Raw genomic sequence first — 53,687 nt, 5'->3', positions numbered from 1 at the left:
ATTTAAAAAAGCTGCCGCCTGCAAAATACAGACAGCAGCTTCAACAAGTTGCCTAGGCTCTTTTTCAAAATGTCCTTTACAAAGGGTACACTTTACCTGAGACAGTGGCTTATTCTTCAAAACTAACACATACAGTTGCGGATACAGCTTCGGCATTTAACCGAATTCCCAATTAAGCGTTAATACGCATCTTTTTCCTGCAAACAATATTCACTTAAAAGCAATATAACATATTTTTCAAAATAATAGTATTTAAATTTATAACTAAACATTACTTATGACTAATTGCAGCTTGTGCATTTTCCATAGATTTCGAATTTATGGGCTTCAATTGTATATCCTGGAAGCTTTTCATTTAGCATTTCCATTGGACAAATTGAAATTTCCTTTACATTCCCGCATTCCATGCAAATAAAGTGATGATGGTGGTGATCAGATTCACATTGCATACGGAAATTTCTTTCACCATTCAACTCTGTTTCTTCTAAAATACCAAGATCAACAAATGTAGATAAATTACGATATATTGTATCAAAGCTCATGCCAGGAAAATCTTTTTTCAAAACAGATAAGAGATCCTTTGCAGTTAAATATTTTTCAGTTTCTTCGAACATATTCAATATTAACTCTCGTTTATCTGTTTTTTTATAACCATTATCCTTTAATATTTCCCATGCTTTTGTTAAATTCACTTAACTGCTCCCCTTTCTTTTGCATTTGTTTTAAGTAAAAGCTTTTTAACGAGGATCACAATCAATAAAATTATAATTGATGTTACTACGATTGTTCCCCCCGGTGCGAGGTTCAAATAATACGCACTTATTAACCCTATTATAACAGCCGCTTCCCCGAAAAGAATCGAATAGATAATCGTTTGTTTAAATCCTTTTGCAATTCGCATACTCGCTGCAACAGGTAAAGTGATTAATGATGAAACCAATAAAATCCCAACAATTCGCATACTTGCAGCAATCACTAATGCCACTACAAGCATGAATAAGAAATGAATCCATTTTGCTGGTAGCCCACTTGCATGGGCATATTCTTCATCAAAGGCTAAGACAAACATTTCTTTAAAGAATAAAAAGATAAATATAATGACCACAATGGCAATACTTACTACAACCCATAGGTCTTGCCTCGAGACAGCTGAAACCGAACCAAATAAATAGCTCATTAAATCCGTGTTAAAGCCGCTTGCCAATGAAACAAAAATCGCAGTCAAACCAATCCCTGCCGACATAATAATCGGAATCGCGAGCTCTTCATAATGCTTGTAAAGTCGACGCAATCGCTCGATTAATATAGAGCCGCTAACTGCAGCAACAATTCCTAAATAAATTGGATTTAAAAGTATTAATGCTGAGAAGCTCTGACTTAAGTATAAGCTTCCCGCTATCCCTGCTAACGTAACATGAGATAACGCGTCTGCGATTAGTGACATTCTTCTTACTACTATAAATACACCTAGTAACGGTGCAATAACTCCAATAATTAGCCCAGAGATAAAGGCATTTTGTAAAAATTCATAGTTTAAAATTGCTTCAATCATTTTGCCTTCTCCTCATTAATGAATCTTTCTAACGGAATGTCCATACCAATTGTCTAATTGAGTTTGAGAAATTGTATCAAACTCCTTTTTAAAGCCATGGAAATGAATCGTTTGATTTAAGCAGGCAACATGACTGATTCGGTTGGATACCGTATCAACATCATGAGTAACTAAAATAATTGTCTTATTTTGTTCCTCGTTAAGCTTTGCAAGCATATCATAAAATGATTGGACATTTTCGTGATCGATTCCTACAGTTGGCTCATCTAAAATCAATACCTTAGGATCTGAAATAAGAGCGCGCGCGATAAACACCCTTTGCTGCTGTCCACCTGATAGCTGACCAATATTACGAGTTAGGAATTGCTCCATACCAACTGAGCTTAGCGCCGCTATCACTTTACTATTAACATCCTTTGGCATTCTTTTAAATAGGCCAATTTTTTTTGTTAAACCACTTTTAACAACCTCTTCAACAGTTGCTGGAAAGCCTGAGTTGAATGCATTGGATTTTTGAGAAACATAGCCAATCCACTCTCTATTATGGAATGTTTCATTTGTTTGGCCAAAAAGCTGAACTTCTCCTGTCATCGGCTTTAATAATCCTAGTAATAGCTTTAACAAAGTCGACTTACCTGAACCATTTGGACCAAGGATGGCAAGGAAATCTCCTTCCTCGACCTTTAACGAAATGTTTTTTAAAACTTGTGTATATTCATATTGAAAGGAAACGTTCTTCATATCAATTAATGTTTGACTCATATTTTCTCTTCTTTCTAATTCATAATCATTACGATTTACAACTTGTTAGTATAGTTCATTCCTAGCCAAAAGTAAAGTAAGTTTACTTAGTTTTTATGTAAAGCTTGAAGATTTTTGTAAAGCGCCTTGAAAGGATGTTATATTTTTGAAACAGATCGAGTTTATTGAACAATTTCTTTCTAAATCAGATCGAGAAATTGTGAAGTTTTCAAGAGAATATGGGATTGATTTAACGATTGAAGAGGTACAACGTTTAAGACCCTTATCTCAGCGTGCCTCCATCACTTGGTTATTTACTGGCATACCCAATTCATTTTTAAGAGATGTAGAAACGATTATTGGAAAAAAGAAACTAAAAAAGCTACTAAAATATTTAGAGAGCTATTAAAAATGAGATTCACTAGAAAACTCGGACTTTCATTAAGACCTTAACCATTATACTTAGCTGCAAAAAAGAGGCTTCTTTGAGAAGAAACCTCTTTTTAATATTGTAAAATTATTTTTTTCACGACTTCATCAATAGCGTTCAATCGAACAGATGTCTGGTTTTGAGTCATAATAGTAAAAGCAAAAGTCCTTCCGCTGTTTGCCTTTACATAGCCTGCTAATGTATAGACTCCTGAAATATGACCTGTTTTTGCAATCACTCGATTTTTGTAATTTTCTTGAGTAAAACGATTTTTTAATGATCCCCCAATAATTCGATCGGTTTGTCCACCAATTGGTAAGCTTGAGTGAAGGAATTTAAATGAAGGACTTTCATCTATTTTGGTCAATAGCAGAGAGAGTTCATTAGCAGTCACTTTGTTAGCGTGGGACATACCTGAGCCATCCTCAAAGCTCCAGTTTTCCATATTTAAACCGATAGAAATGCCATGCTCCTTTAAGGCTGCTAGTCCTTCAATCGTATCCCCTTTCCCATTGAATTCCCTTCCCATTGTTTTGATGAAGATATCCGCCATACTATTGTTGCTAAGCTTTAAAAATGGATACATTAATGACTTTAAAGGCAGGGAATACTTTGTATAAATTGAATTTGCGCCCTTTGGAACGATACCTCTGTCGATTTTCATAGTATCTGCAAAGGCTAGTCCAGACGCCTCAAAGGACTCTCTAATAGCATGCAAAGTATTGATGGTAGGGTCATTTAAAGTGACCCAATCCTTAAAGCTTGTGTTTAAAGGGATATTTCCAGTGATTGTAATTCGATTTGTTCGATGCTCACGTAATATTTCAATGCTATTTTTTTGGCCTTTGTTAACAGTTACCGCAAGATTATTTATAATCATTCCGCTCAAACTCGGTTCAGCACTGAAGGTTGGTCGACCACCAACATTGGAAGCAGCGTTTACATTTATAATAATGGTCCCTGCATCGTAATCATTATCTGGTGACATCGATAAAGCTGATGTTCTTGCTGCAAAATAATAGCTTTCGTCATCCTTTGCAATTCCTGGTGTAAGCTGCTCTCCTAAAAATAAAGACTCATCCCCATATAGATTTCCATTAATTTGCTGAATTCCATAGAACATTAAAATATCGGCCATAAAAGTGAAATCCTTCTTTTGTAAAGTTGGATCGCCCCCACCTTTAACATAGATATCACCGTTTAGCACTTTCCCTTCAACTTCTCCATCGATATAGAGCTTGGTTTGGAAGCGATAGTCCGGTCCAAGCATTTCGAGTGCAGCAGAAGCTGTTAATAGCTTTAAAGTAGAAGCCGGCTTCATAGCCACATCACCGTTTTTCATATAGATCAACTCGCCACTGTCCACATCACGTAATGACACGCTAATATTTTGATTTCCCAACTGTGTCTGAATAGTATTTTCTATATCCGTTGTAGCTTGTACAATTTGCAACGGGCCAGCGATCAAAAACAATATAACAATAGAAAGAATTAGCCTCGTTTTCATTAATTCCTCCAAGAGATTTAAGATGAGTATAGTATTTACCACTTTTTAGTTCCTTAAGCTAGTCAATTTTCAATCTTAAAAATAAGCACTAAAATACTACGAAAACTGTCTGATCAGTTTATACTATGTTACTCTATGGGATAAATTCCATATATCTGGTATGTAGGGTAAATTTAAGGAGGTTTATATACAGGGAAAATGCGAAGACTAGATATTTTGCTTGGAGCATGAAGGTAGAACAAGAGTTTTATCGGGTTCTCCACTCTACTCAAAAGCTTTGAACAAAAATGTTCAAGGGCTTTAACTTTTATAGAAAGCTATCCACAAAGCGGAGAATTAGATTTGCTTATTATAAATAAAAGGAAAAATTCCGCTTAATTTGATAAATCTCTATATTTCCTTAAAAATAAAGAAAGATTTTCCTGTTATAGTGGTAAAATCCAAGAAATTCCTCTAATTAAAGGCAGTTAACGGGAAATCTTTCGCTTATATTTGCTTTTTAAGGCTCTATCTCTACATTAGCGGGAATTTCTCCTCTTATGAGATCGCCCAATACGACGAAAAATCAGAGCTATCAAAATTAGAAAACATATAATTTACTCTATCAGAGAGGTACCAACAATCTTGACTTCATAATTTCCATAAACAAAAAAACACCACGCAATTATAATTTGCTTGGTGTCTCGCAGCTTATATTAAACTAGCAATGCTTCGATTTCTGATGGCTTGTAGTCACCAGTTTTCAGCATTTCTATTTCGAATTTGTATGGTGCTTTTTTGTTTTTGGCGTCAGTGCCTACCCATGGTGTTTCAAGGATTTTTGGTACATTTACGAAAGCCTCATGGTGAACAATTGATTTAAGTGCTTCAAAGCCGATATGTCCAAAGCCAATGTTTTCATGGCGGTCCTTTCCAGCTCCACAAACATTTTTACTATCATTTACATGAACTACCTTGATTCGGTCGATACCAATTAGCTGATCGAATTTCGCTAGGACGCCGTCAAAATCGTTGATAATGTCGTAACCAGCGTCATGGGTATGGCATGTATCAAAGCATACTGATAGACGGTCATTATTTTTTACGCCGTCAAAGATTTGAGCCAGCTCTTCAAAGGATCTACCAACCTCTGAGCCCTTTCCTGCCATTGTCTCAAGAGCAATTTGGACAGGATAATCGGTAGATAATACTTCGTTTAAGCCTTCAATAATTTTCGCAATACCAGCCTCAACTCCTGCACCTACATGCGCACCTGGATGTAGTACAATTTGGGTTGCTCCGATTGCAGCAGTACGTTCGATTTCCTTTTGAAGGAAGTCGACTCCTAGAGCAAAGGTTTCGGGTTTTGTGGTATTTGCAATATTAATTATATAAGGAGCATGAACTACAATATTCGAAAGACCATTTTCTTTCATATGTAATAACCCTGCTGCGATATTTAACTCTTCAATTGGTTTACGACGCGTATTTTGCGGTGCGCCAGTATAAATCATAAACGTGGATGCTCCATATGAAGCGGCTTCTTTACTTGAGCCTAGAAGCATTTCTTTTCCACTCATGGAAACATGTGAACCTAACAACATTTTCAAGTCCTCCTATTAGAAAACTAGGCTTATTGCCAAGCCTTTTAGATTAGCCTTAATAACACAAATGCGGATAAGAAAGTTTTGAGCCCTCTTATCCGTAACTTATTCTTAACTCAATTTGAATTTATTTTTGACGATTTTTCTTTCGTCTTTCTTTCTTTTTAATCTTTTCCATTTCCCAGCGCATATTACGCTTATACCCTGGCTTAACCTTTTTCGGTTTACGTACCTTTGATTTTGCAATCACGTCAATTTCATTTTCATGCTTTGCACGATTTTGTCTTGAGTGACGTTCCTTTAACTCAATCCATTCACCGTTTTTCACATCTTTTTGAACAAATGGAATACCCATTTTTTCTACACGAACCACTGCATCTTCATCTTCTGGCTCAAATAATGTAATAGCTGTCCCTTTGTTACCAGCACGTGCAGTACGGCCTACACGGTGAATAAAGAATTCTAGATCTTCTGGAATCTCGTAGTTAATAACATGAGAAATCCCTTGAATGTCAATACCACGCGCTGCTAAATCAGTCGCCACGATATATTGGAATTCTAGATCTCGAACCTGCTTCATCATTTTTTTACGGTCACGAGGACTTAAATCCCCATGAATTTGTCCTACACGAATACCTTGCTCTGCTAAGTAGCCTGCTACTGCTTCAGCATTTTTTCTTGTATTACAGAAAATAACAGCTAAAAATGGATTAATAGCTTCCATTACTTCAACCAGTCGGCGATTTCTTGATTTAGAGCGTACCGGCACTAAAACGAAATCGATTCCTTCTGCCACTGGTTTTTTATCATTCATATGGATATGGACTGGAGCATCCATATATTTTTTTAAGAATGGTTGTAATTTCTCCGGAATTGTTGCAGAGAAGACAAACATCTCAAGCTTTTCTGGCATATGAGAGGCAAAACCATCGATTTCTTCGATGAATCCCATATCAAAAGCAAGATCAGCTTCGTCAACTACTAAAATTTGTGCAGTGTGAACAAGCAATGCACCTTCTTTTACTAAATCACGAATTCGTCCAGGTGTTCCTACTACAATTTGTGGTTGAGTTTTAAGCTTATCAATTGTTCTTTGTTTATCAGTTCCACCAATGAACAATTTTGCTTGAATTTCTGTTTCTTCAAGTAATTGGCCAAGTGCATCGAAAATTTGTTGTGCAAGCTCTCTCGTTGGAGACGTGATAACTGCTTGAACTTCTTGCTTTTCTTCGTTAATACGTTGAACAATCGGCAATAGAAAACTATGTGTTTTCCCTGTCCCTGTATGCGCTTGTCCAATCGCACTTTTCCCTTTTAATATAAGTGGAATCATTTCTTTTTGAATCGGTGTTGGTTCTTCAAAGCCTAGTTTTGCAATAGCATCTTTTAAAAATGGCTTTAAATCGTAATCTGAGTACTTCGACATTTTTCGTACCTCCTAATATGTTTTTATATTGTACCATCTATCGTGAACAAAGAACAACTAAACAAGTGTCAAAATCAAGGCATATCAAGGCTTTTAGAATATTAAGTCTATTCCATCAAATGAAATAATCCCCTTAAAAAACAATTATTGATTTAAATTGTTCGTTGATACCGAATTTAAGTCGAAACTTTTACAAATGAATACGCCCACTTGATGCCAAAATAAAAAAACCAGGAGATGCTCCTGATTTTTTATTTTACCCGGTAATTTAATATGGCATGATTTTTTCTACCGGTTTTGGTTCTTTAATTTTTGGTAAAATTTTATCGATTGTAACTGTTCGATTTATAACATGTGTAGCCGGATCTTGAGGGTCAAATTTCTCCAAGAATGTAATGACCTCTTTAACGATTGGTGTTGGTGTAGAAGCACCAGCTGTTACAGCAACATTTTGAATGCCATCTAACCACTCAATCTTTAACTCTGATATATCTGCAATACGGTGTGAAGGTGTATTAGCAATTTCCTCAGACACCTGTGTTAAGCGATTAGAGTTATTCGATTTCGGATCTCCTACTACAATTAGTAATTGCGCTTTGCCTGCTTGCTCAGCAACTGCTTCTTGGCGAACCTGAGTAGCAAGACAAATTTCTTCATGAATTTGAATATGTGGATATTTTTCTTTTAAATAATCCATTGCTATTTTAACATCCCATTGACTCATTGTCGTTTGGTTTGTTACAAGCAATTTATCGTTATCCAGTTGTAATTCATCGATATCCTCTGCACTTTGTACTAAATGGACATGGTCAGGTGCAACACCAATTGCTCCTTCTGGTTCTGGATGTCCCTTTTTACCGATGTAAATAATATCATAGCCTTCTGCTGATTTCTCACGGATTAGATCATGTGTCACCGTTACATCAGGACATGTTGCATCAATTGAAACAAGTCCTTTTTTTCTAGCAATCTCTCGAATTTCAGGTGAAACACCGTGAGCTGTAAAGATTACTGTTCCTTTATCAACCTTTTCAATAATTTCTTTACGGTTTTCACCATCTAATGTAATGATCCCATCTTTTTCAAAAGCATCTGTTACATGTTTATTGTGAACAATCATACCTAATATATAAATCGGTCTCGGTAATGATTTATCTAATGAGGCATTTCGTGCAATAACCATTGCATCCACTACACCATAGCAATAGCCTCTTGGATTTATTTTAATGACTTGCATCATGTCAACTCCTTTTGTGGTACATAGACCTATTATAACGGAGCGACACGCTTAATTCAAAACTTCCTTCTAGCTTTTCAAAATCTATTCATCAAAATAATATGGTGGCTGGAAAATTCTCGGAACTGAAGGACGTGTAGACACTTTTTTCGGCTTTACTTTTTCGGTATAAGTAGGTGATTCAGAAATATTATATTCTTCCAAGCTTTCTCTTCTTCCTGGTCTGGAAGGTCTTGCAAACATTCCTTGCCTTACTGGTGCTTCATGTCTTTCATGTCTTACTGGTCCTTCTGGTCTTTCATGAAAATCAGCTCTCTCGTGTCCATCTGGTCTTCCAAAGTTCTCTGGAATTTCTGAGCTATCCTCTAGACTAAAGGGTTCTCCATGACCATGTTCAGTTGGACCATCTGTTTTTGGTAAGCCCTGGAAGCCCTTATATAATCTCCAAAGTGCAGGTAAATTACGGAACATAGGTGTTGCTTGTTGTATTAATGGCTGAAAACCTTGAGCAGTTGCTAAAAATCTATTGGCAGTATCCATAAACGATTGTAATTTTGGTGAACCTCCTCCTGGGCCAATTCCAGGTCCCATTCCAGGTCCCGGAGCTGGTCCTCTACCAGGTGGCGGCATCATTCCAGGTTGTGGAAACCGAGGTGGTCTACCTCCAAAGTTGCCTCTTGGTCCTTGGAACTGGTTAAAAGGGCGACCTGGTGGCATTTGGTTATGAAAACTTTGAGGGCGCATAAAAATCTCCTTTCTTCATACTTAGACGAAGTTGTTCTAAAGGTATCATATGCAGTTAGGCATTTAAGTGTACTGTTTAATAGAATAGAAATACTTTAGAAAAACACAAATTGATTAAAAGGTGCGAGTTGATGTTTTCTTAAGAAAATTTCATTTAAAAATTTTCCTTTCCATAAAAAAAATAGCCATTTCCTCTATACGGAAATGACTACTAATTACTTTACAAAATAATGATTTATCGGTCTTCCTACACCGCCATAATGCACATCGACATGAATAAAGCTTTGTTTTTCCAAAAAGTCTAAATACCTTCTTGCTGTTACACGAGCAACTCCAATAGCAGCAGCAACTTCATCGGCAGAGACGCCCTCTTTTGAAAGTTTTACAAAATGAAGTACCTTGTCCAAGGTAGTACGGTTAAAGCCCTTTGGCAGCTCTGTCAAGATCGGCGATTCATTTCCAGCTACTTCTTCTAGCTCACGATAGGGATGAATCATCTCATCCAATTCGTTTTGTGTAATATCTTGAAGTCCAAATGTCTTCAACTTAAAGTTAAAATAATTTAATAAAGTTTGCTGGATTCTTTCAAAAGTAAATGGCTTCATGATGTAATCGTAAACACCCAAATGCAGGATTTGCTGAATTGTTTGCATATCATTTGCCGCAGTGACAGTGATCACATCGACAGGTAAATTGGCATTACGAATTTTTCGAAGGGTGATTAGACCATCTTGTTCTGGCATAAAAATATCCATAATCACTAGATGTGGCTTAAGCTCGACAATTTGGTTATAGCCCTGTATCCCATTACTACACATACCAACTACTTTAAATCCATTCACACGTTCGATAAATTGCCTGTTTACTTCCCTTACCATTGGGTCATCTTCTACGAGTAACACATTGATCGTATCCAACGATGATTCCCCCTTTAAATTTCAAAAGTAATTATAAATGTTGTCCCTTTATTAACTTCACTCGTTACTTCCATTGTACCATTACCTTTTTGAACAATTTCATTTACTAAATATAAACCAATTCCACGGCCTTCATTGTCTTTTGTGGAGAACCCACTATCATATATACGAGCTTGAATATCCTCTGACATTCCCATTCCGTTATCGCTTACCAAAATAGCTAGCATACCATCATTATCATCAATGGAAATATTAATTTCTTTTTCTGCTTGGTCCATCCCCACAAATGAATCAAAGGCATTTTCAATTAAATTCCCAAATAAGACTACAAAATCATGATGATCTATTTTTTCAGGGAATTTTGTAAATCTACTTTCCTTATCAATAGTAACAGTTATACCAAGCTCTTTTCCTCGGCTTATTTTACTTAATAATAAGCCTGATATATTTTCATTGTAAATACGTTCATTGAGAAATTTTGTTACATTGTCATGTTCATCTTGAACTTGCGATAAATATTCTAATGCCTGTTTGATGTGCCCTAAATGTATAAGCCCTGAAATGGTATGTAGCTTATTTTTATATTCGTGGGTCTGCACTCTTAAAGCCTGTACAAACGCCTTAACACCTGTTAGCTCTTCAGCCAGCTGTTTAAATGCAGTTAAATCCTTAAAGACAGCAACTGCTCCCACCTTGTTTCCATTCACAAGTATTGGAATTCGATTACTTAAAATACTGCGTTCGTTTACATAAATTTCTTGGTCATATACAGGCTTACCCGTTAGCACAATTTCCGGTAATCTCGTATCAGGTAACACTTCATAGATATTCTTTCCTAAATAATAGAACGGCTCCTTCTCTACACCTAAAATTTCACTTGCCTTCTTATTGAAAATGGTAATATTTAAATCCTTGTCAACAGCAATAATACCCTCATGCATCGAGTTAAAGGTTTCCGTTCTTTCAACATACATTTTCGAGATTTCATGGGGCTCCAGTCCAAACATTTGCAGCTTTATATGTCTCCCCAAGGTATGAGCTCCCCACATACTAAATAGTACAGAGATAGCGATTGTAATTAAAATTTCATTTTGATAGTCCATAAAAATTTGAAATGGTGATGGCAGCAAGAAGCCAACTAGGGCTACCCCAATCTGATTGTTGAACTCATTCATAATCGGTACAAACGCCCGTATAGTAGCTCCTTGTTCACCATTTGCCTTCGATAAATAATAATGCTCTGCAAAAGCAGCATCCATATCCGTTGACTTGCTCACTTGACCGATTTCTTTGATGGAGGGATGAGAGTATTTAACACGATCAGTATTCATGATGACAATATAGTCCGCTTGATTAATAAAACGAATTTCTTCTACCGTTTCGTTGATTGTATCTGAAGCTGTATCGAAATCGGTGCTCTGTAGCAGTGATTTAATCTCAGGTAAATTGGCCACAGTACGTGCTACAAGCATTGCTTCTTGCCCGATATCCTCTTCTCTTTCTTTTAATAGGCTCCCCATTACAAAGGTACCGGCGATTAAAAAAGAAAAGACAATAATGAAAAAGGTTAACATCATTAGTTTTTTATTCATCGATAATTTTCTGAAAAACATTATTGTCTCTCCTTCAAATAAAACTGTTACATTACATTTTTAACGCTTATAATTATCTATAAAAATGTGTAATTGTGGTGAAAAAAATGAAATACTTTCTAACCGGTTCTTTGATTACTATCATTATATTAATCGCACTATTTAGCTATCGTCAAAATATTTTTTCTACTACCAGCCTTCCTCTTGATGACGAGCAGCAGGGGTTAAATGAACAAATAACGATTCATTTTAGCCATGTCGTTGCAGAAAACACACCAAAAGGAATTGCAGCTGAAAAATTTAAAGAGCTCGTAGAAGAAAAAAGCAATGGTAAAGTAGTAGTCCAGCTTTACCCGAACGGCATGCTCTATAATGATGAAAATGAATTAGATGCGCTGAGAGAAAACAAAATACAGATGATTGCTCCGACAATTTCTAAGGTGACAAAGACATTATCAAACTGGCAGGTTCTAGATCTTCCCTTCATTATAGAAGATAATAATCAGTTAAAGAAGGTTTTAAAGGGCGAGACTAGTAAATCCCTCTTACTGGAGCTTGATAGCATTAATGTTAAAGGGTTAACATTTTGGAATAATGGCTTTAAACAAATAGCAGCTACAACACCGATAATTGAAGTCATGGACTTTAAGGATAAACGTGTTCGTATGATGACTAGTGATATACTTCACGAACAATTTGAGCTACTAGGAGCAAAACCAATTGCTACTTCATTTGGCGATGTATATTCCGGCTTACAGCAAAACATTGTAGATGCACAAGAAAATACCATTTCAAATATATATTCGAAACAATTTCATACGATGGAAAGCCATATTACCCTTTCAAATCATGGAATTTTAGCCTATGCAGTCATGATGAATGAAGATTTTTGGAATAGCCTTGATGAGGATATTCAAAAGATCATTACCGATTCCCTTACCCAAATGCAGAGCTGGCAATTTGACCGTGCAGAGCAATTTAATGATGAAAACTTAAATTATTTAAAAGCAATACCAAGTGTCGAGATTTATGAATTAAATGTGCAAAACAAAATCGAATGGAAAGAAAAATTGTCTCCTATCTATTCACATTACGAGAAAAACATTAATGGTCATTATCTAGATGATCTTATAAATGAAATAAAACAGATAGATTAATAATGAACAAAATGAACAATATACCGCTACCTTGCAAAATAGGTAGCTTTTTTTATTTTCCCAAACTTTGTACTATAACAATAAAACGAAAACTGAAGATAGTATTATAACAGTAAAAACGTTGATATATAGCTATTTGTGAGTGATTTCACAAAGTCTTGAACAAAATGAACGATATAACCATTAAAAACTAAACAGTTTTTTTAGAAAACTATACGTTATTATAGTTTCAGATATTGAAAGCGATGTCATTTAAGTTTCTTAATTTATAAGGAGGATGTAAGAGAAATGAAATTCCTTAAGAACCTAACAGTTCAAGTTATTATTGCAATCATTTTAGGTGTTATTGTTGGGGCAATCTGGCCAGAGTTTGGGGCAAGCTTAAAAATTTTAGCGGATTTATTTATCAAATTAATTAAAATGTTAATTACTCCAATTATCTTCTTAACAGTCGCAATCGGTATCGGTGCAATGGGAGATATGAAAAAGGTTGGTAAAATCGGTGGTAAGGCGTTAATTTACTTTGAAATCGTTTCAACGATCGCACTTGCAATCGGTATCGCTGTTGCCCTACTAGTTAATGCTGGTGAAGGTATCAATACAAATTCAGCTTCTGGTGCTGACGTTTCACAATACACTGAAGCTGCTGCAAATCAGGAACACGGAATTGGAGCTTTCATCGCTAGTATTATTCCATCTAACTTTGTTGGTGCTCTTGCTAATGGTGAATTATTACCTACATTATTTGCTGCTGTATTATTCGGTATGGCTGCTGCTTCACTTGGCGAAAGATCAAGACCAGTTATTACTTTCTTTGAACAGGTTTCAGAGATTTTCTTTAAAATTGTTGGTATGGTTATGAAGTTCTCTCCTATTGGTGCATTCGGTGCAATGGCTTATACAATCGGTAACTTTGGTTTAGCATCTCTTGGAAACTTAGGATTATTAATGGCTGCAGTATATATTACGATGGCGCTATTCCTTATTTTAATTTTAGGATCTATCGCGAAATTCTACGGCTTTAATATTTTCAAATTTATCGCTTACATTAAGGACGAAATTTTCTTAGTTATTGGTACATCTTCATCTGAATCTGCCCTACCATCCATGATGCGCAAGCTAGAAAAATTTGGATGTTCAAAACAAGTAGTTGGATTAGTTGTGCCAACTGGCTACTCATTCAACTTAGATGGTACTGCAATCTACTTATCAATGGCTGCATTATTCATCGCACAGGCTTATGGTGTAGATTTGACTTGGATTCAAATTCTTACTTTACTAGGTATATTAATGATTACCTCTAAAGGTGCTGCTGGTGTAACTGGATCTGGATTTATCACTTTAGCTGCTACTTTAGCTGCCTTCCCAATGATTCCAGTAGAAGGAATCGCTTTACTAATCGGGGTTGACCGTTTCATGTCAGAAGCTCGTGCCGTAACAAACTTAATTGGTAACGGTGTTGCAACAGTAGTGGTTTCTAAATCCGAAAAAGAATTTGACGAAGCTATGAATGCAGAGTTAAAACAAGCACGTGCTTAAATAACTATACTTATACGCTGTAGGAAGCTCAAGATATTGAGTTTGCTACAGTTTTTTTGTTTTTTGGGGGATTGTCGGTGGTATCTTCCCGGTTGTGGAGCTTTTGGGCTTTTTGGGGCAATGAGATGGGTTCTCTTTTCCAGGTTGTGAAGCTTTTGGGCTTTTTGGGGCAATGAGATGGGTTCTCTCTTCCCGGTTGTGAAGCTTTTGGGCTTTTTTGGGCAATGAGATGGGTTCTCTCTTCCCGGTTGTGAAGCTTTTGGGCTTTTTGGGGCAATGAGGCGCTTTCTCTCTTCCCAGTTCCATTGCTTTCATACTTTTCGGGGTAATGAGGCGCTTTCTCTCTTCCCAGTTCCACTGCTTGCATACGGTTCGGGGTAATGAGATGCTTCCTCTCTTCCCGGTTCCAGCAAATAAAAAAGCATTCAGAATCAAGTTATTTCTGAATGCCTTTCTTCTATCTTATTGTTTACACTCGTATTCAAAGGATGTCGTAATGATAAAGCCACCTCTGTCGACTATGGCTTTACCGCCTTCCTTCTCACACGTCGCTACAAGTTGATCAATTTTGTTCTCTAAAAAATACGAGGTTAACCCAGCAAACACTATCCCGATTAAAATCATGATGGCACCAATGATTACCCATACACGACCACTATTCCCCATAATTTACTGCCTACTTTCTAATAAGGTACTCTATATAAATGTAAATGGTTCAGTATCGATTTCTGATTGTACAAATTCTACAGATAGCTTAGCTTGAGAGCATAAACTATCCATTTTCTCTGCTACACCCTTAATCATTACTTTTTCTACGTGATGTCCAGGATCTACTATATTTAAACCAATACTTTCAGCGTCCTGAGCCATATGAAACCCGATATCACCTGTAACAAAGACATCAGCACCTGAACGTTTGGCAGTGTGAATATATTTATTGCCATCCCCGCCTACTACTGCCACTTTTGAAATAAGTGTGCTTGTATCTCCAACAACACGGACTCTAGGAACGTCTAATCGGCTTTTAACGTGCTCTGCAAAGCTTTCTAATGACATTGGTTCTTTGAGTTTTCCAACACGTCCTAAGCCCATTTCGTTCGTTTCTACAGCTAATGTATATAAATCATACGCCGGTTCCTCATATGGGTGTGCATTTAACATCGCCTTAAGCACTTTATTTTTGATGGATTCTGTAAATACAACCTCAATTTTTTCTTCATCTGTCGTTTCCATTTCACCGATATCTCCAATGAATGGATTCGCACCAGCTAATGCTCTAAAACGTCCCTGTCCATTTGTAGAAAAGCTACAGCTATCATAATTACCAATACTACCTGCTCCTGCCTTTGCTAGTGCAACACGTACCTTTTCTGCATAATCATCCGGTACAAAAAGAGCAAGCTTCATTAGATTTTCATGATATGTTTTTTCAAGAATTTCAATATTTTCAAGCTGTAATGCCTCGGCCAATAAATCATTTACCCCGCCATCAGCCACATCTAGGTTCGTGTGTGCAGCGTAGACTGCAATGTCATTTTTGATCAATTTTTCATAGAGCTTACCAGCTGGTGTATCTGTTCTTAAATTAGATAGCTTTCGAAAAATCGGTGGATGGTGTGCAATAATTAATTGGCACCCCTTTTCAATCGCCTCATCTGCAACTTTATCATTGACATCAAGTGTCACTAATACCTTTGTAACCTCTTTGTTTAAAGTACCAATCGCTAACCCAATCGGATCATTGTCCATACAAGCCAGTTTTTTCGGTGACCAGCTTTCAAATAGTTGGATGATTTCATGACCGTTAGCTTTCTTCATGGTTTAATACCTCCTCAACAAGCTGAATCTTATGTGTTACTTCTTCACGCTTTTTAACTATATCGGTTGTGTCATCAGCACGTTCAATAGAAGTTAAAATCCGCTTCCAGTTATCGATTTCTTTAGACCATTTTTCGATGAAGACATCAGTTTTACTAGCTATTAAATGTTTACCTAATAGTATTTCTTGCTCTGTAAGCTCCATTTCCCCGCGCTGTAGAACTAAAACCTCGTATATTTTTTCATCCTCTTTTAAAATTACTTCCTCTAAAACAGCCCATTGATTTCGAATCGCCCATTGTCTAATCACTTTCGCATGGATATTGGGCTGTAAAATAAGTCTTGTAACTGTTTTTAAGGCATGTGGATTCTTTTCTAAAATTGAGACGATTAAAGGACCACCCATACCTGCAATGGTAATTGTATCTACATTATCACTTTCCTCAATTGCCTTTAATCCATCGGCAAGACGAACAGTAATATTATCTTCTAATCCTTCCAATTTAACCTGTTTTAAAGCAGAGTCAAAGGGACCCTTTACTACCTCACCTGCAATGGCTTTTGTCACGACACCGTTATGTACTAAATAACACGGTAGGTATGCATGGTCACTTCCGATATCTGCTACAACCGCTCCAGTTGGTACAAAGGATGCTACAGTTTCTAATCGTTTGGATAATTTTTGTGCGTTCATGTAAGTAAACCGCCTTTTTCTAATTTCTATGTATTATTATATATAAATTTGAAGGGCTTGTCCTTCTAGGTCATTGGATGCTTCGTTGCTATACAAAAATAAAAGGGCTACCTTATAAGAATCCTTATAAGATAGCCTCTCGTTTTCATTATTATTCTAATGAAGAAATGTACTCAGCAATTGCTTCTGCTTCTGATCCAGTTTTTAAACCAGGAGTCATTGGAGAGCCTTCGATACCGTTAGCTAACACGTCTACGATATGTTCAGCATCTAAACCAGCAATTTTAGGACCCATACCACCAGTTAAGTCACCACCGTGACAACCGATACAAGAGCTTACTAATTCTTCACCGCCAGCACCTTCAGAAGCTGTTGCACCTTCTTCAGTTGCTTCTTCGCCATGACCTGCAGCGATTTCTTCTTTATTTCCTGCACCTTCTAATGACATAAAGAAAATAAGTCCAATACCGAATGCCATAATTAGAATATAAGGAATAATAGGATTGTTTTTCATTAGGATAACCTCCCTTTAGATTAATTTTTCTACATCTATTAATATAGAATCTAGTCAACACTAATTATTGTACTGCATTATTTGAAAAACGAAAAGACCTAAACGTCAACTTTTGATAGGGTAGACACAAATTCGACAATAATAACTTATTATTGTAAGCTGTGGCTGGCTATGACTAGCCTGGGTATTTCTGACGTCCCCTTTCCGATTTCTAATAATTTTGCATCTCTTAGATATCTTTCCACTTCCTACTCTTTCATATACCCATAACCGCCATGAATTTGTTTTGCTTCTTCACAAACTTCAACTGCTATTTCTAATGCTCAATCTTTAGCTATCGACGCCTCTTTGCTGAAGGGTTTGCTGTGGTCCTTTAACCAAGCTGCTTTGTATACCATATTTCGGGCTAACTTAATTTTCACAGCCATGTCAGCAAGCTTAAATTGAATTGCAAAAAATGTTAAAAATTCATGATTTGATAGCCTATTAAAACTATAATCCCGAGAGCACCAGATACAGTAAAGTACATTAATTTAAATTTAAAGCCGGTAAACAGCCACATAAAGCAATTTATAATAAGTAAACCGTATAATACGAATTGGTTTGTCGGAAAGTATTCCACACTAATTTTAACGGATAAACCAAAAAGCATTAAAGCAGAGCCTATATGTAAAATAGGTACCAATATTTCATTTTTCTTGGCGAATCGATATGCTAATACCATAAATAGTATTGCTACAATTCCAACTGCAAGCCCAATAAGCCAAACTAATTCAGATACCATAAATAAGGCCACTAATAAGCATATGGAAATTATGGAAATGATTGAAAACAAAAGAATTTTCTTTCGTTTTTCTCGAGCTATGACAGAATTTTTATGACCAACCTCTTCTTCTAGCTCGATTTCATTGCCTTCTGAGTATAGGGTCATGAGGAAGTCACAATAGTGATCAGGTAATAATTTATTTTGTTTCCAAAACAAAATTTCATTCATAATAATGGTTTTTTTTGAATTTGCCATAGATGATATCTCCAAGCTTACTGATTATTGTATGTAATTATTCTATCTTATTTTTTCGTTAGATGACATGGAAAAAAGAAAATGATATGTACCAAATAAAAAAGCACCCCTTATTAGGATGCCTTTTTACGAAGAAGGAAAGTTAACAATCACTATTAACAAAACCAACTTAAATATTTGAAATGCTATTTACTATTCTAAGAAGTCTTTTAAACGTTTACTTCTAGATGGGTGGCGCAGCTTTCTCAAGGCTTTTGCCTCGATTTGACGAATACGCTCACGCGTTACTCCGAAGACCTTACCTACTTCCTCTAAAGTACGAGTACGGCCGTCATCCAATCCAAAGCGCAAACGTAGAACATTTTCTTCACGATCTGTTAATGTATCAAGTACATCCTCTAGCTGTTCTTTTAATAACTCATATGCAGCATGATCAGAAGGTGATTGTGCTTCATGGTCTTCGATGAAATCACCTAAATGTGAATCATCCTCTTCACCAATCGGCGTCTCTAAAGAAACTGGCTCTTGAGCAATCTTTAAAATTTCACGAACTTTTTCTGGAGTTAAATCCATTTCTTCTCCGATTTCTTCTGGAGATGGTTCGCGTCCTAGGTCTTGCAATAATTGTCTCTGTACACGAATTAGTTTATTAATTGTTTCAACCATATGAACAGGAATACGTATTGTACGCGCCTGGTCGGCAATAGCACGTGTAATTGCCTGACGAATCCACCAAGTTGCGTATGTTGAAAACTTAAATCCTTTACGATAATCAAATTTTTCAACTGCTTTTATAAGCCCCATATTTCCTTCTTGAATTAAATCAAGGAACAACATTCCGCGGCCCACATAACGTTTTGCAATCGATACTACTAAACGTAAGTTGGCTTCAGCTAAACGTTTACGAGCCTCTTCATCACCTTGTTCGATTCTTTCTGCAAGTTTAATTTCCTCTGCTGCAGAAAGCAGATCTACACGGCCAATTTCTTTTAGATACATTCGAACAGGGTCATTAATTTTTACGCCAGGAGGAACACTCAAGTCATTTAAATCAAACGCTTCTTCGCTCTCTTCTTGTTTTGCTAAAACTTCTTCTTCAAACTCTTCTTTTCCATCTACCTCAATGCCAAAGCTTTTTTCAATGTCCTCTGCAAAATGGAAGATTTCTTCATTTTCTAATTCAAATGGAGTGAGTTTGCTTGAAATTTCCTGCATTGAAATTTCATTAGATTTTTTTGCTTTCTCTTGTAAAAGTGCTTTAACTTCGTCAATCGTCTGTCCATTGACAACTTCTTTTGATTGTTCTGACTTGTCCGCCATAAACCTTCCTCCTTCTAACAACGCAAATCGGGCTAAATTGTTGATAGTGATTTCCTCAATTGAATGATGTTCATTGCGATTTCCAAAGCACGTTTGTGTTCATGCATTTTCTCCGCTTCTTGTGACTCATGAAGTAATTTTTTTATCTCTAATTCAATCCGATGTTTTTTTAACTGCCTTAAACAATCTGTAATCTCAGCTTCAGCCTGTTCAGGATCATGCTCTAGAAGGGCTGCCTCCATTACAATTTTCCTTAGCTCTGAATCCTCGAGTATTTCTAAAAACCTTTGATAATCCGCGGAACCATGCTCCTCATAAAACCCTATTAATCGTACGAAAACCGCACTATATTCATCTCTTACGAAGGGCTCAGGTTCCTCGCCTTTTAATATCCTATCTACAACATCAACATTGGTTAGCATATGCGATAAAAGTAACCGCTCTGCTCGTTCGGTTGCAGATAAAGGTTTTTTTGACTGTAATTCAACTTTTTTCGTTTGCTTTATGTTGTCTGCTCGGTTAAAATTCTTAGCATTATCAGCTTCTAATTTTCGATATTGAGCATAAATTGCTTCCTCAGAAATATTTGTTTCACTTGCAATCTGTTTTATATAAAGGTCTCTTTCGATAGGTGAAGATCGACCAACAAGTTGCTCAAGTACTTCCTGGGTATATTGCAACACGTCATTCTCAAATTGAAAGTTTTTGTTTTTCCTCGCATGCATCATCATAAAAGCAATGTATGCATGTGGCTTTTCTAAAATTTGCTGCACAAAGGAATCCGAACCATATTTTTTTATATACTCATCTGGATCTAATTTTTCTGGTAATACAGCAATTTCAACTTTCAAATTTTCGGCATACAACATTTCAGAGGCACGTTTAGCAGCTTCCCACCCAGCATTATCACCGTCATAACATAAAATAATTTGATCACTTAAGCGCTTTAGCTTTGTGATGTGCTGTGGGGTTAAGGAAGTTCCCATTGTCGCAACTGCGTTGAATACACCAGCTTGATTTGCTGCAAGTACATCCATAAATCCTTCCATCAAAATTACTTGACGTTTTTTTCGGATAACGGTTCTTGCCTTGTCCAAATTAAAAAGTATTTGGCTTTTGTGAAAAATAGGTGATTCTGGACTGTTTAAATACTTCGCTTCATCTACCGAATCAATAATACGTCCTGAAAATGCAATTACCTTTCCATTTTCGTCCCGTATTGGAAACATGACTCTTCCTCGAAAACGATCAAAATAAGTATGGTCATTTTCGCGCTTTATGATGAGTCCGCATTCAGCCATTTCCTCTAAATCAAACCCTTTTCTTTTTAGCAAAACTGACAAAGTATCCCACCCTGGTAAAGACCATCCTATACCATTCGTTTCGATATGTTCCTTTGTAAATCCTCTTTTTAGCAAGTAATTTAATGCCTCTTCCCCTTCTTCTGTATTCATCAATACATGATGGAAATAATCGGCAGTAAATTCGTGCGCCTCAAGCATTTTTTCTTCTTTTTTGGAATAAGCTTGGTTTTCCTTGGATATACTGTTGCTTTGGAAATCTAAATTGATTCCAACGCGGTTTCCAAGTTTAACTACAGCATCAGGAAATGTAATGTTTTCTATATCCATTACAAAGGTAATTGCATTACCACCTGCTTTACACCCAAAACAATGAAAAATTTGCTTATCCTGAGACACTGAAAACGAAGGAGTATTTTCACCGTGAAATGGACATAATCCAAACCAGTTACGTCCTCTTTTTGTTAGCTGCATATAATCGCTAATTACATCGACTATATCGGATTGAGAACGAATTTGTTCTATCATCTCTTCAGGTATTTTCCCGGTCATATAAATCACCAACTTCAGTTGCTAAATAACACAATTCGAGATAAATTTAAAAAATCCTCTATTTTCCGACAAAAAAATTGTTTTTTTGCTCAAAGATTTCTCTTGTTAATATTTTTACCACAATTTTCTCATTATAAAACAAATAGACGAAAATTTCCACTTTTTTATTAAAAAAAAATGCTTTATTATCCATTTTAGGAGACTTCCCTTTAAGAATACGGTGTTTTTTCACAAAAAATTTACTAACCTCTAATATGTATTCACAAAGACCACGAAAAAAAACCTCCTCTACATAATTTTTAGCAGAGGTGGCTCTTTATTAGTTCTTGTTTTGTTCAATTTTTTCCATAATAACATTTGCTGTTTCTTCAACAGCTTTATTTGTTACATCAACTACTGAACATCCTATTCTTTCGACCACTTTATTAAAATGTTCGATCTCCTGTTCAATTCGAGAAGGCTTGGCATAAATCGCATCATCATTTAAGCCTAATGCTATAAGTCTTTCCTTTCGAATAACATTTAGTTTATCTGTAGAGATTACTAAACCAAAGCATTTTTTGGGATCAACCAAGAATAATTCCTCAGGTGGATTAATTTCTGGCACTAGAGGAACATTTGCCACTTTATAACGTTTATGGGCTAAGTATTGTGAAAGAGGTGTTTTTGATGTTCGGGATACACCTACTAATACTACATCAGCTAATAGTAATCCTCGAGGATCTCGTCCATCATCATACTTCACTGCAAATTCTACAGCCTCAATTTTTTTAAAATAATCCGCATCAAGCTTATGAACTAACCCTGGTTCTTCCCTCGGCTGTTCACCAATCTTTTCTTCAAAAAGATTAATAATCGGACCTAACAAATCAATCCATTGGACCCCAACTTGTTTACAGCTATCCATCATAAAATTTCTCATTTTTTCTTCAACTAACGTAAAAACAATAATTGCATCTTGTTCTTTAGCAATTTCAACAATTTTTTCAATATGATCGTTATTTTCAATATTAGGAAACTTTCGAATTACAGTATTATCAAAGTTTGGACGAAATTGAGAAACTGCTGCTTTAACAACCTGTTCACCTGTTTCCCCTACTGAATCAGATACAACGAATACTTTTAAATTTTTCAAAATAGCACTCCTTATAAATCATGGGTCTCAGCTAATGAAATAAACGCTTTCGTTACGCTTGTTTTTGTTAAACGCCCAACTATCTCTAAACCATTCTCTGTCTCATTTACAACTGGGAGAGAATCAACTTGACGGTCAATTAATTTCTTTGCAGCCCCGATTAGTGAATCTGATTTTTTACAATATACTATGTTAGGCATTCTTGACATTATAATATGCACTGGTATTTTTGTCAGTTCTTGTGTACCAATACTTGTTCTTAACAAATCTTTTCTAGATAAAACTCCCTGGAGATGCGACTTTTCATCAACAACAAATAAAGTTCCAACATCCTCTAAGAACAATTGGACAATGGCATCATATACCGTCATATTTTCTGCTACTACTACAGGCAGTGATTGGAAATCCCCTACCTTCAAGTTCATCATAGATTCACTTGCCGTAGTCATTGTTTTTTTCCCTGAATAGAAGTATCCAACACGTGGCCTAGCATCTAAAAATCCAGCCATCGTTAAGATTGCTAAATCTGGACGTAGAGTAGCCCGAGTCAAATTTAAACGCTCTGCAATTTGTTCACCTGTGATTGGGCCATTTTCTTTTACGATTTGCAGAATCGTGTCTTGACGTTTATTGAGTTCGATTGGACTCACCCGCTTCAAATAGTGTTATACTTTTCTTTAAATATTATATACTAATTTCAGAACATTTGCGAAGAAATGAATGAAAAGCTACAATATTGACACAGTTCGAGTGAATAGCATAAAATATCGATAGAAGTTCATATAGGCAATGAGAGGAAAAATAAGTATCTTTTCAAAAAAGCGAGTAGGAAATGGTGAAAGCCTACACGAAAAGAGAAACGGCACCCTTGAGCCAATTTTCTAAAAGAGGATTGTTAGTTAACAGTTAGCGACGCAAAATGATGCGCTTTACTTTAGCCGACAATCAAGCGGGGTGGAACCGCGGGTGTATACATACGCACTCGTCCCCGGGCACAAAGCCCGGAGACGGGTGCTTTTATATTTTTATTTACATTAGGAGGAATTTATATGGCAGAAAAATCTATGGAAACAATCGTAAGCTTAGCAAAACACCGCGGATTTGTCTTCCCTGGCTCTGAAATCTACGGAGGACTTGCAAACACTTGGGATTATGGTCCCCTTGGTGTGGAACTAAAAAACAACGTAAAAAAAGCATGGTGGTTAAAATTCGTTCAAGAATCTGAACACAATGTTGGTCTTGACGCAGCAATCCTTATGAATCCTCGTGCATGGGTAGCTTCTGGACACGTTGGAAACTTCAACGATCCTATGATTGACTGTAAATCATGTAAAGCACGCCACCGTGCAGATAAACTAATTGAAGATGCTTCATTAGAAAAAACAGGTAAAGAAATTATCGTCGATGGTATGAGCTTCGATCAAATGAAAGCTAAAATGGAGGAACTATCTGTAACTTGTCCAGAATGTGGTAAAAACGACTTTACAGATATCCGTCAATTCAACCTTATGTTTAAAACATTCCAAGGTGTAACAGAAAGCTCAACAAATGAAATTTTCCTTCGTCCAGAAACAGCACAGGGTATTTTCGTTAACTTTAAAAATGTACAACGTTCAATGCGTAAACGTACTCCATTTGGTATAGCACAAATCGGGAAATCATTCCGTAACGAAATTACACCAGGTAACTTTACATTTCGTACTCGTGAATTCGAGCAAATGGAATTAGAATTCTTCTGTAAGCCAGGTGAAGATTTAGAATGGCATCAATATTGGAAAGAATTCTGTAAAAATTGGTTATTAAACTTAGGCATGAAAGAAGATAGCATGCGTCTACGCGACCACGAAGATGATGAGTTATCACACTATTCTAATGCAACTTCTGATATCGAATTCCGCTTCCCATTCGGCTGGGGTGAGCTATGGGGTATTGCAGACCGTACAGATTTTGATTTAAAACAGCATATGGAACACTCTGGTGAAGACTTCACATACATCGATCCACTTACTAACGAACGTTATGTACCATATTGTATCGAACCATCACTAGGAGCTGACCGAGTAACATTAGCATTCTTATGTGATGCTTATGATGAAGAAGAGCTTGAAGGTGGCGACTCTCGTACAGTATTACGCTTCCACCCTGCTCTAGCACCATTTAAAGCAGCAGTATTACCATTATCTAAAAAATTGGCAGACGATGCAGGCGAAGTATGGGCTGAATTACGCAAATCCTTCCCTGTTGATTATGATGAGTCGCAATCAATCGGTAAACGCTACCGCCGCCAAGACGAAATCGGTACACCATTCTGCATCACATACGATTTCGATTCAAAAGAAGACGGCCAAGTAACAGTACGCCACCGCGACAGCATGGAGCAAACTCGCATGCCTATCGCAGAAGTTAAAGCTTATATTGAAAAACATCTACAGTTCTAAGAAAGTATACTTTTCAAAAGATATGCGAGTTCTGCACCGAAAGCTTGCGACAGGTGCAAGTCCGTATGCCTATCGCAGACGTAAAATCTTATATCGAAAAACACATTCAATTCTAAATTAAATTAATCAAGAAAATATACGGACTCTGTGCCGAAAGCTTGCGACAGGTGCAAGTCCGTATGCCTATCACTGACGTAAAAGCTTATATCGAAAAGCACTTACAATTCTAAATTAAATTAATCAAGAAAATATACGGGCTCTGTGCCGAAAGCTTGCGTCAGGTGCAAGTCTTTAGACTGGCGTAATAGCAATATATCGAAAAGCAACTTCAAAGCAAAAAATACAAAGGGATACTCCAAAAGCAGTTTTACTGATTTTTGGAGTATCCCCTTTTTATGTTTGTTTTAAGAATCTAGCCACTTTCTTCAATAATCTAGCCACTTCAAAAAAACTAAAAAAAACATTATTAATTTTCAATCAAAAAAGCTAATTTTCTGCATGCACCTACGCAAAATCTTTCTTAGCTATTTAACTATAGTTCGAAATATAAAAAAACCCACACAAATAAAAGTGCGAGCGTATTTAAGAGATGTATAAGTATATTTTTGTCTTTTTTGTTCATTTCGGTCATTCCACAGATGATTTATTAGAAAATTTAGATTATAATTAAAGGAAAAATCGAGGTGGGATTGATGTTCTTTCAGGTTTTATTTAAACAACCCAAGAAGGAAAAGCTAGAAATTTGCCCTGCAGAAAAGCTGTTAATCCTCGTACGTGAATTATTGAATAAAGAATTGCCCGCACACTACTCACAACACCATATTTTATATACAGCAAACACTAAACTCGAATCCCTTAATAGCGCCCTAGAATGGCATAGAACTCAGGGAAACCTACAGTTAAAGCTGGGCCAATTTCACTCACAAACTCACGACCAGTTGCGTAAACAAGCAAGCGACCTGCAAGCTCTTGTAGATGGCTATATGGAGTTAAATATCGATATGACTCAAATGAACCACCGACTTCACTTTCATTATGAAGAAATCCATTATATCCACGAAAACTATGTATTATTTAAGGAAGGACGATTTTCCAATCAATCCTCCCAATTATTTTGGCAGGCCGTTAAAGAAGACGTGTTGAGTATTATCCGAAAAATTTTATAGCCTTAATCTGTAGGTTCATCACTATTTGTTCTTCTCGTCAATAACGGGGTTCTTTCCAATTGTTCAATAAAAGAGCGGGATTTTAAACGGATACCTGTTTGCTCTTCATAAATAGTGGTCACTATCTTTTTAATAAACTGTTTTGTCCCCTTTTTTAAATCCAGCTTACCGATTTGGTCAATCGGCACTGTATAAAACATTCGAATTAGCTTTAACTGTGTAGGTGATAATCGGATGATATACGGATCCTGGTGGAAGCAACGATGGCATAAGAAACCACCCTGCGAAAAGGAAAATGCAAACTCCCCATCAAAGGAACCGCATGATGAACAAGCATTTAAAATTGGTTGAACTCCTGCATAAGGTAGCAGCTTCCAGTCCACAAATAAGCTAATGGCTTCTGGATCATGTTCTTCCTCAATAGCATTAAGCGCTTGTAAAAGCACCTCAAATGCGAATGGTTCTGGTCCCTCATCTACTAGTCTATCAACAAGCTCTACTATATAGCTTGCATAAGCTGTCGCAATTATATCTGTTTGAATATGGCGCATCGAGGCTAAATGCTCCCCTTGCTGGAGCGTCCCCATGCCAGACGATCTTTGCACCATGTACATACCATGCATAAAGGTTTGAGTAACTCCCGCTAAACGACTTGTTGGCTTTTTCGCCCCCCTAGCCATTACAGTTACCTTCCCGGCTTCTCTCGTCATAAGGGTAACAATTTTATTTGACTCCCCGTAGGCCCGAGACTTTAAAACAATGCCTTCCCATTTATTTAACATTTGGCACTGCACTTCCTTCAACTTTTTACTATGGTTCTATTATACATTACCCGTTTAAGATTTACGCTATTGATCGCTTTAACAGAAATAAAATAGTATTTAATCGTCATGAAGACCACTCGGGATTTTAACACTTCTAAAAAAAAGACAAACTGCACTCAAACAGCTTGTCTTTTCACTTATTTAATATTCATCTTCACGATAGCCAAAGTCACGTAGGTGAGCAGATTTGTTGCGCCAATCCTTTTGTACCTTTACCCAAAGCTCTAAGAATACTTTAGAGCCAAGAAGCATTTCGATATCCTTACGCGCCTGTGTACCTACTTCTTTTAGTAGGGCGCCACGCTTGCCGATAACGATACCTTTTTGTGAATCACGCTCTACCATAATCGTTGCTTGTACGCGAATCATATTTTCGTTTTCTTCATCACGTTTAATCTTATCGATTACTACCGCAATTGAATGAGGAATTTCTTCTCTTGTTAGGTGAAGTACTTTTTCACGAATCATTTCAGAGATGATAAATCGCTCTGGATGATCCGTTACCTGATCAGCTGGATAATATTGTGGACCTTCTGGTAAATATTTATCAATTGTTTCTAGCAGCTGGTCAACGTTATTTCCTTGCAGAGCAGAAATTGGAACAATTTCAGCAAACGGGAATTTCCCTTTATATGAATCAATTGTTTGAATTAATTCATCAGGATGAATTTGATCAATCTTATTAACAACTAGGAATACAGGTGTTTTCGTACCCTCTAAAAGCTCTAAAATGAACTCGTCACCCTTCCCTATTCCTTGTTCAGCATTTACCATGAACATTATGATATCCACTTCACGTAATGTGTTTTTAGATACTTTAATCATGAATTCGCCTAATTTATGCTTCGGCTTATGAATACCTGGAGTATCGATGAAAACCATTTGAGAGGCATCACGAGTTAAAACGCCCTGTATTTTATTACGTGTTGTTTGTGGTTTATCTGACATAATTGCTATTTTTTGACCAATCACACGGTTCAAGAAAGTTGACTTTCCTACATTAGGTCGTCCAATAATTGAGATAAATCCTGATTTAAAGCTTTTGTTTTCCTGCATTATCTAAATCCTCCGGTGTAAAGGCGCCTGGTAAAAGCTCGCGCACTGTCGTTTGTTGTACATCTCCATTTAGGTTTGTTAGGTATACTGGCATATCTGGTGCACAGAATTCTGAAATAACCTGTCTGCATGCTCCACAAGGTGAACAAGGACCTACCGTATCAGCAACCACAGCAATGGCTTTGAACTTCTTATTGCCTTCAGAAACCGCTTTAAAAATAGCCGTTCTTTCTGCACAGTTCGTTAGTCCAAAGCTAGAATTTTCAATGTTGCAACCATGATAGACTTTACCATCCTCAGTAAGTAAAGCTGCACCTACTTGAAATTTAGAATACGGTACATAAGCAGTCTCTCTTGCAACCTTTGATTGTTCAATTAAATCCTTCATATTCACTGTCATAAAATACTTCACTCCTTCAAAAAATCCCTTAATGATTTCAACCTTCATGTATGGCTGTTTATGTCTAAATCATGATTACATCATAGTAATTTAAGATTTACTAGATAATCTAGAACCATTTTGGTAGAAAAATAAGTAATCCGATTATAACACTTGCTATCGCAAATACAAGTACTGCACCTGCTGCTACATCCTTCGCTTGCTTAGCAAGAGGATGAATATCTGGAGAAGCTAGATCAACTAAAGTTTCAATCGCAGTGTTAATCATTTCGGTCCCAATAACAAGCGTAATGGCCATTATTATTATTAACCATTCACCTAATGTGAGACCTGTAAGCAGGGCTGCAATAATGACAATCAGTGCACTTATAAAATGGATGCGCATATTTTGCTCTCTTAATGCAGTCCATATTCCATAAAAAGCATACCCAAAGGATTTGAGTAATCTATGGACGTCCATTTGAATCACGACCTAAGCCAAAAGAAGTTAGAATGTCGTCTTGTTTTCCAAACATGACTTTCTCATCCTCTTCTGTCATATGATCGTAGCCTAATAAGTGTAAAAATCCATGAACAGCTAAAAATCCTAATTCTCTTTCAAAGGAGTGCCCAAAATCAGCAGCTTGTTCTTTAGTACGATCAGTTGAAATGATGATATCTCCTAAAATTCTAGGGATTCCTTCTCCCACAATTTCAATCTCTCCTTCTCCCAATTCCTCAAGAGCAAAGGAAATTACGTCCGTAGGTTGGTCTTTATCTCGATATTCTCGATTGATTTCGTGAATTTTTTCATTTGTTACAAAGGTAATGGATACTTCACTACTGTCCTCAATTTCAAGATGGCTAGCAGCATGTTGTAGTAGCTTTTCAACTAATTCAAGATGTGTATCCTTCACTTCGTTTGTTTCGTCTAAAAAATCAATATTAAGCATTAGTGCCTCCTATATTTATCCTTCTTTTGGATATTCAATTCTTGAATGAAAGATTCCGTTTAAAGTCTCACAAAGAACCTTTTCAATAATTTTCAACTCTTTAATCGAGACGTCACACTCATCAAATTGATGTTCTTGTACACGGCTTTGAATGATAGAGTGTACCAACTGTTGAATTTTTTCCGAGTTCGGCTGCTTCATTGAACGAACAGCTGCTTCTACACTATCTGCAATACTTATTACAGCTGCCTCTTTAGTTTGCGGCTTCGGCCCTGGGTAACTAAATACCTTCTCATCCACTTCTTTCCCATCTTCCTTTGCCTTATGAAGAAAGAATTTCAAAGTGCTTGTACCGTGATGCTGTAAAGTGATGTCCACAATTTCCTTTGGCATTTTGTGTTTCTCTAATAACTGAGCCCCATCGGTAGTATGTGCGATGATAATTTCCGCACTTCTTTCAGGGGGTAAGGAATCATGTGGGTTGATGCCAGACATTTGGTTTTCTATGAAAAAGGCTGGTCTTCGTGTTTTCCCAATATCGTGATAATAACAAGCAACTCTCGCTAGTAAACCATCTGCGCCGATTGCTTCACAGCCAGCTTCTGCTAGATTTGCTACCATAACACTATGATGATAAGTACCCGGTGTCTCGGTTAATAATTTCTTCAATAATGGATGGTTGGGATTTGATAATTCGATTAGTCTCATTGTCGACAATAATCCAAATGCTGATTCAAAGAATGGCAATAATCCCATTGTTAAAGCACCCGATAAAATACCAGACGCAATTCCAGCTACAGCATAAAATAACAATTCAAATAGGTCATAATTCGTTTGTGACATTAATAAATAAAACGCGATAAATAATAAGTTGAAAATGGACACTATACCACAAGCTTTAAGCAGATGGGATCTTTTTTCCATGCTTCTCATAAAGAAGACACTAGAAAGTCCACCAAAGATTATATACAGCACAATATCCATTTGCAGCACAGCTGAATAGCCTTCATGGAAAATCACTCCCGCTGAAGCTGCTGTTAAAATCGTAACTAAAACTGCCGCTTTTTCATTTGCTAAAAGACGTACTAGCATCGTTGCTAGTGCAGTCGGATATAAAAAAGCAATAGTTGCATCAAACTGATCTGAAAGCAAGCTGATGACCTTCATGAGTATAATTGCAAAGGAATAAACAATAGCTGTTACAAATAGAGCCTTGCGCTTATTTTGCAGCTCCATCTCCGAAAAATTAAAAAGAATGTACATAAAGGCCATTTGTAGAATCACTAGAATTGTTAGCCCTATTACAGGCTTAGTCGATGTCTGGTTATTTAATAATCCAAGGAGCTCTAATTGTCTAAATACTTCACGGTCAATAAGCTCTCCTTCTTGAACAATAATTTGACCTTGTAAAATACGAGTAGGATCTACCTCTTCACGAGCTTTTAGAACCTGCTCTCTTGTACGAATCTCGTCTAAAACTTCCGTTTCTATTATAGCAGCTCGTCCAATTATAATAATTGCACTTAAAATTTCTTCATCAATGGAACTTTGCTGACGAATTTGCGTTTCAATCTCAGCACGCTTTATAGCTACATTTTCTGTTCGGATAGGCTCCTCTAGCATAGTTTTTATTTCTTTAACTAGAAAGCTTTCAGCCGCCTTTAATTCTGCATCAGTTGCTACTAGCATGGATTGTAGCTGGCTATTTGTAAAAATTAGCAGTGTTTGACTTTCCATTATATCTTTTAGTTTTTCTCGTAATTGACTGATATGATTCTCGATAGTTACAGGCGTTTGTTCTTCATTAAGCTTTACTTCCTTCCGAACGTCCCGAATAATATCAAAAATCGATGTTACCAGTGCAGAACGATGCTCCGCGGTTTCTTCATTGAACAAATAAACAGATTCAACGGCATTTTCTGCCTGATCCCGTTCCTGTTCAGTTTTCACGGTATCCTCAATTGTCTTCACTGCACGAATTGTTTCTGGAGCGAGTTGGAAAGCTTGAATATCATATGTAGTACTTCGTATGTTTCCAAGCATTAAAAAGAATTGCAGAAAACCAGTAATTAATAAAACAACTATTAATAAAGTTCGAAAACTAATCATGTTAAGTAAATTATTAAAGTGCTTTTCCACTTGCGCACCCCCAAATGTCTATATGTACTAGTTTACCAATTTATGAATATTATTTCATGAAATCTTACTAAAAAATAAAAAATGTGCACGTTAAACGTACACATTTACATATTTTCACACTATAAATAGAATTTCCAAGCGAAAACTTATAGTTCTTGATCAGTATAAGACTGAATAATTTTAGCAACAAGTGGATGACGAACAACGTCACCAGCCTCAAGAATTTGGAAATGAATATCTTTTAAATATTTCAAGCTACGTTCAGCAATAATTAACCCTGATTCCGTATTTTTTGGTAAATCTATTTGAGTTTTGTCACCTGTGATAACCATTTTAGAACCAAAGCCTAAACGAGTTAAGAACATTTTCATCTGCATATGCGTTGTATTTTGAGCTTCGTCTAAAATGACAAAAGCATCATCTAACGTTCGCCCACGCATGTATGCAAGAGGCGCAATTTCAATTGTTCCACGCTCGATGAGTCTTTGCGTTTGTTCTTGTCCGTAAATATCATGCAACGCATCATAAAGCGGTCTTAGGTAAGGGTCAACCTTTTCCTTTAAATCTCCCGGTAAAAATCCTAAAGATTCTCCAGCCTCTACAGCTGGTCTTGTTAAAATGATTCGTTTTACATGACCATTCTTTAATGCTTGTGTTGCCATGACAACCGCAATATACGTTTTCCCTGTCCCTGCAGGACCGATACCGAACACGAGATCTTGATGACGAATGGCTCTTATGTACTCTCGTTGTCCAATCGTTTTTGCGCGAATCGGCTTACCTTTATAATTTCTTGCTATTTCTTCTTCATATAACTCTGCAAAATATTCAATAGTCCCTTTATTCACCATTTCAATTGCTGTAGCTACATCACGCAAATCGATATTAACACCTTTACGTATCACTTTTAAAAGAGCATGCACTAAATCTTTTGCATGTTGTTTTTGTGGTTCGCTACCTGCAATTTGAATCACTTCACCACGAGTGATAATTTGAACGTTAAATGTTTCTTCAATTAGCTTTAAATTAGCATCGCTCATTCCAAGTAGCATTACTGCTTCATTTGGATTTTCAACTTGTAATTCTGATAATTGTTCTGACATAAATCAGTCTCCTTGGTCAATTGGGTAGTTTTTTGCAATATTTTCATTTACCAAAAATAGGACTTTCCCTTTCACTTTATCATCATCGAATGAAACGTGCAAAATGTTTTCCTTTTTTATAATGGTTTTGGGAGGCAAAGATTTTAAGATTTTTTCGTGCAATAGAGGCAAGATAAACGACTCGATTTGTTCTTCTGAGATCTCTTCCGTAACCGTGATGTACTTTTGAGTCTTTTTGATTTCGATAAATCTTGAAAGCCACTCCGGTAAATCGACCTTTTGAAACGATTTTCCTTGCTCCTTTTCATCATTTATTTTGAAATCAAATGTCCATTCCCTACTACTTGCTGAAACCAATTGAATTTTCTTTGGAATAGAAAATTCTGTTTCGAGCCAGTAGTCAGCAAACACTTCTCCAGCAGCACCTACCACAACCGACCGTTCGCCAACTGTGATTACTCCTGATACAAGTGTATCCCCTTTATATACTGTTGTATTCGGTAAAACACGACGTTCCCCACTAGAAATTTCGAAATTGGTAATTACTCCGCTCTTTGTGGCAATTAAATGATTCTTTGCATCTGTCGTATTATCCTTGTTATCGGTAATCGGGGCAAGCTGAGGTACAATTGTCATACTACTACCTGTTTTTAGTATATGCACCCAAGATAAATCTCTTAACTCCTCCATTATTGATTGTCGTATCTCAAAATCAGATTGCACACGCCCTTTCATCGTAGGTTTATCTAAGGAAAGTTTTTCCTTGATTACTTTTTCAACCGCAACCCTTAGTTCAGGAGTTTCTGCTTCTACATCTATATCCCAAACAAATTGCGAGGAGATAACAGGGATTAAAATAAGTAACAGTAGTCCAATAGCTGTCCAACTGTTCTTCTGAAAGATTCGAGACACCTGCAGGTAACGAATTTTTACTTTTACGCGGTATTTTTTTCGAATCTCTCTTAATACTTTTAAATCTTTTCTTACCATTTCAAATCGAATTTCATTTTCGAGGTGTTTAAGGTTTTTAATCTTCACACCTTTTGAATGCAGGCTTTGTATAAAGGCATGGGCTCCACTAGTTCGGCTTATATGAATTTCAACAGGGCGATTATCAAAATTTTTCATTATCGATCATTCACCTGTCTTTTCATTTCAATTGATAACAAAGTTTCTACATGTATTATAAATTCTACCTCTTTCAATACATCTATATGTACACGATTTGCTTTTATTAAAATTGAAAAGTCTTCATATATAAAGGAACAATGTTGTTCTGACGCTTCTAAAAATTTATATGTTCCAATTAATCTTAGCTGACTGCTATTTACTATTTCAATTAATGGATCTGCTTGGAATAATTTTTTCAATTAAAAATGCCCCCCTTTCGCCAAAGTATATGCTTTGAGAAAGGAGGGCATGTATAAATTTCAATGCAGTTTTTATAAAACTATTTTCACTAGGTCGTTTACCTTTGCTTTGCTTTTGGAGGACCTAGTATTTCAGTTGTTATAATTGCCTGCACTAATGCACTTCTAGTTGTCGGTACGATACTTCCGATTTCACCTTGCGTGATTTCATCGGATGGTTTTGAAGACTTAGTTTTGATAGCTGAACCACGATTAGAAGATCGATTACCATCAAAGATTGGTCTCGTATTCAGTGTTGCTCGTTCGGCTACAACTTCCTCTTTGATATGTTCGGCTACCTTTTTAGGCTCCGGATCTTTAGGAGGAGTTGTTTGAATGGGTTGAGCTTTATCATTTAATTGCTGAAACACTTCACTCGCAAAGTCCTCAAGTGATTTTCTAATTTCAGTTTGTTTTGGCAACTCAAATTTTTGCTTTGTTGGTTGATTATTAAATGGCGGCATTTCTTTTGAATTTTGTTGTTTCTTTTTAGCACCATTTAAAATGGAACTAATGATAAACAAAACCGCCATCATGATTATACCTTCCATCCCAGCTTCACACTCCCTTCTTCAGGTGTGTACCCCGCAATTATTTTTGGTTTGAATCTGGTTTATCAGTTGTAACCTTTGCGATTGAATCTCTCATTGAAGTATCAGCTTTAAGGTTATTATAGTTCATATAGTCCATAATACCGAAGTTTCCGTTACGTAGTGCTTCAGCCATCGCTAAAGGTACTTCAGCCTCAGCCTCTACAACTTTCGCTTTCATCTCTTGGACTTTTGCAACCATTTCTTGCTCATTGGCTACGGCCATTGCGCGGCGTTCTTCAGCTTTTGCTTGCGCAATATTTTTATCGGCCTGTGCCTGTTCAATTTGTAATTCAGCCCCAATGTTTTTACCCACATCTACATCCGCGATATCAATCGATAGGATTTCAAAGGCAGTACCTGAGTCTAATCCTTTTGAAAGAACTGTTTGAGAAATAAGATCTGGGTTTTCTAATACTTTAGAATGGCTCTCAGAAGAACCGATTGTAGATACAATCCCCTCACCTACACGAGCAATAATCGTATCTTCACCAGCACCACCAACTAAACGATCTAGGTTAGCACGTACTGTAATTCTAGCTTTCGCTTTTACTTCAATACCGTTAATGGCAACACCAGCGATAAATGGTGTTTCGATTACCTTTGGATTTACAGACATTTGTACTGCCTCTAAAACGTCACGTCCTGCTAAATCAATTGCTGCTGCGCGTTCAAATGATAACTCGATATTTGCACGCTGAGCCGCGATTAATGCATTTACAACTCGGTCAACATTACCGCCAGCTAAATAGTGAGACTCTAGCTGATTGATTGAAACATCTAAACCTGCTTTGTGCGCCTTTATTAAAGGATTCACAATTCGAGCAGGTATAACTCGACGTAATCTCATCCCAATTAACGTGAAGATACTAACGCGTACACCTGCTGCAATAGCACTAATCCATAGCGCTACTGGTACAATTGTTAAAATTACCGATAATACGATAATGATTAAAACAATTGTTACGATTAAACTAATAGCTGCTGCATCAAAAATCATATTTGTTCCACTCCTTTTTTCGTTTCTCTCACAATGATTCGTGATCCTTCTACTTGAATTACTTCTACTTTCTTATTAGCCTCAATGTAGCTTCCCTCTGAAACTGCATCAATTCTTTCATTACCCACAATAATTGTTCCTGATGGGCGTAGTGGCGTAATAGTATCGCCTATTTTACCTAATAACTCAATACGATTCACATTTGAAACGTAGCCTTCTTCAGTTGTCGTAGCATCTCGTAAAATCAGCTTATTAAAGACGTGAAGATTTTTTCCAAAGAATTTCATCAAGATCACCATTCCTATTATTGCAATAAATACAGCGATTAAAATGGAATAAGCCATATGCACCACACTTTCCCCAGCAAATAATAAACCGATTATCATTAGCGCACCACCAATTATACCTACTATTCCTCCCGGCACAAACAATTCAGCAATAAGTAAAGCCAAACCAATTATAAAGAACAATACAGATTCATATCCGGCAAAGCCAGCTACTGTATGACCAAAGAAAAATAATCCAAATGAAGATAGTCCAATGAGCCCCGGTATTCCAAATCCAGGAGAAAACAATTCCAATACTAATCCAAATAAACCAATTGATAAAAGTAGCGTTACCACCATTGGATTGGTGATAAAACGTGCAAGCTTTTCTGCAATTGTCGGTTCCATTGAAACAACTTCGTTATTTGATAGCTGAAGTTCTTCGAGCAGTTCATTCAAATTCGAAACAGTCCCATTTGAATATTTAACTTCTAATGCTTCTTGTGCAGATAATGTAAGCAATTTCCCTTCTGGCGCTCGATATTCTGGCAAATCGACTGTTTTATCAGCCATAGCTCTTGCGTATTTGGGATTTTTTCCATGAGATTCTGCTGCAGCTTCCATAGCAGCAATCCAGTAACTATTACTTTTTTCATCTGCTGCATTCCCAGTACTATCAATAATCGCTGCTGCTCCTATTGTAGCACTTGGTACCATATAAATTTTGTTCGCGTTTAAAGCTAAGTAGGCTCCAGCTGATAACGCTTTCGAATTTACGAAGGCAATAACTTCAATTGGCGAATTAGCAATTATTTTACCAATTTCTTGTGCTGATGTAACATAACCGCCTGGTGTATGTATTTCTAAAATAATGGTCTTAGCGCCTTCTTCCGTAGCCTCCTCAAAAGCTCTTTCAATAAACGCCTTTAACCCATCCTCCACTTCATTTTCAAGTGGAATATGATACACCTTTCCACTTGCTACTGCTGAAAGACTCGGCAAAAGCAACAAAAAGGAAATCAAACATAAAAGGATCCAGCTGAATGTTTTCGTTTTTCTCATCTCTATCCTCCTTTTTGTGGCAATTGATTTTAGGTATAAACCTTACCTGAATAAAGTTCTAATTAATTTACGGATGAGTAATGATAAAGTTTCAAAAAAACGATAATTTTTACATATTTTTATTTTACACAAAATTCACATTAAATAGGACTGATGCAGTAATACATTTTCAATTAAGCTACTTAAGCTCATGAAGAACAACATACCCGTATAAAAAAATACTCCTGAAAATTCTATTAATAAAAACGTACTTATTGTCCATAATATCTCTAGATTGTTTTTAGGATGAAATGCAAAATACCCTAGTATTTGCTAAGCAAATACTAGGGTATATCAGTTTTTACCTTGATGAATCATAAAATTGCGTGTTATGAACGTAGGGATTTGTTAGGAAATTACCACTTACGTTTACGTGCAGCTTCTGATTTCTTTTTACGTTTTACGCTTGGTTTTTCGTAAAATTCGCGTTTTCTTACTTCCTGAATAGTACCACTTTTAGATACAGTACGTTTGAAGCGGCGAAGAGCATCTTCAAGCGATTCGTTTTTTCTAACGACAGTTTTTGACATCTCTCTTTCCCTCCCTCCGAACACACGTCAATACACAATCAACATATGTTAGTTGTGTACTAAAGAATTATATCGTATTGTACAAGTACAGTCAATAGAATTTATTAAAATTAATAATTGGAATCTGAAATTAATCCATTCATAATTGCTACACCAGAACTTGCACCAATACGCGTTGCTCCTGCTTCAACCATTTGTTGCATATCCTCAAGACTTCTAACACCACCAGAAGCTTTTACACCAATTTCTGGCCCTACTGTTTTTCTCATTAATGCTATATCCTCGGCAGTTGCGCCACCTGTTGAAAATCCAGTTGAAGTTTTAACGAAGTCAGCTCCAGCTTGTACAGATAATTCACAAGCTTTTACTTTTTCCTCATCAGTTAAAAGAGAAGCTTCAATAATTACTTTTACTAAAGTACCATTTGCAGCTGTTACAACTGCTTTAATATCTTCTAGAACTAAATCATAATTAGCATCCTTTAATGCACCAATATTGATAACCATATCGATTTCTCCAGCGCCGTTTTCAATAGCATTTGTTGTTTCGAATGCTTTAACTTGTGGAGTAGTTGCGCCTAATGGGAAACCAATAACTGTACAAACTTTAACTTTAGAACCAGTTAATAATTCACTTGCATTTTTAACCCAGGTTGGATTAACACAAACAGAAGCGAATTCGTACTTTAGTGCTTCCTCACAAATTTTTTCAATTTGAGCTTTTGTTGTTTCAGCTTTTAATAAAGTATGATCAATCATTGCAGCGTAATTTTGAGTCATGAAAATTACTCCTTCTTCTTCTTTAGTTGTACGTACCTCTTCCATAATACCATTAAAGTAAAATATTGTGAAATGACAGATAATTTCAACAAACTATCAACTAACAAGCATTACACATTACTTTTCCTTGCTTTATACTTTTTATTCACATATTAACGTTCTCAACTTTTTCTAGTAATTTAAAATATAAAAAAACGACAAAACCATCAAAGATTCTGCCGTTTTTTCCATTATTGAACTTGTTCTTCTAATACACGTACAAATTGGCCCTCATTATATGGATAGCCCACTTTTTGTACTTTTACTTTTACAAGTTTACCGATCATTTCTTCAGTACCTTCAAACACAACACGTAAATAATTATCACTGTATCCTACAATCAGATTTTCCTTTTCTGATTCTTCTCTGTAGTGTTCTTCTGGGATAACCTCTAGTACTTCTCCTTCAAAACGAGAAGCATATTCTTTAGCTAGTTGGTCGTTTAAAGTAATTAATCGATGTACACGTTCGTTTTTAACGTCTTCATCAACCTGATCTTCCATTCTTGCTGCTGGTGTACCAGTACGTTTCGAATATGGGAAAACATGTAGCTCTGCAAATTTATGTTTTGCAATAAAGTTATAAGTTTCCATGAATTCTTCTTCTGTTTCACCTGGGAACCCTACAATTACATCTGATGTAATCGCTAGGTCAGGAAGTGCCTCGTTTAAACGTTCTAGACGTTCTGCAAAGAAGTCCATAGTATATTTACGGCGCATACGCTTTAACACTGTATCTGACCCAGATTGAATCGGAATATGTAAATGACGTACCACTATATTCGAGTTTTTTAGAACTTCAATTACTTCATCAGTTAATTGTGAAGCTTCAATTGAAGAAATACGTAATCTCTTTAACCCTTTTACATTGGCTTCAAGGTCACGCAGTAACTGTGCTAAATTGTAATCTTTGAAATCTTGTCCATATCCACCTGTATGAATACCAGTTAACACAATTTCTAGATACCCAGCATCTACTAGTTTTTGAGCTTGACGAATAACCTCTTGTGGATCACGTGAACGCATTAAACCACGAGCCCAAGGAATAATACAGAAGGTACAGAAGTTATTACAGCCTTCTTGAATTTTTAAGGAAGCACGCGTACGATCTGTGAAGTAAGGAACATCTAATTCCTCGTAAACACGATTTTTCATAATGTTTCCTACCGCATTAATCGGCTGTCGCTCCACTTTATATTGTTCGATGTATCCCAACATTTTTTGACGATCTTGTGTTCCTACAACAATATCAACACCTGGAATCGCCATTATTTCAGCTGGCGATGTTTGTGCATAGCATCCTGTAACACAAATTACTGCATCTGGATTTTGACGAACTGCACGACGAATCACCTGGCGAGATTTCTTATCACCTGTGTTCGTTACTGTACATGTATTTATTACATAAACATCTGCTTGTTTTTCAAATTCAGTACGTTCATATCCTTGTTCTTTAAAAAGCTGCCAAATACTTTCAGTTTCATAATGGTTTACTTTACAGCCTAAAGTATGAAAAGCCACCGTTGACACTGGCTAACACCTCTTTCATTCAAATTCATATGATATAGCAGCTAACGCATATAATGGCGCTGTTTCTGCTCGTAATATTCTTGGTCCAAGAGACATTGTTTCTGCTCCAGCCTCGAGTAGGCTTTGAGCTTCGTTCCTTGAAATACCGCCCTCAGGACCGAAAATTAATAAAATCGACTTCGATTCATTATCATACACTTTTTTTAATTTATCTGCAAATCTTGTGCGATTTTCTTGCTTTGCATCTTCTTCATCAGCAATATATACAGCATCGTAGTTTGAAACAATTGAAAGTAACTGTTTAAAGCTTTTAGGATTAGAAATTTCAGGAACATGAGTTCTATGCGATTGTTCTGCGGCCTCTTGTGCAATTTTTTGTAATCGCTCCGTCTTTTTTTCACCCTTTTTTTCGTCCCATTTGACAATCGAACGTTCTGCAGTAAATGGAATCAGTGCGTGCATACCTAGCTCGGTTCCTTTTTGGGAGATTAACTCCAGCTTATCCCCTTTCGGTAATCCGCAAGCAATGTCTACTTTGATAGGCATTTCAGAAGATGGAATTGTTTCTCCAGTTTGTTTGACAATTACCTCTTGTCCAACTGAAACGATTTGACATATAAAGGCTGTATCAGCATGAACAACGACAATTTGATCACCACTGTCCATGCGCATTACTTTAGAAATATGACGTGCGTTTTCTCCTGAAATTGTTAATTCACTTAATTCATTAAAGGGTTCATGTACAAAATATCGTTGCATAATGTACCTCCAAATTTTTATAAAAGACAAGGAGTTGCCCCTGATTATTGGGACAACTCCTTCTTGTTTATGGTCGTCGTGCAATGATGGCAACCCAATCCTCCATCATTAATACTTCTTCAATAATAAAGCCTGAACCCACTAGCGCTTTTTTTACATCCTCTTTTTTCGCATTAATTATACCAGAAGTTACATAAAGTCCTCCGGGTTTAACGATTGAAAAGGCATCATCTGTAAAGGTCATAATAATCTCTGCTAAAATATTCGCTACGACTACATCCGCTGGTTCTGAAACTGTGTCGAGTAGATTCCCTTGATGTACCGTTGCGATATCTTGTACTTTGTTATGTACAATGTTTTCAAATGCAGATTTCACTGCAACTGCATCTAAATCAAGAGCATGTACTTTCTCAGCGCCTAGCATTGCAGCAGCAATAGCTAGTACACCAGAGCCGGTTCCAACATCCACGACTGAATTACCTTCTTTGACAACCTTTTCTAATGCTTGTAAACACATGACAGTTGTAGGATGTGTACCAGTACCGAATGCCATACCTGGATCTAGCTCAATAATCAGCTCGTCAGTGTTTACCGGAGTGTATTCTTCCCAAGTAGGAACAATTGTAAATCTTTCCGAAATTTTCACCGGATGATAGTATTGCTTCCAAGCAGTTGCCCAGTCTTCCTCGTGCACCTCAGACATTGTGAATACATTTTCACCAACATTAATATCAAAATTTTCTAGATTCGCGATTGCAAGTTTAATTTCTTCAACAGTTTCTGCTAAAAAACTAGATACCGGTAAATATGCTTTTACGATTACCCCACTTTTCGGAAAATCATTTGGGTTCAAATCATAAATTTCACCAAATTGATCTACTCTTTCTTTCTCCATTTCTGTTGAATCTTCTATGACAACACCACTTGCGCCAGCTTCGTGATAAATATTTGAAATCGCTTCAACCGCTTCGTTTGTTGTTAAAACCGACAATTCTGTCCATTTCACTTGCAATCAGCTCCTCTAAAATTTTGTTACCAAGGTTCAAATAATATTAGTGTTAGTGTCCATAAATGCGGACTCTATTGTTAAATTACTCACCTTTTAATGTCTTTTTGATTTTATCAAATAATGAACTACTTTGTTCTTCTGGAATATCGCCACTAATTTCTGCAAAATCACGTAATAGTTGCTTTTGTTTCTCTGTTAGCTTAGAAGGTGTCATTACTTTAACAATGACATATTGATGACCTGTACCGTAACCATGAACATTCTTAACACCTTTGTCTTTAATACGGAATTGAGCACCTGATTGTGTACCTGCCGGAATTTTCAGCTTAACTTTTCCATGAATTGTCGGGACTTCAATATCATCACCAAGAGCTGCCTGCGGGAATGTTAACTTAAGCTCATAGTAAATATCATCGCCATCACGTTCGAAGTATTCATGATTTTTTACATTAAAGACGATATATAAATCCCCTGCTGGACCCCCATTGATGCCTGGTTCACCTTGACCTGTCACACGTAATTGCTGACCATCGTCAACACCTGCTGGTATCGTTACTTTAATTTTCTTGCGTTTTTGTACCGTACCAGTTCCGTGACATGTATTACATTTTTCTGGAATGATTTTACCAGTACCGCGACAAGTGTTACATGTACGACGGTTTACCATACGCCCAAATGGTGTTTCTACAGCTTGATTGACTTCACCTACACCATTACATGTAGTACATGTTTTTGAGCTTGTGCCAGGCTTAGCCCCTGATCCGCTACAAGTATCACAAGTTTCGTCCTTTGGTATTTCAATTTCTGTTTGCTTACCAAAAACAGCATCCTCAAAAGAGATATTCATTCTGTACTGAAGATCATCACCTTTTCTTGGTGCATTCGGATCAGAACGACGTCCACCGCCTCCAAAGAATGAGCTGAAAATATCTTCAAAGCCGCCAAAACCAGATCCGCCGAAGCCACCAAATCCACCTTGGTTTGGTCCTTCATGACCGAATTGATCGTATTGTGAACGTTTTGAATCATCGCTAAGGACTTCATAGGCCTCTGCAATCTCTTTAAATTTATCATCCGCCCCAGCTTCTTTATTAATATCCGGATGATACTGCTTAGAAAGTTTGCGATAGGCTTTCTTTATTTCATCTTTGCTTGCGCTTTTACTTACGCCAAGCACTTCATAGTAATCGCGTTTACTCATCGGTCACACTCCGCTCTTTTTCATAACGTATATTTTAGCATGTTCGCATAATACTGTATATGAAGTTTAATTATTTAACTGACTTTTACAATTGTCGTTGTTAGAAAAACACAACCCGACTCAAATAGGTCGAGTTGATGTATATCTTTTGATGAATATATTTAGAACTTATATTCCTATTCGCTGAAAAAGTCAAAGTCCGTAATGTTCGGCTTTGACTTTTTCATGTTTCTTTTATAAACGATTGTTAAATCTTATTTATCGTCTTTTACTTCTTCAAAGTCAGCATCTACAACGCCGTCATCTTTTTTATCTGGACCTGCTTCTGCTTCACCTTGAGCAGCTTGTGCAGCAGCTGCAGCTTGCTCATATACTTTCATAACTAAAGGCTGTAAAACACCTTCTAGTTTTTCTTTAGAAGTTTTAATTCCTTCGATTTCACCAGCTTCTAATGCCTTTTTCAATTCTTCTTTAGCATCTTCTACTGATTTTTTCTCATCTTCACTGATTTGCTCACCAAGATCAGTGATTGTTTTATCGACTTGGAAAACTAATTGGTCTGCTTCATTACGAAGTTCTGCTTCTTCTTTACGTTTAGCATCGGCCTCAGCATTTGCTTCTGCCTCTTTAACCATACGATCGATATCTTCATCTGTTAACCCAGAGTCAGATTGGATTACGATTGTTTGTTCTTTTTGAGTTCCTAAGTCTTTTGCTTTAACAGATACGATACCATTTTTATCAATATCGAATGTTACTTCGATTTGAGGTACACCACGTGGTGCTGGTGGAATATCTGCTAATTGGAAACGACCTAAAGTTTTGTTATCTGCAGCCATTGGACGCTCACCTTGTAAAACGTGAATGTCTACAGCAGGTTGGTTATCTGCAGCAGTTGAGAACACTTGTGATTTTGAAGTTGGAATTGTTGTGTTACGTTCGATAAGTTTTGTAAACACGCTACCCATTGTTTCAATACCAAGTGATAGAGGTGTTACATCAAGTAATACGATATCTTTCACATCACCTGTTAATACACCACCTTGAACTGCAGCACCCATAGCTACTACTTCATCAGGGTTAACTCCACGGTGTGGATCTTGGTTTGTTTCTTTTTTCACAGCATCTTGTACTGCTGGAATACGAGTTGAACCACCAACAAGAATTACTTTATCTAATTCAGATGCACTTAGACCAGCATCCTTAAGAGCTTGACGAGTTGGGATAATCGTACGTTCTACTAAATCACGTGTGATTTCATCGAATTTTGCACGAGACAAGTTAACCTCTAAGTGAAGAGGACCATCTGCTCCTGCAGTAATGAATGGTAATGAAATTTGAGTTGATGTAACACCCGATAAATCTTTTTTCGCTTTCTCAGCTGCATCTTTTAAACGTTGCATTGCCATTTTATCTTTTGATAAATCAACACCGTTTTCTTTTCTGAACTCTTCTACTAAGAAATCGATAACCTTTTGGTCGAAGTCATCTCCACCAAGCTTGTTATCACCAGCAGTTGCAAGTACTTCAAATACTCCATCACCTAATTCAAGGATCGAAACGTCGAAAGTACCACCACCAAGGTCAAATACTAGAATTTTTTGGTCTTGGTCTTGTTTGTCTAAACCATAAGCAAGAGCAGCAGCTGTTGGTTCGTTAATAATACGTTCAACCTCTAGACCAGCAATTTTACCAGCGTCTTTTGTTGCTTGACGTTGAGCATCGTTAAAGTAAGCTGGAACTGTAATTACAGCCTTAGTTACTGTTTCTCCTAAGTAATCTTCTGCATATCCCTTTAAGTATTGTAAAATCATCGCCGATACTTCTTGAGGTGTGTAATCTTTACCTTCAACAGTTACTTTTTCTGAAGTACCCATTTTAGATTTAATAGATAAAATAGTATTAGGGTTAGTAATTGATTGGCGTTTTGCCACTTCCCCTACTTGTTTTTCACCATTTTTAAATGAAACCACTGAAGGAGTTGTACGGTTACCTTCAGGATTTGGAATTACTTTTGGTTCGCCGCCTTCTAGGACTGCTACACAAGAGTTTGTTGTACCTAAGTCAATACCAATAATTTTGCTCATTTTAAATTTTGCCTCCTAATTATTTAAAACACGTAAAGGGTGTTTTTCACTAATTAATTTTTTGTTTTATTCGTTTACTGAAACCATTGATGGTCGTAATACGCGATCTTTTAATTTATAGCCTTTTTGAAGCTCTCTTAACACAATTCCAGTTTCTTTTTCAGAATCCGCTTCTTGCATTACAGCTTGATGTACATTCGGGTCGAATACTTCCCCTTCTGCAGGGATTAGTTCTAAGCCCTCTTGTTTTGTTGCCTCAATCAGCGTTTTGTAAACCATTTCAATACCTTTATATAGAGAAACAGCATCATCTGAATTTACTTCAACCTGTAGTGCACGGTCTAAATTGTCGATAACAGGTAAAAGTTCTGTTAGAAGCTTTTGAGCTCGATATTTTTCAGCCGCTTCACGATCTAATTGGGCGCGACGTCGCATATTATCGAAGTCTGCACGTAGACGTAAGTAACGACTCTCTTCTTCTTGCAACTTTGCTTCAAGCTCCGAAACCTTCACATTTAACTGCTCTTCTACGGAAAGCTCTACCTGCTCGTTTGTTTCTGTGCCGTTCGTTTCTGCTTCATTTGCTTGCTCATTTACTTCTTCTAGTTGCTCTTTGTTTTCTGTAGTTTCAGACACGTTTGTTTCCTCCTTATAACCCATCATTTACTTTATTTGAAAGTGCACCTGAAAGCCCACTTCGCATCACATCAATAAGCGACACAACACGCTGATAATCCATTCTTTTAGGACCAATAATTGCAATTGATCCCTCTTGATCATTCCCAATAGAGTAGGACGCTGTAATTACACTTAAATCATCCATTACTAAATGGTTATTTTCTGAACCAATTCGAATATGAATCCCTGCGTCTTCATGCTGGAACAAAGAAATTACTTGGCTTTCCTTTTCCATCATTTCCATAAGTGCACGAACTTTATTTAAATCATGGAATTCTGGTTGGTTGAACATATTTGTTTTTCCACCAAAATAAATTTTCCCTTCATTTTGGAAGGTAGCAACATTTCTCAAGGATTGGATAAAAGAATCTGCTGTGTTTACATGCTGCCTTAAAACGTTAAACGTTTCTAATTCTAGCCTACTTTGTAGCTCTAATAATGAAACACCCACTAAACGTTCGTTTAAAATATTTATTGTTTTTTCAATATCCGATGGAACAAAGCCTTGTGGGAGTGTAATTGTTCGATTCTCTACATGTCCATTATCCGTAACAATAATTGCTACTGCTGTTTGTTCAGATAGAGGAACAATTTGAAATCTTTTAACGCGATGTTTACTTACATTTGGTCCAAGTAAAATCGTTGTATAAGAAGTTAAGTCAGACAAAATGTTAGCAGATTCACGTATTACTTGTTCCATTTCTACAATTTGATTTTTAAAAACAGATTGAAATAAGCCAATTTCTCGGGCAGACATAGAGATCGGTTGTAGTAAATGATCCACATAAAATCGATATCCCTTCTCAGATGGGACACGCCCTGAAGAGGTATGTGTTTTTTCTATAAAACCAAGCTCCTCTAAATCAGCCATCTCATTTCGGATTGTAGCTGGACTAGTTGTTATCCATTCCTTTTTTGAAATTTGGCGTGATCCTACTGGTTGAGCTGAAGTAACAAAATCATCAACGATTACTTGCAATATTTGTAACTGTCGATTCGTTAACATTGTCATCACCTCTGTTAGCACTCATTAAGAGGGAGTGCTAATACTATTAATAAATTATCAAATCTCAAATATGATGTCAACGGAATCGCTCTATTATCCTAATAAAAATTGTTGAAATATTTCATTGCCAACAAAGCGACCCTTGCGACTTAGTCTTACACCTTTTTCATCCTCGATAATCAGACCTTCTAAAGCAAGCTTAGCTATTTCTTTCCCATAAAGCTCTTTCATAGAGACTCCAAACTTTGTTTCAAACGTTTCAAAGGATACCCCTTCATTTTTTCGTAAGCCCAAAAACATTTGCTCTTCACATTTTTCTTCGTTTGTTACCTCGTGTTTATGAAGGATAGGCTGATCATTATTATTAATCGTTTCAATGTATTTTTTAATAGGTGCATGATTTGAATAACGTATCCCTGACATGTAACCATGTGCACCCGCTCCAAAGCCCGCGTACTCATCATTATCCCAATAAATTTTATTATGTGTTGAGTTGTGGCCATCTATCGCAAAATTACTTATTTCATATTGTATCTTTTCTTTTTCTTTCATTCGGCGCATCAAAAGATCGTACATATCCGCTTCAAGATCTTCAGTAGGTAAGTTTAGTTTTCCCTTTGCATACTGAATGTAAAAAATAGTTTTTGGTTCAACAATAAGAGAGTAAGCTGAATAGTGAGGAAGATCTAACTCTAAAGCTTTTTCTAAAGTGTCTTCCCATTGTTCCATCGTTTGACCTGGCAGCCCGTACATCAGGTCAATGCTAATATTGTCAAAGCCAACTCTTTTTGCTTGTTGAATGGTTTGGAAAACATGTTCATTTGTATGAGTTCGTCCTATTTTTTCTAGAAGCTTCTGGTCAAAAGATTGGACACCCATGCTTAAACGATTGACTCCGCCGCTCCTCAAAGCCTCTAGTTTATCTACTGATAATTCATCAGGGTTAGCTTCAGAGCTAAATTCCACAAGCTGCTTCGTTGGTAATAGGGTATTTATGTGATGTAAAAGCCTTGTTATCTGATTTGCAGTAAGTGCAGTTGGTGTCCCACCACCTAAAAAGATGGTTTCAAGGTTTTGGAATTGTTCAGGCGTTTTTCTAACAGCCATTTCAATTTCCCTGCCAACTGCTTCTATATATTCATCTACTGGTTGATTTTTAAAATAAACTTTATTGAAATCACAATAATTACAAATTTGATGACAGAAAGGAATATGTATGTAGACACCTCGAGCCATTAAAATCCCTTCTTTCTTAAGAAATATCGTATCTCTCTATTGTACCCTTTCATAGTAAAAATTCAATTTTAGGGTACTAATTATGAGAAATAAGAGACTTCCTGAATATTAGGAACAAAAAAAGAGACCTGATTTAGACCAGACCTCAAAAATTTTTTTTAAATGGCAATATTTATTTGTTGTTTATATAAATCTACAAATAGTTCAATTGCTGAGTAATTTGAAAACTTCGTAGTAAAGCTAATAGCTTCTTCCTTCGAATGGAACGATAGTGCACTCATTTCCTTTGCAAACTCATATTTTCCGTTTTGTAATGTTATTAAGTAAACTCTTACAACCGGACTATACGGTCTTTGCATATCCAAATTATCTCCTGCTAATAATACCCCAACGGTTGCATCTTGTTCATTAATAATGGTTGACAGTGCAACTAATTCATCATACTCAAACCATTCAGGAATTGCTACCTCTACTATATTGTTCATTTAAAATACATCTCCTTCGCTGTTTTTCATATGAAGCTTAAACCCTTGATATAAATACCAATAATTAACAAATAAAGGTGGCTCGATTAGATTTATTAGATAAATTCTACTATGGGTTTTACGATTCTCAAAGAGCAATAATTAAACGTTTTTTTCAGTTTCTTTGCAATATATGAAATATTGTTGCAATAAAAAACAGATTATCCTCTAAAAAAGAAGATAATCTGTAAAGTTGGTAATATTTAACTTTTATACAACTTTTTACCTTTGTAAATTAATTTAAATATTGTTATTTTAACCCATATTAACATATAACATACAATTATTGTATATATTTTTCACGTCCTTTAGAGTCGCAACTTCCAACTTCTAATATGTAAAAAAAAACGAGTTGCACTGTAATTAGTTGCAACTCATCTTTTCACTATCAGTTATTTCTTGTTGTTGTTATTATCATCCATTTTCAATACGGCCATGAAGGCTTCTTGAGGAACCTCTACAGAACCTACTTGCTTCATACGCTTTTTACCTTCTTTTTGCTTATCAAGAAGTTTACGCTTACGTGAGATGTCACCGCCGTAACATTTCGCAAGTACATTTTTACGCATCGCTTTAATCGTTGAACGTGCCACGATTTTTTGACCGATTGCAGCTTGAATTGGTACCTCGAATTGTTGACGAGGAATTAACTCCTTTAACTTCTCAACGATTACTTTACCACGCTCATATGCAAAGTCACGGTGTACGATAAAGCTTAATGCATCTACTTGCTCTGCATTTAATAGAATGTCCATCTTCACTAGCTTAGATGGTTTATAGCCGATTAACTCATAATCAAATGAAGCATAGCCCTTTGTATTTGATTTTAAGTAGTCGAAGAAATCGTAAACAATTTCCGAAAGTGGCATTTCATAAATAATACTTACACGACTTGTATCAATATAATCCATTGTCATGAAGTTACCACGTTTCATTTGGCAAAGCTCCATTACCGCCCCTACGTAATCATTTGGCACCATAATCGTTGCTTTTACATAAGGCTCTTCAATGCGGTCAATTTTTTGTGGATCTGGCATCATTGAAGGGTTGTCCACTTTAATAATCTCTCCATCTGTTAAGTGAACATCATAAATAACAGAGGGAGCAGTTGTAATTAGGTCAATATTAAATTCTCGCTCAATACGCTCTTGAATGATTTCCATATGCAGAAGTCCTAAGAATCCACAACGGAAACCGAAGCCTAGTGCTTGAGACGTTTCTGGTTCATATTGCAATGCAGAGTCATTAAGCTCCAATTTCTCTAATGCTTCGCGTAAATCGTTATAGCGAGCAGTATCAATTGGATAAAGACCGCAATATACCATAGGGTTTAACTTACGATACCCTTCTAGCGGAGTTTCGGCAGGTCGGCTAGCAAATGTTACTGTATCCCCTACTCGTGTATCTCCAACATTTTTGATAGAGGCAGTTAAATAACCTACATCCCCTACAGTAAGCTCAGCTTGAGGTACTGATTTCGGTGTATGCACTCCAACTTCAATAACTTCAAACTCGGCTCCTGTTGCCATCATGCGAATTTTATCACCAGGTTTTACTGTTCCATTTACAATACGAATTGAAATGATTACACCTTTATAGGCATCATAAACAGAGTCAAAAATTAGCGCTTGCAATGGAGCTTCTGGATCACCCGTTGGAGCAGGTACCTTCTCTACAATTTGCTCTAAAATATCTTCAATACCAATACCAGCTTTAGCAGAAGCTAGCACTGCCTCTGAAGCATCAAGTCCTATAACATCCTCTACTTCTCCACGTACACGTTCTGGATCAGCAGCAGGTAGATCGATTTTGTTTATTACTGGTAAAATTTCAAGGTCATTATCAAGAGCTAAATATACATTAGCTAATGTTTGTGCTTCTATCCCTTGTGCAGCATCAACTACTAAAATTGCGCCTTCACAAGCTGCCAAACTACGAGATACCTCATATGTAAAATCGACGTGGCCAGGTGTGTCAATTAAATGGAATGTGTAAGTTTCACCGTTTTTAGCTACATATTTTAACTGTACAGCATTTAACTTAATTGTTATTCCACGTTCGCGCTCTAAATCCATAGAGTCTAACAATTGAGCTTTCATTTCACGTGCTGTAATTGATTTTGTTTTTTCTAAAATCCGGTCTGCTAATGTAGATTTACCGTGATCGATATGGGCAATAATAGAAAAATTTCGTATGTTTTCTTGTCGTTTTAAACGTTCTTCTCGATTCATGTCGTGTCCACTCCTAATCAAATACGCCTCCTACGCATTAATTTTTCGCTCATCATGCGAAAAACAACCAAAGAAGATAGAGTTTTAAGGCTCTAACTTCTTTAGAATACGCTGGAGGCATTAACCCTTATCAGTATGCATTCTTACTGATTCTTTGGTAACCTGTTATATTTTCTTTTACATTTCCTACAAAAAAAGGCTAAACTAACTTGAATTATAGCAGTGACACAACAACTTTAGCAATGATGTAGTGAGAAAAAACGCAAAATATTATTATTCACTTATAAAATCAATGTAGACAATGAACTTAAGATTTTCACTTTAATTTACATAGGTTTTCGCAATCGCTTGTGCAAGTACAGCGATTGTTCGATAAACCTCATCCTCAGTATTTTCAATTCCACCGATTTCAATTAGTAACAGATTATTTGATAAGTCTTGATTATAAACTCCATCAACTCCATCTCCAGACTTCTCAATAATGCCTCTAGATATATCCGGGACAATTTGATTTAAAGCCTGATTTAGAGCGTTGGCTTGACTTAAATTCGTCTTATAGTTTGGATTTTCTGCACCGATAACAAATGCGGTTTTAGCATAGCCAACATCTTTATGTGTGACAGTCGACTGCTTATGACCTGTTGCATCCCTATGAATATCAAGAATAAGGTCATACTTATTTTCCTTCAACTCCTGACTTAAAAAAGTGCGCGCAGTTGAATAAGAAGACGCCATTGTCTTCCCCTGTTTTACTGTTTCAGCCATAATATCAACATCAAGAGTCGTTGCGTTTAAACCGTTTAGTTTAAAGTAATCTTCCATTGCCTTAGACATAGATAGTAAATTTGCTTGGTCATCATATACAGCAACGGTACCTGTTTGACTTTTTACAAACGGTTTATAGGTTTCTTGAGAATGCGTAAAAACAAATAATACGTCAAATGAATCCATTGTCGGTGTAACATCACTTGCGCTACTATCTCCTGTTGCTGTCACTTCTGTTGCTGTTACATCTTCTGCAGTTTTGTCTGATTGAACATTGGAAGAAGCATAGACTACTTGCTTTTCTTCGGCCATAGGAGGCTCATATTTTTGATTGTTCGGAAAAGGCAATAGTCCTGTGATGATTGGTAACATAAAAAAGAAGACTAGAAAAACAGATAGAATTTTTAATTTTTTTAACATGGCATCCTCTCCTTCCACTACGATATGGAGGAAGAGGACTTTTTAGAACTAATTCACTTTATGTTCCATCCACTTAAATAGACATTTGCTTACCAAGATTGAATATTTTGTAATCCAAACATCAACTTCTTTTGGCGTTACAATCAGTCTTTCAGGATGTGATGCAAAAACCTCTTCAAATAACTGAAGTCGATCTTCATTTGACCAAGTCGACCATTCACCGAAAATCGGCTTGATTAAATTCATATCGACTCTTTGATTGGAATCTGGTGTCCAAGAAGAGACAGAGAGCTTACCAGACGGCTTCCCTTTTTCCTCAATTTTTGCAGCGATCGAACGGAACACATTATCAATCGCATCTGCAATGATTACTGTTGCATCCACAACTGTAGGAACCCCAATCGCCGTAACAGGAACCCCCATCACTTCTTTCGAAACTTCAGTACGTTGATTACCTACCCCGGAGCCTGGATGAATCCCTGTGTTTGTAATTTGAATTGTTTTACATAAACGCGAGCTTCCTCTTGTTGCTAATGCATCAATTACTAAAACTAAGGAAGGTTTAACTTTTTCTGTAAGGGCACGGATGAAATCACTAGTTTCAAAACCTGTTTGCCCCGTTACACCTGGTGCATACATTATAAAATGATCACTAGGATTTTCAGATTGCTCATTTTGCATTGCATCTATTGCAAAAGGACCTATTGCATCAGGCGTTATTGTTTTATTTCCTAGACCTATTACAAGAACCTTACTATCCTTTGTAATCTTTACATCTTTGTGAATATCATCAAGATATTTTGTAAAAGCCTTTTCAAGCTGCTCAAACCCGTTTGAATCGTCTATAGTTAAGGTCGGAACAGATAGTGTAATATAAGTCCCTTCCTTTTTTCCGATTTGCTCTTGACCGTGATCATCAACCACTACTTTTGTGACTTTTACTCGACCTTCCGTAAATTCATCGATTGCAACTCCACTTGTTTGCTCTAATCTATTCTTTTGATGCTTGGTCTGATGCTCAACTACTTCGGCTGATTCATCAATTAAATCGGTTCTGCTCCAATTAACTTCTATCATTAATAATCACCTCGTTTATATGTTAGACAAACTGTCAAGTAAATATTCTTTGCATTTAACTATTGCAATTAACTCTAGGGTTTGGTAGAATGATTTTTGTTGTATTGACAAACGAAAATAGTGAGAAGATAACTCATCTCGTACCTTATTTAGGAGGTGAAAGATATGCCAAACATTAAATCTGCAATTAAACGTGTTAAAGTTGCTGAGAAAGCTAACGCAGCTAACGCTCAAGCGAAATCAGCTATGCGTACAACTGTGAAAAAAGCTGAACAAGCACTTGCAAACAATGCTGAGGGCGCTAAAGAATTAGTAGTAGCAGCTAGCAAAGCTCTTGATTCTGCAGCTTCTAAAGGTCTTATCCATAAAAACGCAGCAGCTCGTAAAAAATCACGTTTAGCTAAAAAAGCTAACTAATACATTAAGAGGTTTTCCTAAATCATAACTTTTATGATTTGGAAAACCTCTTTTTCGTTTGATAATTTCCCTTCAAACAGAAAAAAAACTACCTAGAGATTTAAAATGTACCCTATAAGATGGACACTTTAAAAAAAGTCCTTCTTGTAGGGTACTTTTGTTTATAATGAGAAAAAAGATGTTGGAGCGGAATTAG

Annotated in this window: 52 protein-coding genes, 1 pseudogene and 1 riboswitch; of the genes and pseudogenes, 6 read left to right on the top strand and 47 right to left on the bottom strand. The window is 36.5% G+C overall.

What is annotated here, in order from left to right:
* A riboswitch (cobalamin riboswitch) is annotated at window positions 1-209 on the bottom strand. This riboswitch is flagged as partial in the annotation.
* Between the two features lie 72 nt (window positions 210-281).
* From BJ095_RS14570 to BJ095_RS14560, 3 genes are read right to left on the bottom strand one after another with little or no spacing between them, the layout of a single operon-like run.
* A complete protein-coding gene (locus BJ095_RS14570; protein WP_107935432.1) occupies window positions 282-692 on the bottom strand; it encodes a Fur family transcriptional regulator in 411 nt (136 codons plus the stop codon).
* Window positions 689-1,552: a metal ABC transporter permease gene (locus tag BJ095_RS14565; protein ID WP_107935431.1), complete on the bottom strand. Its 864-nt coding sequence runs from the start codon at window positions 1,550-1,552 to the stop codon at window positions 689-691. The genes BJ095_RS14570 and BJ095_RS14565 overlap by 4 nt, the downstream gene beginning before the upstream one ends.
* Before the next feature lie 15 nt (window positions 1,553-1,567).
* A complete protein-coding gene (locus BJ095_RS14560; RefSeq protein ID WP_107935430.1) occupies window positions 1,568-2,314 on the bottom strand; it encodes a metal ABC transporter ATP-binding protein in 747 nt (248 codons plus the stop codon).
* A gap of 145 nt (window positions 2,315-2,459) precedes the next feature.
* Between BJ095_RS14560 and BJ095_RS14555 the strand changes: the two genes are divergently transcribed.
* Window positions 2,460-2,702 carry an endonuclease IV gene (locus BJ095_RS14555; RefSeq protein ID WP_107935429.1) on the top strand — a complete coding sequence of 81 codons (243 nt, stop codon included), beginning with the start codon at window positions 2,460-2,462 and terminating at the stop codon, window positions 2,700-2,702.
* Window positions 2,703-2,796: 94 nt separating this feature from the next.
* Here the strand turns inward: BJ095_RS14555 and dacB are convergent, their stop codons facing one another.
* From dacB to BJ095_RS14520, 7 genes are all read right to left on the bottom strand, one after another.
* Window positions 2,797-4,230, bottom strand: coding sequence for a D-alanyl-D-alanine carboxypeptidase/D-alanyl-D-alanine endopeptidase (gene dacB, locus BJ095_RS14550; RefSeq protein WP_107935428.1), 1,434 nt, complete (start codon window positions 4,228-4,230; stop codon window positions 2,797-2,799).
* Between the two features lie 695 nt (window positions 4,231-4,925).
* Complete coding sequence (locus tag BJ095_RS14545; protein ID WP_107935427.1) at window positions 4,926-5,813, bottom strand: deoxyribonuclease IV; 888 nt, start codon at window positions 5,811-5,813, stop codon at window positions 4,926-4,928.
* A gap of 127 nt (window positions 5,814-5,940) precedes the next feature.
* Window positions 5,941-7,239 carry a DEAD/DEAH box helicase gene (locus tag BJ095_RS14540; RefSeq protein WP_107935426.1) on the bottom strand — a complete coding sequence of 433 codons (1,299 nt, stop codon included), beginning with the start codon at window positions 7,237-7,239 and terminating at the stop codon, window positions 5,941-5,943.
* A gap of 268 nt (window positions 7,240-7,507) precedes the next feature.
* A complete protein-coding gene (locus BJ095_RS14535; protein ID WP_107935425.1) occupies window positions 7,508-8,476 on the bottom strand; it encodes a 4-hydroxy-3-methylbut-2-enyl diphosphate reductase in 969 nt (322 codons plus the stop codon).
* Between the two features lie 84 nt (window positions 8,477-8,560).
* Window positions 8,561-9,193 carry a VrrA/YqfQ family protein gene (gene vrrA, locus BJ095_RS14530; RefSeq protein ID WP_107935466.1) on the bottom strand — a complete coding sequence of 211 codons (633 nt, stop codon included), beginning with the start codon at window positions 9,191-9,193 and terminating at the stop codon, window positions 8,561-8,563.
* Window positions 9,194-9,435: 242 nt separating this feature from the next.
* Complete coding sequence (locus BJ095_RS14525) at window positions 9,436-10,137, bottom strand: response regulator (RefSeq protein ID WP_107935424.1); 702 nt, start codon at window positions 10,135-10,137, stop codon at window positions 9,436-9,438.
* Window positions 10,138-10,151: 14 nt separating this feature from the next.
* Complete coding sequence (locus BJ095_RS14520) at window positions 10,152-11,750, bottom strand: ATP-binding protein (protein WP_107935423.1); 1,599 nt, start codon at window positions 11,748-11,750, stop codon at window positions 10,152-10,154.
* Between the two features lie 110 nt (window positions 11,751-11,860).
* Between BJ095_RS14520 and BJ095_RS14515 the strand changes: the two genes are divergently transcribed.
* Both BJ095_RS14515 and BJ095_RS14510 read left to right on the top strand, forming a co-directional pair.
* Window positions 11,861-12,886: a DctP family TRAP transporter solute-binding subunit gene (locus tag BJ095_RS14515; RefSeq protein ID WP_181418081.1), complete on the top strand. Its 1,026-nt coding sequence runs from the start codon at window positions 11,861-11,863 to the stop codon at window positions 12,884-12,886.
* A gap of 288 nt (window positions 12,887-13,174) precedes the next feature.
* The gene (locus BJ095_RS14510; RefSeq protein WP_107935421.1) at window positions 13,175-14,425 is read left to right on the top strand and encodes a dicarboxylate/amino acid:cation symporter; all 1,251 of its coding nucleotides are present in this window, start codon (window positions 13,175-13,177) and stop codon (window positions 14,423-14,425) included.
* 28 nt (window positions 14,426-14,453) lie between these two features.
* Here the strand turns inward: BJ095_RS14510 and BJ095_RS14505 are convergent, their stop codons facing one another.
* The 11 genes and pseudogenes from BJ095_RS14505 to BJ095_RS14455 all read right to left on the bottom strand — a co-directional run bounded on the left by BJ095_RS14505 (window position 14,454) and on the right by BJ095_RS14455 (window position 23,430).
* The gene (locus tag BJ095_RS14505; protein ID WP_107935420.1) at window positions 14,454-14,792 is read right to left on the bottom strand and encodes a hypothetical protein; all 339 of its coding nucleotides are present in this window, start codon (window positions 14,790-14,792) and stop codon (window positions 14,454-14,456) included.
* Between the two features lie 95 nt (window positions 14,793-14,887).
* Window positions 14,888-15,091 (bottom strand): hypothetical protein, encoded by a 204-nt coding sequence (locus BJ095_RS14500; RefSeq protein WP_107935419.1) that lies wholly within the window; start codon window positions 15,089-15,091, stop codon window positions 14,888-14,890.
* Window positions 15,092-15,121: 30 nt separating this feature from the next.
* Window positions 15,122-16,243 carry a Nif3-like dinuclear metal center hexameric protein gene (locus tag BJ095_RS14495; protein WP_107935418.1) on the bottom strand — a complete coding sequence of 374 codons (1,122 nt, stop codon included), beginning with the start codon at window positions 16,241-16,243 and terminating at the stop codon, window positions 15,122-15,124.
* Window positions 16,230-16,937: a tRNA (adenine(22)-N(1))-methyltransferase gene (locus BJ095_RS14490; protein ID WP_107935417.1), complete on the bottom strand. Its 708-nt coding sequence runs from the start codon at window positions 16,935-16,937 to the stop codon at window positions 16,230-16,232. The genes BJ095_RS14495 and BJ095_RS14490 overlap by 14 nt, the downstream gene beginning before the upstream one ends.
* 151 nt (window positions 16,938-17,088) lie before the next feature.
* A complete protein-coding gene (locus BJ095_RS14485) occupies window positions 17,089-17,451 on the bottom strand; it encodes a c-type cytochrome (RefSeq protein ID WP_107935416.1) in 363 nt (120 codons plus the stop codon).
* Between the two features lie 149 nt (window positions 17,452-17,600).
* Window positions 17,601-17,909 (bottom strand): annotated as a pseudogene (locus BJ095_RS14480) (acyl-CoA dehydrogenase family protein); the annotation flags it as partial.
* A gap of 2 nt (window positions 17,910-17,911) precedes the next feature.
* Complete coding sequence (locus tag BJ095_RS14475; RefSeq protein WP_107935415.1) at window positions 17,912-18,472, bottom strand: hypothetical protein; 561 nt, start codon at window positions 18,470-18,472, stop codon at window positions 17,912-17,914.
* A gap of 192 nt (window positions 18,473-18,664) precedes the next feature.
* Window positions 18,665-19,792 (bottom strand): RNA polymerase sigma factor RpoD, encoded by a 1,128-nt coding sequence (gene rpoD / locus BJ095_RS14470; protein WP_107935414.1) that lies wholly within the window; start codon window positions 19,790-19,792, stop codon window positions 18,665-18,667.
* A gap of 32 nt (window positions 19,793-19,824) precedes the next feature.
* Window positions 19,825-21,645: a DNA primase gene (dnaG, locus tag BJ095_RS14465; protein WP_107935413.1), complete on the bottom strand. Its 1,821-nt coding sequence runs from the start codon at window positions 21,643-21,645 to the stop codon at window positions 19,825-19,827.
* Between the two features lie 319 nt (window positions 21,646-21,964).
* Window positions 21,965-22,780 (bottom strand): pyruvate, water dikinase regulatory protein, encoded by an 816-nt coding sequence (locus tag BJ095_RS14460; RefSeq protein WP_107935412.1) that lies wholly within the window; start codon window positions 22,778-22,780, stop codon window positions 21,965-21,967.
* A gap of 11 nt (window positions 22,781-22,791) precedes the next feature.
* Entirely contained in the window at window positions 22,792-23,430 is a 639-nt protein-coding gene (locus BJ095_RS14455; protein WP_107935465.1) for a helix-turn-helix transcriptional regulator, read from the bottom strand.
* Between the two features lie 399 nt (window positions 23,431-23,829).
* On the opposite strand from BJ095_RS14455, the gene BJ095_RS14450 reads away from it, so the two are divergent.
* Window positions 23,830-25,218: a glycine--tRNA ligase gene (locus BJ095_RS14450; protein WP_107935411.1), complete on the top strand. Its 1,389-nt coding sequence runs from the start codon at window positions 23,830-23,832 to the stop codon at window positions 25,216-25,218.
* A gap of 692 nt (window positions 25,219-25,910) precedes the next feature.
* Window positions 25,911-26,384, top strand: a complete 474-nt coding sequence (locus BJ095_RS14445; protein ID WP_107935410.1) for a hypothetical protein — start codon at window positions 25,911-25,913, stop codon at window positions 26,382-26,384.
* Window positions 26,385-26,386: 2 nt separating this feature from the next.
* On the opposite strand, the gene recO is transcribed toward BJ095_RS14445, so the two are convergent.
* The 26 genes from recO to gpr form a co-directional block, all read right to left on the bottom strand.
* Window positions 26,387-27,166: a DNA repair protein RecO gene (recO, locus tag BJ095_RS14440; protein ID WP_107935409.1), complete on the bottom strand. Its 780-nt coding sequence runs from the start codon at window positions 27,164-27,166 to the stop codon at window positions 26,387-26,389.
* Between the two features lie 183 nt (window positions 27,167-27,349).
* Window positions 27,350-28,264, bottom strand: coding sequence for a GTPase Era (era, locus tag BJ095_RS14435; RefSeq protein WP_107935408.1), 915 nt, complete (start codon window positions 28,262-28,264; stop codon window positions 27,350-27,352).
* Entirely contained in the window at window positions 28,242-28,664 is a 423-nt protein-coding gene (locus BJ095_RS14430) for a cytidine deaminase (protein ID WP_181418080.1), read from the bottom strand. Before BJ095_RS14430 ends, era begins: the two co-directional genes overlap by 23 nt.
* 109 nt (window positions 28,665-28,773) lie before the next feature.
* Entirely contained in the window at window positions 28,774-29,124 is a 351-nt protein-coding gene (locus BJ095_RS14425; protein ID WP_107935407.1) for a diacylglycerol kinase family protein, read from the bottom strand.
* Window positions 29,111-29,596, bottom strand: a complete 486-nt coding sequence (ybeY, locus tag BJ095_RS14420) for an rRNA maturation RNase YbeY (protein WP_107935406.1) — start codon at window positions 29,594-29,596, stop codon at window positions 29,111-29,113. Before ybeY ends, BJ095_RS14425 begins: the two co-directional genes overlap by 14 nt.
* A gap of 15 nt (window positions 29,597-29,611) precedes the next feature.
* Window positions 29,612-31,735: an HD family phosphohydrolase gene (locus BJ095_RS14415; RefSeq protein ID WP_404426998.1), complete on the bottom strand. Its 2,124-nt coding sequence runs from the start codon at window positions 31,733-31,735 to the stop codon at window positions 29,612-29,614.
* A 146-nt stretch (window positions 31,736-31,881) separates the two neighbouring features.
* Window positions 31,882-32,838 (bottom strand): PhoH family protein, encoded by a 957-nt coding sequence (locus tag BJ095_RS14410; protein ID WP_107935405.1) that lies wholly within the window; start codon window positions 32,836-32,838, stop codon window positions 31,882-31,884.
* Between the two features lie 3 nt (window positions 32,839-32,841).
* Window positions 32,842-33,966: a sporulation protein YqfD gene (locus BJ095_RS14405; RefSeq protein WP_107935404.1), complete on the bottom strand. Its 1,125-nt coding sequence runs from the start codon at window positions 33,964-33,966 to the stop codon at window positions 32,842-32,844.
* Window positions 33,966-34,208, bottom strand: coding sequence for a hypothetical protein (locus tag BJ095_RS14400; RefSeq protein ID WP_107935403.1), 243 nt, complete (start codon window positions 34,206-34,208; stop codon window positions 33,966-33,968). The genes BJ095_RS14405 and BJ095_RS14400 overlap by 1 nt, the downstream gene beginning before the upstream one ends.
* Before the next feature lie 98 nt (window positions 34,209-34,306).
* Window positions 34,307-34,798, bottom strand: a complete 492-nt coding sequence (locus BJ095_RS14395) for a hypothetical protein (RefSeq protein WP_107935402.1) — start codon at window positions 34,796-34,798, stop codon at window positions 34,307-34,309.
* A gap of 40 nt (window positions 34,799-34,838) precedes the next feature.
* Window positions 34,839-35,837, bottom strand: coding sequence for a flotillin-like protein FloA (gene floA, locus BJ095_RS14390; RefSeq protein ID WP_107935401.1), 999 nt, complete (start codon window positions 35,835-35,837; stop codon window positions 34,839-34,841).
* Window positions 35,834-37,165 carry an NfeD family protein gene (locus BJ095_RS14385; RefSeq protein ID WP_107935400.1) on the bottom strand — a complete coding sequence of 444 codons (1,332 nt, stop codon included), beginning with the start codon at window positions 37,163-37,165 and terminating at the stop codon, window positions 35,834-35,836. The genes floA and BJ095_RS14385 overlap by 4 nt, the downstream gene beginning before the upstream one ends.
* A 395-nt stretch (window positions 37,166-37,560) precedes the next feature.
* Window positions 37,561-37,734 carry a 30S ribosomal protein S21 gene (rpsU, locus tag BJ095_RS14380; RefSeq protein ID WP_004227078.1) on the bottom strand — a complete coding sequence of 58 codons (174 nt, stop codon included), beginning with the start codon at window positions 37,732-37,734 and terminating at the stop codon, window positions 37,561-37,563.
* 110 nt (window positions 37,735-37,844) lie between these two features.
* Window positions 37,845-38,513, bottom strand: a complete 669-nt coding sequence (deoC, locus tag BJ095_RS14375) for a deoxyribose-phosphate aldolase (RefSeq protein WP_107935399.1) — start codon at window positions 38,511-38,513, stop codon at window positions 37,845-37,847.
* 230 nt (window positions 38,514-38,743) lie between these two features.
* Window positions 38,744-40,081 (bottom strand): tRNA (N(6)-L-threonylcarbamoyladenosine(37)-C(2))-methylthiotransferase MtaB, encoded by a 1,338-nt coding sequence (gene mtaB / locus BJ095_RS14370; protein WP_107935398.1) that lies wholly within the window; start codon window positions 40,079-40,081, stop codon window positions 38,744-38,746.
* Between the two features lie 15 nt (window positions 40,082-40,096).
* On the bottom strand, window positions 40,097-40,840 hold the full coding sequence (locus tag BJ095_RS14365) for a 16S rRNA (uracil(1498)-N(3))-methyltransferase (RefSeq protein WP_107935397.1): 744 nt from the start codon (window positions 40,838-40,840) through the stop codon (window positions 40,097-40,099).
* A gap of 67 nt (window positions 40,841-40,907) precedes the next feature.
* On the bottom strand, window positions 40,908-41,846 hold the full coding sequence (prmA, locus tag BJ095_RS14360) for a 50S ribosomal protein L11 methyltransferase (RefSeq protein ID WP_107935462.1): 939 nt from the start codon (window positions 41,844-41,846) through the stop codon (window positions 40,908-40,910).
* A gap of 85 nt (window positions 41,847-41,931) precedes the next feature.
* Window positions 41,932-43,050 (bottom strand): molecular chaperone DnaJ, encoded by a 1,119-nt coding sequence (dnaJ, locus tag BJ095_RS14355; RefSeq protein WP_107935396.1) that lies wholly within the window; start codon window positions 43,048-43,050, stop codon window positions 41,932-41,934.
* Between the two features lie 254 nt (window positions 43,051-43,304).
* The gene (dnaK, locus tag BJ095_RS14350; RefSeq protein WP_107935395.1) at window positions 43,305-45,137 is read right to left on the bottom strand and encodes a molecular chaperone DnaK; all 1,833 of its coding nucleotides are present in this window, start codon (window positions 45,135-45,137) and stop codon (window positions 43,305-43,307) included.
* 66 nt (window positions 45,138-45,203) lie between these two features.
* Window positions 45,204-45,773: a nucleotide exchange factor GrpE gene (gene grpE, locus BJ095_RS14345; RefSeq protein ID WP_107935394.1), complete on the bottom strand. Its 570-nt coding sequence runs from the start codon at window positions 45,771-45,773 to the stop codon at window positions 45,204-45,206.
* Between the two features lie 13 nt (window positions 45,774-45,786).
* Window positions 45,787-46,821, bottom strand: coding sequence for a heat-inducible transcriptional repressor HrcA (gene hrcA, locus BJ095_RS14340; protein ID WP_107935393.1), 1,035 nt, complete (start codon window positions 46,819-46,821; stop codon window positions 45,787-45,789).
* Between the two features lie 93 nt (window positions 46,822-46,914).
* Window positions 46,915-48,057 (bottom strand): radical SAM family heme chaperone HemW, encoded by a 1,143-nt coding sequence (gene hemW / locus BJ095_RS14335; RefSeq protein ID WP_107935392.1) that lies wholly within the window; start codon window positions 48,055-48,057, stop codon window positions 46,915-46,917.
* A 158-nt stretch (window positions 48,058-48,215) separates the two neighbouring features.
* Window positions 48,216-48,542 (bottom strand): hypothetical protein, encoded by a 327-nt coding sequence (locus BJ095_RS14330; RefSeq protein WP_107935391.1) that lies wholly within the window; start codon window positions 48,540-48,542, stop codon window positions 48,216-48,218.
* Window positions 48,543-48,973: 431 nt separating this feature from the next.
* Entirely contained in the window at window positions 48,974-50,812 is a 1,839-nt protein-coding gene (gene lepA, locus BJ095_RS14325; protein WP_107935390.1) for a translation elongation factor 4, read from the bottom strand.
* A gap of 321 nt (window positions 50,813-51,133) precedes the next feature.
* On the bottom strand, window positions 51,134-51,997 hold the full coding sequence (gene spoIIP, locus BJ095_RS14320; protein WP_107935389.1) for a stage II sporulation protein P: 864 nt from the start codon (window positions 51,995-51,997) through the stop codon (window positions 51,134-51,136).
* Window positions 51,998-52,045: 48 nt separating this feature from the next.
* On the bottom strand, window positions 52,046-53,074 hold the full coding sequence (gene gpr / locus BJ095_RS14315) for a GPR endopeptidase (protein ID WP_107935388.1): 1,029 nt from the start codon (window positions 53,072-53,074) through the stop codon (window positions 52,046-52,048).
* Between the two features lie 165 nt (window positions 53,075-53,239).
* On the opposite strand from gpr, the gene rpsT reads away from it, so the two are divergent.
* Window positions 53,240-53,491 (top strand): 30S ribosomal protein S20, encoded by a 252-nt coding sequence (rpsT, locus tag BJ095_RS14310; protein ID WP_107935387.1) that lies wholly within the window; start codon window positions 53,240-53,242, stop codon window positions 53,489-53,491.
* The last annotated feature ends 196 nt before the right edge of the window (window positions 53,492-53,687 follow it).

The organism is Ureibacillus chungkukjangi (assembly GCF_003217295.1).
Taxonomy (GTDB): domain Bacteria; phylum Bacillota; class Bacilli; order Bacillales_A; family Planococcaceae; genus Ureibacillus; species Ureibacillus chungkukjangi.
This window is presented reverse-complemented; position numbering and strand designations above follow the sequence as displayed.

Excerpts from the sequence above, each read along its gene's own strand:
- BJ095_RS14565 (WP_107935431.1), bottom strand. The coding sequence starts at position 1,552 with ATGATTGAAGCAATTTTAAACTATGAATTTTTACAAAATGCCTTTATC.
- BJ095_RS14560 (WP_107935430.1), bottom strand. The coding sequence starts at position 2,314 with ATGAGTCAAACATTAATTGATATGAAGAACGTTTCCTTTCAATATGAA.
- dacB (WP_107935428.1), bottom strand. The coding sequence starts at position 4,230 with ATGAAAACGAGGCTAATTCTTTCTATTGTTATATTGTTTTTGATCGCT.
- BJ095_RS14545 (WP_107935427.1), bottom strand. The coding sequence starts at position 5,813 with ATGTTGTTAGGTTCACATGTTTCCATGAGTGGAAAAGAAATGCTTCTA.
- BJ095_RS14540 (WP_107935426.1), bottom strand. The coding sequence starts at position 7,239 with ATGTCGAAGTACTCAGATTACGATTTAAAGCCATTTTTAAAAGATGCT.
- BJ095_RS14535 (WP_107935425.1), bottom strand. The coding sequence starts at position 8,476 with ATGCAAGTCATTAAAATAAATCCAAGAGGCTATTGCTATGGTGTAGTG.
- vrrA (WP_107935466.1), bottom strand. The coding sequence starts at position 9,193 with ATGCCACCAGGTCGCCCTTTTAACCAGTTCCAAGGACCAAGAGGCAAC.
- BJ095_RS14520 (WP_107935423.1), bottom strand. The coding sequence starts at position 11,750 with ATGTTTTTCAGAAAATTATCGATGAATAAAAAACTAATGATGTTAACC.
- BJ095_RS14510 (WP_107935421.1), top strand. The coding sequence starts at position 13,175 with ATGAAATTCCTTAAGAACCTAACAGTTCAAGTTATTATTGCAATCATT.
- BJ095_RS14505 (WP_107935420.1), bottom strand. The coding sequence starts at position 14,792 with ATGCAAGCAGTGGAACTGGGAAGAGAGAAAGCGCCTCATTACCCCGAA.
- BJ095_RS14500 (WP_107935419.1), bottom strand. The coding sequence starts at position 15,091 with ATGGGGAATAGTGGTCGTGTATGGGTAATCATTGGTGCCATCATGATT.
- BJ095_RS14495 (WP_107935418.1), bottom strand. The coding sequence starts at position 16,243 with ATGAAGAAAGCTAACGGTCATGAAATCATCCAACTATTTGAAAGCTGG.
- BJ095_RS14490 (WP_107935417.1), bottom strand. The coding sequence starts at position 16,937 with ATGAACGCACAAAAATTATCCAAACGATTAGAAACTGTAGCATCCTTT.
- BJ095_RS14485 (WP_107935416.1), bottom strand. The coding sequence starts at position 17,451 with ATGAAAAACAATCCTATTATTCCTTATATTCTAATTATGGCATTCGGT.
- BJ095_RS14475 (WP_107935415.1), bottom strand. The coding sequence starts at position 18,472 with ATGGCAAATTCAAAAAAAACCATTATTATGAATGAAATTTTGTTTTGG.
- rpoD (WP_107935414.1), bottom strand. The coding sequence starts at position 19,792 with ATGGCGGACAAGTCAGAACAATCAAAAGAAGTTGTCAATGGACAGACG.
- dnaG (WP_107935413.1), bottom strand. The coding sequence starts at position 21,645 with ATGACCGGGAAAATACCTGAAGAGATGATAGAACAAATTCGTTCTCAA.
- BJ095_RS14450 (WP_107935411.1), top strand. The coding sequence starts at position 23,830 with ATGGCAGAAAAATCTATGGAAACAATCGTAAGCTTAGCAAAACACCGC.
- BJ095_RS14445 (WP_107935410.1), top strand. The coding sequence starts at position 25,911 with ATGTTCTTTCAGGTTTTATTTAAACAACCCAAGAAGGAAAAGCTAGAA.
- recO (WP_107935409.1), bottom strand. The coding sequence starts at position 27,166 with ATGTTAAATAAATGGGAAGGCATTGTTTTAAAGTCTCGGGCCTACGGG.
- era (WP_107935408.1), bottom strand. The coding sequence starts at position 28,264 with ATGCAGGAAAACAAAAGCTTTAAATCAGGATTTATCTCAATTATTGGA.
- BJ095_RS14430 (WP_181418080.1), bottom strand. The coding sequence starts at position 28,664 with ATGACAGTGAATATGAAGGATTTAATTGAACAATCAAAGGTTGCAAGA.
- BJ095_RS14425 (WP_107935407.1), bottom strand. The coding sequence starts at position 29,124 with ATGGACGTCCATAGATTACTCAAATCCTTTGGGTATGCTTTTTATGGA.
- ybeY (WP_107935406.1), bottom strand. The coding sequence starts at position 29,596 with ATGCTTAATATTGATTTTTTAGACGAAACAAACGAAGTGAAGGATACA.
- BJ095_RS14410 (WP_107935405.1), bottom strand. The coding sequence starts at position 32,838 with ATGTCAGAACAATTATCAGAATTACAAGTTGAAAATCCAAATGAAGCA.
- BJ095_RS14405 (WP_107935404.1), bottom strand. The coding sequence starts at position 33,966 with ATGAAAAATTTTGATAATCGCCCTGTTGAAATTCATATAAGCCGAACT.
- BJ095_RS14395 (WP_107935402.1), bottom strand. The coding sequence starts at position 34,798 with ATGGAAGGTATAATCATGATGGCGGTTTTGTTTATCATTAGTTCCATT.
- floA (WP_107935401.1), bottom strand. The coding sequence starts at position 35,837 with ATGATTTTTGATGCAGCAGCTATTAGTTTAATCGTAACAATTGTTTTA.
- BJ095_RS14385 (WP_107935400.1), bottom strand. The coding sequence starts at position 37,165 with ATGAGAAAAACGAAAACATTCAGCTGGATCCTTTTATGTTTGATTTCC.
- rpsU (WP_004227078.1), bottom strand. The coding sequence starts at position 37,734 with ATGTCAAAAACTGTCGTTAGAAAAAACGAATCGCTTGAAGATGCTCTT.
- deoC (WP_107935399.1), bottom strand. The coding sequence starts at position 38,513 with ATGACTCAAAATTACGCTGCAATGATTGATCATACTTTATTAAAAGCT.
- BJ095_RS14365 (WP_107935397.1), bottom strand. The coding sequence starts at position 40,840 with ATGCAACGATATTTTGTACATGAACCCTTTAATGAATTAAGTGAATTA.
- dnaJ (WP_107935396.1), bottom strand. The coding sequence starts at position 43,050 with ATGAGTAAACGCGATTACTATGAAGTGCTTGGCGTAAGTAAAAGCGCA.
- dnaK (WP_107935395.1), bottom strand. The coding sequence starts at position 45,137 with ATGAGCAAAATTATTGGTATTGACTTAGGTACAACAAACTCTTGTGTA.
- hrcA (WP_107935393.1), bottom strand. The coding sequence starts at position 46,821 with ATGTTAACGAATCGACAGTTACAAATATTGCAAGTAATCGTTGATGAT.
- hemW (WP_107935392.1), bottom strand. The coding sequence starts at position 48,057 with ATGGCTCGAGGTGTCTACATACATATTCCTTTCTGTCATCAAATTTGT.
- BJ095_RS14330 (WP_107935391.1), bottom strand. The coding sequence starts at position 48,542 with ATGAACAATATAGTAGAGGTAGCAATTCCTGAATGGTTTGAGTATGAT.
- lepA (WP_107935390.1), bottom strand. The coding sequence starts at position 50,812 with ATGAATCGAGAAGAACGTTTAAAACGACAAGAAAACATACGAAATTTT.
- spoIIP (WP_107935389.1), bottom strand. The coding sequence starts at position 51,997 with ATGTTAAAAAAATTAAAAATTCTATCTGTTTTTCTAGTCTTCTTTTTT.
- gpr (WP_107935388.1), bottom strand. The coding sequence starts at position 53,074 with ATGATAGAAGTTAATTGGAGCAGAACCGATTTAATTGATGAATCAGCC.
- rpsT (WP_107935387.1), top strand. The coding sequence starts at position 53,240 with ATGCCAAACATTAAATCTGCAATTAAACGTGTTAAAGTTGCTGAGAAA.